General features: G+C 58.9%; 59 protein-coding genes and 8 tRNA genes (2 of these 67 running past the window's edge). 15 read left to right on the top strand and 52 right to left on the bottom strand.

The window, feature by feature from the left end; translation table 11 throughout:
- The 8 genes from J3P90_RS08660 to J3P90_RS08625 form a co-directional block, all read right to left on the bottom strand.
- Positions 1 to 570 carry the 5' portion of a major capsid protein gene (locus J3P90_RS08660; RefSeq protein WP_434676133.1) on the bottom strand. The gene continues 378 nt to the left of window position 1, outside the view, so 570 of the gene's 948 nt are visible here — the first part of the coding sequence; its start codon is at positions 568 to 570; the stop codon falls past the left edge of the window.
- A gap of 11 nt (positions 571 to 581) precedes the next feature.
- The gene (locus J3P90_RS08655; protein ID WP_434676132.1) at positions 582 to 1,310 is read right to left on the bottom strand and encodes a hypothetical protein; all 729 of its coding nucleotides are present in this window, start codon (positions 1,308 to 1,310) and stop codon (positions 582 to 584) included.
- A gap of 151 nt (positions 1,311 to 1,461) precedes the next feature.
- Entirely contained in the window at positions 1,462 to 2,547 is a 1,086-nt protein-coding gene (locus J3P90_RS08650; protein WP_434676131.1) for a minor capsid protein, read from the bottom strand.
- The gene (locus J3P90_RS08645; protein WP_434676130.1) at positions 2,522 to 3,940 is read right to left on the bottom strand and encodes a DUF4055 domain-containing protein; all 1,419 of its coding nucleotides are present in this window, start codon (positions 3,938 to 3,940) and stop codon (positions 2,522 to 2,524) included. Before J3P90_RS08645 ends, J3P90_RS08650 begins: the two co-directional genes overlap by 26 nt.
- A complete protein-coding gene (locus J3P90_RS08640; protein ID WP_434676129.1) occupies positions 3,937 to 5,238 on the bottom strand; it encodes a terminase large subunit domain-containing protein in 1,302 nt (433 codons plus the stop codon). Before J3P90_RS08640 ends, J3P90_RS08645 begins: the two co-directional genes overlap by 4 nt.
- A complete protein-coding gene (locus J3P90_RS08635) occupies positions 5,225 to 5,686 on the bottom strand; it encodes a DUF2280 domain-containing protein (RefSeq protein ID WP_420765718.1) in 462 nt (153 codons plus the stop codon). Before J3P90_RS08635 ends, J3P90_RS08640 begins: the two co-directional genes overlap by 14 nt.
- 32 nt (positions 5,687 to 5,718) lie before the next feature.
- Positions 5,719 to 6,342, bottom strand: a complete 624-nt coding sequence (locus J3P90_RS08630; RefSeq protein WP_434676128.1) for a putative metallopeptidase — start codon at positions 6,340 to 6,342, stop codon at positions 5,719 to 5,721.
- Between the two features lie 301 nt (positions 6,343 to 6,643).
- Complete coding sequence (locus J3P90_RS08625) at positions 6,644 to 6,976, bottom strand: phage holin, lambda family (protein WP_434611633.1); 333 nt, start codon at positions 6,974 to 6,976, stop codon at positions 6,644 to 6,646.
- 219 nt (positions 6,977 to 7,195) lie between these two features.
- Between J3P90_RS08625 and J3P90_RS08620 the strand changes: the two genes are divergently transcribed.
- Positions 7,196 to 7,498 carry a DUF6555 family protein gene (locus tag J3P90_RS08620; RefSeq protein ID WP_434676127.1) on the top strand — a complete coding sequence of 101 codons (303 nt, stop codon included), beginning with the start codon at positions 7,196 to 7,198 and terminating at the stop codon, positions 7,496 to 7,498.
- Positions 7,499 to 7,574: 76 nt separating this feature from the next.
- Entirely contained in the window at positions 7,575 to 8,159 is a 585-nt protein-coding gene (locus J3P90_RS08615) for a hypothetical protein (RefSeq protein ID WP_434676126.1), read from the top strand.
- A 2,028-nt stretch (positions 8,160 to 10,187) separates the two neighbouring features.
- On the opposite strand, the gene J3P90_RS08610 is transcribed toward J3P90_RS08615, so the two are convergent.
- The 10 genes from J3P90_RS08610 to J3P90_RS08565 form a co-directional block, all read right to left on the bottom strand.
- Complete coding sequence (locus J3P90_RS08610) at positions 10,188 to 10,733, bottom strand: hypothetical protein (RefSeq protein ID WP_434676125.1); 546 nt, start codon at positions 10,731 to 10,733, stop codon at positions 10,188 to 10,190.
- Positions 10,730 to 11,305, bottom strand: coding sequence for a recombination protein NinG (locus tag J3P90_RS08605; RefSeq protein WP_434676124.1), 576 nt, complete (start codon positions 11,303 to 11,305; stop codon positions 10,730 to 10,732). Before J3P90_RS08605 ends, J3P90_RS08610 begins: the two co-directional genes overlap by 4 nt.
- Positions 11,302 to 11,523 carry a hypothetical protein gene (locus J3P90_RS08600; RefSeq protein ID WP_434676123.1) on the bottom strand — a complete coding sequence of 74 codons (222 nt, stop codon included), beginning with the start codon at positions 11,521 to 11,523 and terminating at the stop codon, positions 11,302 to 11,304. The genes J3P90_RS08605 and J3P90_RS08600 overlap by 4 nt, the downstream gene beginning before the upstream one ends.
- Positions 11,520 to 11,990: a hypothetical protein gene (locus J3P90_RS08595; protein ID WP_434676122.1), complete on the bottom strand. Its 471-nt coding sequence runs from the start codon at positions 11,988 to 11,990 to the stop codon at positions 11,520 to 11,522. The genes J3P90_RS08600 and J3P90_RS08595 overlap by 4 nt, the downstream gene beginning before the upstream one ends.
- A complete protein-coding gene (locus J3P90_RS08590; RefSeq protein WP_434676121.1) occupies positions 11,987 to 12,769 on the bottom strand; it encodes a hypothetical protein in 783 nt (260 codons plus the stop codon). Before J3P90_RS08590 ends, J3P90_RS08595 begins: the two co-directional genes overlap by 4 nt.
- Positions 12,770 to 12,773: 4 nt before the next feature.
- Positions 12,774 to 13,679 carry a helix-turn-helix domain-containing protein gene (locus tag J3P90_RS08585; RefSeq protein WP_434676120.1) on the bottom strand — a complete coding sequence of 302 codons (906 nt, stop codon included), beginning with the start codon at positions 13,677 to 13,679 and terminating at the stop codon, positions 12,774 to 12,776.
- Complete coding sequence (locus J3P90_RS08580) at positions 13,676 to 13,819, bottom strand: hypothetical protein (RefSeq protein ID WP_434676610.1); 144 nt, start codon at positions 13,817 to 13,819, stop codon at positions 13,676 to 13,678. Before J3P90_RS08580 ends, J3P90_RS08585 begins: the two co-directional genes overlap by 4 nt.
- A gap of 107 nt (positions 13,820 to 13,926) precedes the next feature.
- Entirely contained in the window at positions 13,927 to 14,127 is a 201-nt protein-coding gene (locus J3P90_RS08575) for a hypothetical protein (RefSeq protein ID WP_434676119.1), read from the bottom strand.
- Between the two features lie 19 nt (positions 14,128 to 14,146).
- A complete protein-coding gene (locus J3P90_RS08570) occupies positions 14,147 to 14,353 on the bottom strand; it encodes a hypothetical protein (protein ID WP_030141993.1) in 207 nt (68 codons plus the stop codon).
- A gap of 30 nt (positions 14,354 to 14,383) precedes the next feature.
- Positions 14,384 to 14,578 (bottom strand): Cro/CI family transcriptional regulator, encoded by a 195-nt coding sequence (locus J3P90_RS08565; protein ID WP_434606829.1) that lies wholly within the window; start codon positions 14,576 to 14,578, stop codon positions 14,384 to 14,386.
- A gap of 109 nt (positions 14,579 to 14,687) precedes the next feature.
- On the opposite strand from J3P90_RS08565, the gene J3P90_RS08560 reads away from it, so the two are divergent.
- The 8 genes from J3P90_RS08560 (at position 14,688) to J3P90_RS08525 (ending at position 20,064) form a co-directional block, all read left to right on the top strand.
- Positions 14,688 to 15,503 (top strand): LexA family transcriptional regulator, encoded by an 816-nt coding sequence (locus J3P90_RS08560; protein WP_434676118.1) that lies wholly within the window; start codon positions 14,688 to 14,690, stop codon positions 15,501 to 15,503.
- A 752-nt stretch (positions 15,504 to 16,255) separates the two neighbouring features.
- Complete coding sequence (locus J3P90_RS08555; RefSeq protein ID WP_434676117.1) at positions 16,256 to 16,681, top strand: hypothetical protein; 426 nt, start codon at positions 16,256 to 16,258, stop codon at positions 16,679 to 16,681.
- On the top strand, positions 16,678 to 16,869 hold the full coding sequence (locus J3P90_RS08550; protein ID WP_434676116.1) for a hypothetical protein: 192 nt from the start codon (positions 16,678 to 16,680) through the stop codon (positions 16,867 to 16,869). The genes J3P90_RS08555 and J3P90_RS08550 overlap by 4 nt, the downstream gene beginning before the upstream one ends.
- Positions 16,866 to 17,063, top strand: a complete 198-nt coding sequence (locus J3P90_RS08545; RefSeq protein WP_030142001.1) for a hypothetical protein — start codon at positions 16,866 to 16,868, stop codon at positions 17,061 to 17,063. Before J3P90_RS08550 ends, J3P90_RS08545 begins: the two co-directional genes overlap by 4 nt.
- Before the next feature lie 161 nt (positions 17,064 to 17,224).
- On the top strand, positions 17,225 to 17,959 hold the full coding sequence (locus J3P90_RS08540; RefSeq protein WP_198795953.1) for a hypothetical protein: 735 nt from the start codon (positions 17,225 to 17,227) through the stop codon (positions 17,957 to 17,959).
- Complete coding sequence (locus J3P90_RS08535) at positions 17,956 to 18,519, top strand: siphovirus Gp157 family protein (RefSeq protein WP_198795952.1); 564 nt, start codon at positions 17,956 to 17,958, stop codon at positions 18,517 to 18,519. The genes J3P90_RS08540 and J3P90_RS08535 overlap by 4 nt, the downstream gene beginning before the upstream one ends.
- A gap of 246 nt (positions 18,520 to 18,765) precedes the next feature.
- A complete protein-coding gene (locus J3P90_RS08530; RefSeq protein WP_434676115.1) occupies positions 18,766 to 19,227 on the top strand; it encodes a hypothetical protein in 462 nt (153 codons plus the stop codon).
- A 594-nt stretch (positions 19,228 to 19,821) separates the two neighbouring features.
- Positions 19,822 to 20,064, top strand: coding sequence for a hypothetical protein (locus J3P90_RS08525; RefSeq protein ID WP_434676114.1), 243 nt, complete (start codon positions 19,822 to 19,824; stop codon positions 20,062 to 20,064).
- A 32-nt stretch (positions 20,065 to 20,096) separates the two neighbouring features.
- Here the strand turns inward: J3P90_RS08525 and J3P90_RS08520 are convergent, their stop codons facing one another.
- The 4 genes from J3P90_RS08520 to J3P90_RS08505 all read right to left on the bottom strand — a co-directional run bounded on the left by J3P90_RS08520 (position 20,097) and on the right by J3P90_RS08505 (position 22,780).
- Positions 20,097 to 20,351, bottom strand: coding sequence for a DUF7660 family protein (locus J3P90_RS08520; protein ID WP_434676113.1), 255 nt, complete (start codon positions 20,349 to 20,351; stop codon positions 20,097 to 20,099).
- 13 nt (positions 20,352 to 20,364) lie between these two features.
- Entirely contained in the window at positions 20,365 to 20,769 is a 405-nt protein-coding gene (locus tag J3P90_RS08515; protein ID WP_434559803.1) for a hypothetical protein, read from the bottom strand.
- Positions 20,770 to 20,860: 91 nt separating this feature from the next.
- Positions 20,861 to 21,049 carry a hypothetical protein gene (locus J3P90_RS08510; protein WP_434676112.1) on the bottom strand — a complete coding sequence of 63 codons (189 nt, stop codon included), beginning with the start codon at positions 21,047 to 21,049 and terminating at the stop codon, positions 20,861 to 20,863.
- Between the two features lie 483 nt (positions 21,050 to 21,532).
- On the bottom strand, positions 21,533 to 22,780 hold the full coding sequence (locus J3P90_RS08505) for an AAA family ATPase (RefSeq protein WP_434676111.1): 1,248 nt from the start codon (positions 22,778 to 22,780) through the stop codon (positions 21,533 to 21,535).
- 309 nt (positions 22,781 to 23,089) lie between these two features.
- On the opposite strand from J3P90_RS08505, the gene J3P90_RS08500 reads away from it, so the two are divergent.
- Both J3P90_RS08500 and J3P90_RS08495 read left to right on the top strand, forming a co-directional pair.
- Positions 23,090 to 23,323, top strand: coding sequence for a hypothetical protein (locus tag J3P90_RS08500; RefSeq protein ID WP_434676110.1), 234 nt, complete (start codon positions 23,090 to 23,092; stop codon positions 23,321 to 23,323).
- A complete protein-coding gene (locus J3P90_RS08495; protein WP_434676109.1) occupies positions 23,323 to 24,459 on the top strand; it encodes a tyrosine-type recombinase/integrase in 1,137 nt (378 codons plus the stop codon). Before J3P90_RS08500 ends, J3P90_RS08495 begins: the two co-directional genes overlap by 1 nt.
- 108 nt (positions 24,460 to 24,567) lie before the next feature.
- On the opposite strand, the gene J3P90_RS08490 is transcribed toward J3P90_RS08495, so the two are convergent.
- Positions 24,568 to 24,644 (bottom strand) — tRNA-Val (locus J3P90_RS08490).
- A 183-nt stretch (positions 24,645 to 24,827) separates the two neighbouring features.
- Here J3P90_RS08490 and J3P90_RS08485 point away from each other — a divergent pair.
- The gene (locus tag J3P90_RS08485) at positions 24,828 to 26,111 is read left to right on the top strand and encodes an NAD(P)/FAD-dependent oxidoreductase (RefSeq protein ID WP_434676108.1); all 1,284 of its coding nucleotides are present in this window, start codon (positions 24,828 to 24,830) and stop codon (positions 26,109 to 26,111) included.
- 189 nt (positions 26,112 to 26,300) lie between these two features.
- Here J3P90_RS08485 and J3P90_RS08480 read toward each other — a convergent pair.
- From J3P90_RS08480 to leuC, 19 genes are all read right to left on the bottom strand, one after another.
- A tRNA-Asp gene (locus J3P90_RS08480) sits at positions 26,301 to 26,377 on the bottom strand.
- An 89-nt stretch (positions 26,378 to 26,466) separates the two neighbouring features.
- A tRNA-Asp gene (locus tag J3P90_RS08475) sits at positions 26,467 to 26,543 on the bottom strand.
- A gap of 58 nt (positions 26,544 to 26,601) precedes the next feature.
- A tRNA-Val gene (locus J3P90_RS08470) sits at positions 26,602 to 26,677 on the bottom strand.
- 170 nt (positions 26,678 to 26,847) lie between these two features.
- Complete coding sequence (locus tag J3P90_RS08465) at positions 26,848 to 27,621, bottom strand: SDR family oxidoreductase (protein WP_434648356.1); 774 nt, start codon at positions 27,619 to 27,621, stop codon at positions 26,848 to 26,850.
- Positions 27,618 to 28,829 (bottom strand): O-succinylhomoserine sulfhydrylase, encoded by a 1,212-nt coding sequence (locus J3P90_RS08460; protein ID WP_420765693.1) that lies wholly within the window; start codon positions 28,827 to 28,829, stop codon positions 27,618 to 27,620. The genes J3P90_RS08465 and J3P90_RS08460 overlap by 4 nt, the downstream gene beginning before the upstream one ends.
- Before the next feature lie 57 nt (positions 28,830 to 28,886).
- Positions 28,887 to 30,392, bottom strand: coding sequence for an amidophosphoribosyltransferase (gene purF, locus J3P90_RS08455; RefSeq protein WP_305495814.1), 1,506 nt, complete (start codon positions 30,390 to 30,392; stop codon positions 28,887 to 28,889).
- A gap of 41 nt (positions 30,393 to 30,433) precedes the next feature.
- Positions 30,434 to 30,994, bottom strand: coding sequence for a CvpA family protein (locus tag J3P90_RS08450; protein WP_039593931.1), 561 nt, complete (start codon positions 30,992 to 30,994; stop codon positions 30,434 to 30,436).
- Between the two features lie 89 nt (positions 30,995 to 31,083).
- Positions 31,084 to 31,773 (bottom strand): SPOR domain-containing protein, encoded by a 690-nt coding sequence (locus J3P90_RS08445; protein WP_434559811.1) that lies wholly within the window; start codon positions 31,771 to 31,773, stop codon positions 31,084 to 31,086.
- Complete coding sequence (gene folC / locus J3P90_RS08440) at positions 31,757 to 33,064, bottom strand: bifunctional tetrahydrofolate synthase/dihydrofolate synthase (protein ID WP_434676107.1); 1,308 nt, start codon at positions 33,062 to 33,064, stop codon at positions 31,757 to 31,759. Before folC ends, J3P90_RS08445 begins: the two co-directional genes overlap by 17 nt.
- Positions 33,061 to 33,981: an acetyl-CoA carboxylase, carboxyltransferase subunit beta gene (gene accD / locus J3P90_RS08435; RefSeq protein WP_420765690.1), complete on the bottom strand. Its 921-nt coding sequence runs from the start codon at positions 33,979 to 33,981 to the stop codon at positions 33,061 to 33,063. The genes folC and accD overlap by 4 nt, the downstream gene beginning before the upstream one ends.
- A gap of 256 nt (positions 33,982 to 34,237) precedes the next feature.
- A complete protein-coding gene (locus J3P90_RS08430; RefSeq protein WP_434676106.1) occupies positions 34,238 to 34,870 on the bottom strand; it encodes a phosphoribosylanthranilate isomerase in 633 nt (210 codons plus the stop codon).
- A 63-nt stretch (positions 34,871 to 34,933) separates the two neighbouring features.
- Positions 34,934 to 35,758, bottom strand: coding sequence for a tRNA pseudouridine(38-40) synthase TruA (truA, locus tag J3P90_RS08425; protein ID WP_434564131.1), 825 nt, complete (start codon positions 35,756 to 35,758; stop codon positions 34,934 to 34,936).
- Positions 35,759 to 36,061: 303 nt separating this feature from the next.
- On the bottom strand, positions 36,062 to 38,635 hold the full coding sequence (locus tag J3P90_RS08420) for a FimV/HubP family polar landmark protein (RefSeq protein ID WP_434676105.1): 2,574 nt from the start codon (positions 38,633 to 38,635) through the stop codon (positions 36,062 to 36,064).
- Between the two features lie 208 nt (positions 38,636 to 38,843).
- Entirely contained in the window at positions 38,844 to 39,854 is a 1,011-nt protein-coding gene (locus J3P90_RS08415; RefSeq protein WP_420765687.1) for an aspartate-semialdehyde dehydrogenase, read from the bottom strand.
- A 253-nt stretch (positions 39,855 to 40,107) separates the two neighbouring features.
- Positions 40,108 to 41,220 (bottom strand): aspartate-semialdehyde dehydrogenase, encoded by a 1,113-nt coding sequence (gene asd, locus J3P90_RS08410; protein ID WP_420765686.1) that lies wholly within the window; start codon positions 41,218 to 41,220, stop codon positions 40,108 to 40,110.
- A 54-nt stretch (positions 41,221 to 41,274) separates the two neighbouring features.
- Complete coding sequence (leuB, locus tag J3P90_RS08405) at positions 41,275 to 42,357, bottom strand: 3-isopropylmalate dehydrogenase (RefSeq protein WP_063320312.1); 1,083 nt, start codon at positions 42,355 to 42,357, stop codon at positions 41,275 to 41,277.
- A 56-nt stretch (positions 42,358 to 42,413) separates the two neighbouring features.
- Positions 42,414 to 43,175 (bottom strand): class I SAM-dependent methyltransferase, encoded by a 762-nt coding sequence (locus tag J3P90_RS08400; protein ID WP_434676104.1) that lies wholly within the window; start codon positions 43,173 to 43,175, stop codon positions 42,414 to 42,416.
- A 154-nt stretch (positions 43,176 to 43,329) separates the two neighbouring features.
- Positions 43,330 to 43,974: a 3-isopropylmalate dehydratase small subunit gene (leuD, locus tag J3P90_RS08395; RefSeq protein ID WP_030142033.1), complete on the bottom strand. Its 645-nt coding sequence runs from the start codon at positions 43,972 to 43,974 to the stop codon at positions 43,330 to 43,332.
- A gap of 11 nt (positions 43,975 to 43,985) precedes the next feature.
- On the bottom strand, positions 43,986 to 45,404 hold the full coding sequence (gene leuC, locus J3P90_RS08390) for a 3-isopropylmalate dehydratase large subunit (RefSeq protein ID WP_434676103.1): 1,419 nt from the start codon (positions 45,402 to 45,404) through the stop codon (positions 43,986 to 43,988).
- Between the two features lie 157 nt (positions 45,405 to 45,561).
- Here leuC and J3P90_RS08385 point away from each other — a divergent pair, with 157 nt between their 5' ends.
- A complete protein-coding gene (locus tag J3P90_RS08385; protein ID WP_434606885.1) occupies positions 45,562 to 46,452 on the top strand; it encodes a LysR family transcriptional regulator in 891 nt (296 codons plus the stop codon).
- Between the two features lie 67 nt (positions 46,453 to 46,519).
- Positions 46,520 to 49,798 (top strand): PAS domain S-box protein, encoded by a 3,279-nt coding sequence (locus J3P90_RS08380; protein WP_434648378.1) that lies wholly within the window; start codon positions 46,520 to 46,522, stop codon positions 49,796 to 49,798.
- Between the two features lie 106 nt (positions 49,799 to 49,904).
- Here the strand turns inward: J3P90_RS08380 and J3P90_RS08375 are convergent, their stop codons facing one another.
- From J3P90_RS08375 to gltX, 10 genes are all read right to left on the bottom strand, one after another.
- Positions 49,905 to 50,357, bottom strand: coding sequence for an Hsp20 family protein (locus tag J3P90_RS08375; RefSeq protein WP_420765681.1), 453 nt, complete (start codon positions 50,355 to 50,357; stop codon positions 49,905 to 49,907).
- A gap of 119 nt (positions 50,358 to 50,476) precedes the next feature.
- Positions 50,477 to 51,436, bottom strand: a complete 960-nt coding sequence (locus tag J3P90_RS08370) for a tRNA dihydrouridine synthase (RefSeq protein WP_420765680.1) — start codon at positions 51,434 to 51,436, stop codon at positions 50,477 to 50,479.
- 245 nt (positions 51,437 to 51,681) lie between these two features.
- A complete protein-coding gene (locus J3P90_RS08365; protein WP_434606889.1) occupies positions 51,682 to 52,131 on the bottom strand; it encodes an acyl-CoA thioesterase in 450 nt (149 codons plus the stop codon).
- A 45-nt stretch (positions 52,132 to 52,176) separates the two neighbouring features.
- Entirely contained in the window at positions 52,177 to 53,010 is an 834-nt protein-coding gene (locus tag J3P90_RS08360) for an alpha/beta fold hydrolase (protein WP_434676102.1), read from the bottom strand.
- Between the two features lie 27 nt (positions 53,011 to 53,037).
- Positions 53,038 to 53,577, bottom strand: a complete 540-nt coding sequence (locus J3P90_RS08355; RefSeq protein WP_039593946.1) for a TetR/AcrR family transcriptional regulator — start codon at positions 53,575 to 53,577, stop codon at positions 53,038 to 53,040.
- A 179-nt stretch (positions 53,578 to 53,756) separates the two neighbouring features.
- Positions 53,757 to 53,832, bottom strand: a tRNA-Glu gene (locus J3P90_RS08350).
- Between the two features lie 75 nt (positions 53,833 to 53,907).
- Positions 53,908 to 53,983: transfer RNA gene (locus J3P90_RS08345), tRNA-Ala, on the bottom strand.
- A gap of 53 nt (positions 53,984 to 54,036) precedes the next feature.
- Positions 54,037 to 54,112, bottom strand: a tRNA-Glu gene (locus J3P90_RS08340).
- 79 nt (positions 54,113 to 54,191) lie between these two features.
- Positions 54,192 to 54,267, bottom strand: a tRNA-Ala gene (locus J3P90_RS08335).
- A 146-nt stretch (positions 54,268 to 54,413) separates the two neighbouring features.
- Positions 54,414 to 55,094, bottom strand: the 3' portion of a protein-coding gene (gene gltX / locus J3P90_RS08330) for a glutamate--tRNA ligase (RefSeq protein ID WP_039593947.1). Its footprint extends 801 nt past the window's final position; 681 of the gene's 1,482 nt are visible here — the last part of the coding sequence; the start codon falls outside the window, past its right edge — the gene reads right to left on this strand; it ends in the stop codon at positions 54,414 to 54,416.

The following is a 55,094-nucleotide window of genomic DNA, read 5'->3' as shown; positions in this document are numbered from 1 at the left end:
CTGATCGACCATGTCGAAGTAGGTCGCCGAGTCCATGGTCCACAACGCAATACGACCGAAGCGATCGCCAAACTTGCGCATGCCTTTGGTCAGCGCCTTCTTGCCATCGGTGGCGAAGCTGGCAGTGGCAACCATGTTCGGATTTGCACCGATAGCAGCCTTCAGGGCTGCCATCGCGTACTGGATGAATCCTTCGAGAACCGCATCGGCGTAGTCAATCCCCACCAATTCGGAAAACTCCTCCGGGGAACGCGCTCGGCGCTTAAACGCCTCTTCAGTGGTTTCGTAAGGACCGTACTTGAACGGCACCTTCACACCGACCATCTCACCAGAGCCGATCTTCTGGCCGGCCACCGTTGCAGTCGAATTGACGTCACGGTGTGCGATGGAGCCGCCGAGCTTGTAGAAAGCACGCTTGCGCAAGTCACCTTCGATCAGCTCGTTATCCAGCACCAGAGCGCCATTGGAAGACGCGTTGAACACATCGATCACATCCTGGATGCGCTCCAGGTAGGCGGTCTGAGCAAGATCGTTGTAAACGATCATGTCCGTGTTGACGGTAGTCGGCATGGGTTACTCCATTATTTAGGCAATTTCAGGTAGGCGTCCTGGCCGTGCTTCGTGATGAACTCACGCTTGGCCGAAGGCGTCATTTCGGAGCGTTTCAGCGCGGCATTACCGCTACCCCCGCCCGGGGCATTGGTTCCTGAAGCCCTAGGCCACAGATGAGGTGCGCTTTCGCGCAAGGATTCCGCCCATTCGAGCGGCGTCAGAGGGGTCTTGCCGTCTTTGCCAAGGATGACCTGGCCTTCCTTATCGATCGCAACTGCTTCGCCCTCTTCATTGAGCGTGAACTGCCCTTTGGCACGCAGAATCAGATCCTCCGCTGCCTCAGGAAGCGCTCCAGCCTTGATGGCCGCAGAACGGATGGAGTCGCCCAAGACCTTGTCCCGGAACTTGCTCGCGAAGGATTCGGCTTTGTCAGCACGTTCCTTTTCCGCCTTTAGTTGCTTTTCGAAGTCGCCACGCAAGCGCTCCGTGCGCCTGGAAAAGACTTCGTCAATCTTGCCTTCGGTGAGGAGTTTCGTTTCTTCATCCTCGCCGGCTTTGGTTAACAGCCCCTTCACCGCGTTGATGTCCAGGCCTTCGAACTGAGTTTCGAACTGGCTGAGTTTTTTGGTGGTTTCCTTCAGCTTGCCCAGTAACTCGGTGTTCTTGGTTTTCAACCCGGTCACAGAGGCTTCCACGGCAGTCGCGATTGCGGTCTTGATTGCCGGATTTTCTAGGTCGATTTCGTTTTCTTCTGCCACGTTGAGGCACCCCTTGGGTTCGTATAGCCCGCTTCGCAGGCGTAAAAAAACCCGCTAGAGCGGGTCGTGTTGAGTATTTTTGGGCAGTGAGATCCGACTGCCGTCACTTGGCGAGATGAAGGCAGGCGAACAAGGACGTCGCCTCCTTACCTCAAAGACCTGCCATTTCAAACGCCAGCGGCTCCAACTCTTTCATGCGGGCCAGCGTCATAGGCGCGAAGTTGCGATCTAGCTGCAACTCCGCAAAACGCTTGATGGTCAGACCGCCCTCACGAAAGAGCTTGCCTCGCGCCGGTCCTAACGCCACGTCCTGAAACGAAGCAGACTGCTGCTGGAGCCAATGGTAATAGTCGAGGCTTGCACTGACCTGCCCGGCTCCGTCCGCACCCACAGCGGCCCGTGTAGCGCCCTTACCGAAGGTTTCGCTGAGCTTGGTCAGCAGGATGAATGTGGTTCGGCAGTTCGGGTGGAACGGCGGACGCGGCCCAGAATCGACCGGGAAACGCCGCTTATCCATGGATCGGCATTGCTGACTTGTCTTGCTATCCAGAGTGGCAACCATTTCGACTTCCGTCACGACGTCCGTATTGGCCCGTGCCACCTCCATGCGCGCCTGCGACGAGACATGCTGGATCGCTGTGCGCACCACTGTGCTCGCGTTTCGATTGGTGATTGCGAGAATGCCGTCTTTGTAGTCCGTCGCCTTGGTACCGCGAATGTTGCGGATGATCTGGAAGTTCGTAAGCCCTTCGAAGAAGCCCTGGCGTATCGCGCCAGTGACGCGCTCTCGCTCAGCCGCAGTCCAACCCTTGATAAAGGCTTTCAACAGCTTTCCGCCACCCGTGCCGCGCACGCTGAGAGGGTTTGTCAGCACTGCTGTACGAATCGCAGCCGCTGTCGGAGCAACCACGTCTAACGCCACGCCGACCGGTGCCGATTTGGCAAGGCTTGTCACCTCGAACTCGGCTTCGTAATTGGCGATATCCACTAAGTCGAGGTTCAGCTGATTGCTGAAGCGATCGAATATGCCCAGCAACAGGCTATCGACCTCCTTGAGCAGCGCCTCCAGACGCCTGACGTTGTATTCGGAGAGGTCGCTACGCGTGAGTCGGTCGCGGATCGATCGGTCGATCTCCTTGAGGAACGGAGCGAATTTGCCGACTTCTCCGGCCTTGAGCTTTTCGAGAAAGACAGCGTGCCGAACCGTGGCATCAAGGATCGCTTGGTTTGCCGCCATCTATTTGTTCCTCGTCATCCAAGCCCAGGCCATCGGCCTGCTCCAGCAGCTCCCCGTCAATCTGCTGATCGGTGCGTTCAGGTGCGATAAGGCCCAATTTGCGGAGATAGGCTCGTAGGTCGGATTTGGCGAAGCCGCCGTTCTGCCATAGCCCAACCAGCGCGGTGATCATCTGAGGATCAGCCGTCAGCTCGACGAACTCTTGGTTGATCTGATAGCTGACCTTCGCATCACTTACCCCCATGTACTGGCAACACCACATAATCGCCTGGGTATAGGCTTCGCTGACGTTTGCCACGCAACCGGCTAGGACCGACGTCGATGCAGACTGGTCGCCCCGGGATTCAGTCGCTGTTTTGGCTGTGAGCGACGCCACAACCATGCGAGCACCGAGCTCGATCATCATTTGGTTCTTGTCGGCCATCGCCTCTTTCACCAGCGTGTTCGGCTGTGGCTGCGCATAGCCGAAGGCACCACCAACTGGCAGCATCATCGGAGCGCGGGAACCGACATAGACGCCGCTCGTCTCCATCCAATCGCGCCACTGTTCATCCAGGCCGGAAATCCAGGGCTGAGCTTGTCCACACCAGAAGACGCTGTCCTCGTAGTCAGCGCTGTTCCGATAGTGGCCGAGGTTGATCATGGCGATGTCGTACAGGGGCGACTCGTCAATGCTAGGGTCGTTGTTCTGCGCACCAACAAAGGTGAACGGGATTTCCTTCAGGCGTCCGTTACCGCCCGCAGGCTTGAACTCCTCAATCACAACCAGCGGCCCGCCTCCCTTTGGCCCGGATCTTCGCCATACACGACAGACGAAACCGTCCGCCTCAAGGACCAGTTCTCGATATTGCTCGATCACTTTGAAGCCGAAACCATCTTCGATTTCGGGCCACTCCCGCAGCACAACCAAGGTGAGCACACTGCGACCGTTCACCATGCCGGTACGCCAGTTGATGATGTCCTCGGCGCAGTACGAGAGAATGACCGCCCGACCGCCGATACCATCATCGGGGTGGTAATCGACGTACAGACCATGCCGGCCAGCCTCAAGCACCTTTTCTAGCGTGCCTTGGGAGTGCTGATAGATGCTGACGCCGGAGCCGTTGGCATTGTCCTGAAGGTACTCAAGCTTCTGCGCAACGGTCAGTGTCGGGTCTTTGTGGAACGCCAAACCGAGTAGCCCATTGCGCGTGTGCCCGGTCGCGTTCTTGAACACGGCTCTCTCGCGATAAGCCTTGTTTCGGTCCACGTTCTCCGGCGACTTGTCGTGAGCGTTGATATACGGCAAACGATCCACTACTCGGTGCTGGCCGGCACAGACGTCGCGTACGGTCGCCCAGCGGTCCAATGCCTCCAGATAATCCGCACGTTTGAAGGAGACGTCGTTGCTCATCGGGCGTATCCCATTTTCATTGAAGTGACCGGTTTAACGATCGGGTATTCGCGGTGAATGAAATAACCGCCGCCGTCGTTGGCGTGGTCGTTTCCTTGTGTTTTGTCAGGCTCACCATTGGCTGCCCAAACCTGTTGCTCCAGACCGTCGGCATAGGTCGGGCATTTGAACGGATTAACCAAATACCTCCGCTCGCCTTGGGCGTTGCAGAACATGGCGTTCATGGCGTTGATCCGGTCTTTCACTGGTGGGTTAGCCGCGGGAGCAATGACCGTGAAGCCGGCCTGCTTGAGCATGGCAATATCCGTCATGCTGGCATTGACCGACTTGCGAGAATCACCGGAGGCGTCCGGGTAGATTCGGATCTCGCAGGTCTTCCTGAAGTCGTTACCGTTGTGCTCCCAGTACCGCTCTTTGATGCGGCGGATCATGTCCGGCGTGTCGTAACCATTTATCAGCTCATCGACTGCTCTGGGCAGGCCCTGGTCGCGCTTAACGTGGGTAATCGCCGCCATCTTGCCGACGTTGAAGTCCATACCGATGAACAGAGGCTCTCCAGGCTGCACGGTGTCGAAGCACTGGTTCAGCTTGCGGTCGTAGGCGTGATACACCGATCCAGATGTCAGGTTCACGAACTGGCCGTTCAGGTAGGCCCTGATCAGTTGCTCGGGATACGACTCCATCAGCGACGGGATGTAGTCGTCTGGCAGATTCAACTCATTGTCGAATGTGCTCGCCTGGACCAAGCCGTACATGCCGCTTAGCGCTGGTTTCTCGCGAAGCTGCTTTACGAATTGCTGATAGACGAATTTGAAGCCCTCAGGCGTCGTGGTGACGTCTACTCCGTTCTTCAGCCCAGGAACGCTATACCGCATCCGCGCGATGATCTTTCGCCAAGCTTGCTGCGCCTTAACGGACGACAGCACATCCAGCTCATCCACTAGCGCATGGCCGATTTTGAAGCCCACGATGGTTTGAGGCTTCTCCATCGACCGGCAAATCACCGTTCCCCGGTACTGCCGACCGCTGTAGATGTGAATCTCATGGTTCGCCTGGTTGATCTTGGTCTTCAGTCCCCAGTCATAGGCCACCTCATCCATGGTCGGATAGAAGATGTCTCGGATCTGGGGATACGTTGGTGCGAAGTAGCCAGCGTTTACGCTCGGCCATTCCATAAAGTGCTTGCTCAGTGCTGAGCAACCCACCCAGGTCTTGCCAGAACCGAACCCAGCAACGAAAGCGCGAAACTTGTTGGGCAACGTGAGGAACTGAGCCTGGGGAACGTTAAGGCTCGGCATTCGGCTTCCTCGCATCCACTACGTCCACCTGGATACGAGTGGGAACCGCCGGCTCGTCGTCCGGCTCTTCCTTGCGCGAGCGGTTGACGTACATATCGCCCGTCTCTTTCGCCGCCTGCTCCAGGATCTGCATCGCGAGGCTGATGTTCTTCATGCTCTCGGCCTTTTCCACGAAGCGGTTCAAGGCGCGAAGGCGAAACGCTCGGTTGGCGATGGGGATCTCTGCCGTTTCTTCTCTGAAGCGCTTGCGAGTGTCCTCAAACACCGTCCGCCACTTCAGCGCTAAGTCGCGCCCTGCGTATTTCGTGGGGTCGTAGAACTCGCATTGCTGCCGGCTTACCTCGAGTCCGAAGGTGTCCTTGACTGCTTGCGCCACTTGGCTTGGCGTATCGAAACAGGCGAGGGACTGCACAATGAAGCGCTTTACCTCATCTTTCAGGGCTGCCATATGGGTTTATTCCGTCAAAGTCTGGTCAAGTGTCAGGCCGACTTGAGGAGACAGGTTCCGCAGGCCCTCGCTATGTTCAGTTTCCCCACCTCAGCAGGGTTGTTTGCAGCATCCACCAGAGCTTGAACGTCAGGCGTAGCGCCGTAGCGGCGGACCACACCTACGAACTCTTCCACGTCGTGGCCTCGAAGCTTGATCTTCGGCTTCCCGTCTTGAGTGAATGCTGGTTGACCGTATTTGTCGGTCGCGTGAGCTAGGTGATACAGCTCGTGTTCAATGAGTGCGCAGAACTCTAGATCGCTGCATTGGGCGCAGTAATCGGCGGCCAAGGTGATGATGAAGCTCGGCACATCGCCGAACCAATCACACATCTGCTGCTCCATCCGGGCCTTCTGCCAGCCACCGGCACGGAACGCCACTAGCTCGGCCTGGCCCAGGACTGTGCGGCCCTGCTTGTTGAAGCTCGACGACGCCCACATAACCCGGACGTCTGCATCCAATAGGTGGGCATGGTCTAAATTGTAAATGCTACCGGTGTCGGCAAGGATCTCTGCCTGGAGCCATTCCCACACTTCTGGCGCAGGGACCAGGCGCATTCCTAGGCCGGGAAGATCGGACAGGTCGAGTAAAGCTGCTGGCGGCATTGGTCGATTCATTTCTTCCCATCCCGCCCGTTCAACTAAGATCAGCTGTGTTCAAAAAGGAAATGAACAGGTGACCCAATGCATTGATGAAAAAGCTGTATTGAAGGCAGCATCTGCATGGGCGGAGCGAACCGGGAGAAACACCGAGAAGGTATGCTCTACCGCTCAGGACGTCATGCGAAGGCTCAGGTCTAAACTCAATGCCTCCTTATATCAGGGCGCTCTCAAGCAGCTTCATGATCAATACACCAGGTGGTAGTGGTTTTGACCCATGTCGCGACACAATTTGCTGATGCGCGAAACGTGTAGCGCGCTACTCGGCCTTGCGGCCAGGAAGCTTGAAATCAGTCACCCGGTCAGCAATGGAGCGGATCTTCTCCACCCCAAGGAAACCAACCCAGCCACCGACGAATGTCGCCATGCTCTGGGGCAGCGAGAAAAATTCAAGCCCGCTGATGATCGTCAGGGCCAGGCAGCCACAGATGGCGCCCTCTACGATCATCTGGCGCCTTGTGCCACCACCGTACGTGATTCGCAGGACGGCCATAGCGCAGGACAACGCAGCCGCATAGAGGATTGGCGAATGCTGGCTCAACCACGCAAGCGCTATCGCCCAAGTGTCTGGTTTGTCTGGCATCTTCGGTATCTCAGCTTCCTCCCTTTCGGGGGGATATATACGAAACTCGGCGAAGGCCGAGCTGATCAGGGACTAGTGATTATGCGGAAAGGCGGCCGCACTGAATTTTTTTAGATTTGCGCAATCTATTTCTGAGCGCGTCGGCCCCTAAGCGGTCGAGCGGTAAAACCCCTAATAGGTCAGAAACTTAAGCATGGCTAGCGACTGCCGAATAGGAGCCAGCTGAAGGTGCAAACTCTTAACACTTACGAAATCCACTATGTGTTCGGCGGCGTAAAAAGGGTCACGCTTCACACTGCAAGCCAGATGAGTGATGGCGATGCCTGGACACTCGCAGCGATAGCATGTGGCGTATCTTTCAGCGTGATGTTGCACGCTCAACTCTTGTCAGCTGTTAGAACAGTAGCACGGAGCCATGGAGTCTCAAATGTCCGCTGGAATCTTTCCCCTCGGTACGCAAAACCCAACACATTAGCTGCGCAGGGCATGGCGAGGACAGGTGATCTTTCTTCAGCCGTCATTGGCCAGTAATCGCTCGCGAGAATGAAATATTGCCAAGCACACCGCACGCCACCACAGTATCATTCTGATATTAAGGGTCTAGATCATGCCTTGGGAACGTTCAGATAAAAAGCGCTACTCGGGAAAGATCGAGGGCATCTTCGCCTCGATCACCGAGGCGTGGGATGTCGAAGACTTTATTGATCAATATCTTGTTCTGCGTGGATTCCAAGTCAACGACATGAACAGGGAACGCATTGCGCTACGGTTGGAAGCGGCTCCAGGGCGACCACCCTATCGCGCAGTGCAGTTGGTAGCGTGGCTAGACGAGAATTACACGGCTGGTGCCCTGACCTCTAGTGAACGTTCCGAAGCTGATGCGAGAACGTCTCATGATCAGCCGGCCAGTACAACTCCCGCGGCGGTTTCAGACCGCTGTCTATTTCAGCCGCGTAGCGTAACTGACCTCGATACAAGTTCTGCAGGCGCCAAGCTTAACCATATGGAACTACCGAGCGCCACGTTCCCAGCACCGGTCAACCAAGTGGCTGAGCCTATGGCGAGCTCGACTGAGTCCAGGGTTACTTCAGAAATATACAAGCCGTTTGGAGACGGCCAGCGGGATACAGGTACGAATGAGCCCCCGCAATTTGCGCATTGCCGAAACAAAAGTGATGGGGACTCTGTGTAGGTCAGCCCCAACGGTACTCCCATCAGGGCAATGGGTGTGGTGGAGCCGGAAACGAAAAGGCCTCTGCGGATGCAGAGATCCTCGATAGTGCTCGACCTGCTTTACAGAGGAGGTTCAGTAAACTATTCAAATAGCTTTTTGACGAAATCAATTTCTTCTTCAGTCAAATTCGCAGTATCTGGTTTCTGCGAGAGTATTGGGCATCTAATTGACATTGCTGCATGCCAAGCCCTTTGCCAGAGGACCCACTCACGCTCAGTTGCTGCATCTAAATAGCCATGCTTGGATCTAGCGAGCTCATGGGGCTTACGTACAGCTTCAAACTCTTCTCTCATTTTCTCCCGCTAACCGGCTGTGTTTCGGACGAACCATAGTATCGGCGTCGGGCTGCTTTTCTTTAATGCGTCTCCGCCGCGGCTTGGGGAACCGCCTGACAAATGTTGGGCCAACCCTCGGTTTAGGCCATCAAAGTCCTGACCAGCGTGACAAGCCAGTGAATCTAAAAATTTGGGTAATCTTGGCGCATAAGAATGGCGCTTGGCCGGTATCAAGATTCGTGCGCGACCAGCGCGATCTCAATCAGCGCAAGTTGGCGAAAGGCGAGTCGAACCCCTTGCGCTTCTAGCAGCTCCGGGTTCAAATCGGGTTGACCACTGCTGGGCGCCACCTGCCAGAAGCGAAAAAGCCCAACACTGGGGTTGGGCAATTTGGTCGAAAAACCAGATCTCGGAGATGCTAAATCTCAACAGCAGAAATTACCGAGATATCACGGCCCTCACGCTCCTTGACTTGCTCCTTCGCTAGACAAGCACTGCTTGCACCAACGACAGCGGTCGTTACCGATGAGCTATTGCCGCGAGTGAACGTTACTCGAAATATTTGTACGCTCATCCTTCAATCCCACCTCGCAATATCAAAGCGCCATATGCGCATGTCTATGTATCGGACCGAGGCGAAGCATTCAACAACATCCCGACATATGGCGGGATTTTTGTGACGTGTGGTGCTGGTATCATTTCCGTACGCTGAAATGTCCGGCTAATCGACGTCCAGGCCTCCATGAGGGCTGTCCAGGCGATGAAATCGAAGCGATTAAGTCCCGGCGCAGTGGCCGGGTTATATGAGTCGCGCTGTTTAGCGGCTCATTTGGCGCCGCCGTTTCCGCGATCCGTCTGAGCATACTGGTCGGTCCCAAGGATGCCCGGGCGGCTGATTCCAATCCTCAGGCCTATTGCCGTCGCCATGTTTGGGCTCAGACTCAGTTTGTTCAAAACGGGAACCATGCCCCTTCCGGGCGTCGGGCGTTGTCTCATCTGGCCCAAGATATGGGGCTCGGGGGCAATGGTTGTCATTTAACATGGTATGCCTTCTCTCTCAGTGCGCAGAACCTGCGCATTGCGCATATAGGTGAAAGACGGCGCTCGGAATGGATTTGCTGGTCTCGACGAGCAGCCAATAAAAAGCCCAGCTTGATGGCCTGGCTAATTAGATATCAATTGGATGGCTGGAGTCTGTGGTACCAGTAGAGGTACAGAAGCCCTAAAGGCGCGATAAAAATTGCCAGGAACCAGCAGACGAACATCGTGATTATCTTTGCGCCTAGCATCAGCAAGGCATTCACGAAGAACACATTTCCCCCCATGATGAATCCCACCACACTTTCGTACACGAATCGTGCGTAGGGGTACAACAGGGTACTAACTACCGCAAGGGATGTGTTGGCAAAATCAATCCCAGATGGAGACCGCGACTTCATGTAGATGAAGAACGCCGCGAACAGCGCTCAGAAAAAAAGCTGTCGGGCGTAATAGCTCGGGGTCAGGCCGCCAAAGGTCATAGCAAAGAATTGCCGCATAAGATCCATCTCATGGTTCGAAATTTGAGCCCGGATTTTAGCAGTCCAACCTATCAACCAGTAAATCTTAAAAACAAAAAGCCCAGCATCTATGGCTGGGCTCTTTCTATAATCCCTATCAATACGCAGGAACGGCAGGATGGGTAAATAATGGCTCATTGGCTCAAATCAAGTCAAGCGGCTTTTGTTTCAATAAGTCCCTCTGCATCCAACAGCGTTTGGGCAGCAACTAAAGCCTCATCAACTTCGCGTTCCAGCGCCTTACGTATATCCCTCCGCCACCGCTCCTGGGTCTTGATCGGATAAGGCTCTTCAGACCAATTATCCATCTCGTACCACGCTGCTGGCAGCACGGTTGTCGAACGTTTGCCACTGACTCCAGCTGGCTTGGGTAATGCCCAAGTAACGATCGCACAATGTCGAAATCGCTCAGGTGCTGGTGAGCGCACAGTCTTTGTCAGCTCAGCGATGGCGGTGTGTTTGCGCTCGGTGTGAGTCGAGAACTTCGCCACGAGCACACGCCAATGCGCGGAAGAAAGAGATCTATGCAGTCGCCCGAATACCCAGCAGTCCGTGAGAAACGCAGCATCCCTCCCCACCATCTTGCCGACATGCTTGCCGCTTTGCACCTTAGGTTCAAAGTCGCATCCCCCTGCTGAGCTGATGGTTTCGGCGGCCAGCGCCCGGACGACTGCGGAAATAACGTTGCGATAGGTCATGCTGCGGCCCTCTTCAGTTCTCTGGCCTTTGCTCGATACTCGGCCTTGATGGTCTTCAACTCTTCGATGGTGTACTTGCGGGGCTGATGAGGCCCTTCTAACCAAGCCACCTTTTCTTCGCCAATCCGTCTCACCAGCTCGATTCGATAGTTCACGATGTTGCCGGACTGGTGGTTGTTGCACGGCGCACACTGACGCCAGACGTTCAGCGGCTCAAAGCGAAGCTCGGGGCTGCCTCCAACTGTGCGGTAATGACCTGCATGCCATTGCCCGTTGTGGTGCCGGCCACAACTCACGCAGGGAAGCCCTGCATCCCGCAGTCGAACCCAAGCATTGAACGCGACCTGCGCTTCCCTCATGTGCTGCGAGCGTGACTTGATTCGCTCCTTGGCGGCTTTGATCGCTCGGCGCTCTAGCTGGGCCAGTGACTTACGTTCCTGCTCCCGTTTGACCTGGACCAAAGCGACTGCACATGCCGGGCTGCATACCACCTGGCCTAAACGTCTTGGCGGAAAGCCGACGCCGCATGCAGGGTTCTTGCACTTCTTCGACTTGGGCTGCTTTGGAATCATGCAGCCACCTCAAATTGGTCCATCGGCGCCTCCATCCGCATCAGGTATGTCTGCGCCCGGCGATGAGCCATATTCCTGAGGAACCCGGCGCGCTCCAATCGGCGATCTGCCGAGCTCGCTCCGTTGTATCGATAGCAGGCAAGATTGAAGCGAGCCCTTTCCGACCAGAATCGGTGGTTGGCAGCTGGGCACCGGCTGATTTCCTCGAAAGTCGTCATGCCGCCTCCTCGCTCAACAAGTCGGAGAACACCACGCCTTGGCGCGTGAAATACGTGGCGATGCGATCCGTGTAGGCGATGCCCTGGGCACGGTTGAACAGGCTGGTTACTGGAAAGCCGTCAGGACCGAACAACTTGTGCTCGCCCATCATTGCGAGCTTTTCCTCGTAAGGCAGGTGACGCATAACCCGGTACCACGCCGCTTGAAAGCCGGCGTCTTCGTTGAGCAGGATTTGCACGCCAAAATGCAGCTTGCAGTAGCGACGAGCGTCTGCCGCATCGCCGATCTCGGTCATTTCTGCAATCCGCTTGTACATCGCGAACCAAAGGGCGTTCTGGTCCAACGTCCGATCCTTTCCTGGGCGGAGGGACACGACCACATACTTCTTCTCACGGTACATAGTGGTCAGGCTGGTGATTGCCTCGGTGAGTTTGGATTGGCAATTGACGCTGATTCTATCGGTCATTGAGCCGCCCTCCTCGCTTCCAACTCCCGGACTTGCCGCATCAACAATGCCCGGCGATCCGCCAACTCACTTGCTGCCTCAATCCGCATTTCATCCTGCTTCTCGGCGTTAGCCGCACGCATTTTCAACATCGACTTCTTCACCATTCCTAGCTTCTCTCGCAGCTTCGGCGCCGGTCGGGCAACTGTCCCAGTGATCAACCCGGCCAAGGCGCGTCCGTCCTCGGTAATCGGTTCAACACTCAGGTCAGCGAGATACTTCTGTCCCCGTTCCTGCGGTATGCGCTGCATCTGCATCGCCTTGGTGATTGCCTGGATTCGACGGCTCGCGTCAAATCCCACAGAGACATGCCAGTTAACCGGCTTGGCCTCTTCACGGGCCTGGCTTACCAAACGCTCGTAAGCGCTGATGAACGCCATCCGGGCACCGATCTTGTCCCCGGCGTCGAGGACAGGCTTCGCAGCGGCCAGGGCGAGCTGGATCTCATCGGTAAGCACCACGGTCTCAAACTCATCACTGGTGGCTATCGCGATGGCCCAGGCTTCGTCCTTGCCAGGACGACCGTCGGCAGCCTGGACGCGTTGGAGGATGGCGGCCAAGGTCAGCTTTCCGCTCAGCTCCCGTCGGCAGGATTTCAGAGCACTGGCGACCACCGGGACGGGGTATTCCGAAAGATCGTCAGCCATCATTTCAGCCGCGTCTGCGGTCAGGGCCTGACCAAGCACTTCGGCAGTGGCGGTGATTGCCAGGGCCAGCTGCGCGATCTGGTCGGAGGTCATGCGCTCACATGAACTCATTGGCTTTCCTCCTTTCGCGATCCATGATCCGGCGAGCAGCGTCCTGGCCGGCGGCGAGGTTGGCCTGCTTGCGCTCGATCTGCTGAGCCGTGGTCAGGTTCATCCGGCGGTTGGTCATCCACTGGGTGTGATAGGCCTCTGCCTTGGTGAGCAGGTCACCGATGCCGTGGCAGCCGTTGATCAGCCGCGAGTCGTCGATGGTCAGGAAGTACGCGGCGACGTGATGAGCGACATCGGCCCCAAGGCGGTCAACCAGCTTGCCGACCTGCCCTGCGACTTTGGCGTTCCACACCGGCCATGCGTCGTACCGCTTGCGGTAGGCCATGGCGTAGTTCGCCCAAGCCTTGAAGGTTTTGCAGGACTGGTCTTTTGGCCCTGGCATGTCGGCGGGAATCTGGCACCGCGGTTGCTGGGGAGTGAACGGAACGATTTGGCCCTTCGCGACCTTGGCCGCAGCCTGGGTCGCAATTGGTTCAATGACCGGTTCATTGACTGGTTCAAAAGAGTGACTGGTTCTGGGTGCAGCTCCTGCACTACCCCCTGGTGCAGCAAATTCACTAGGGGGTGCATCTGCTGCACTACCCTGGTGAATTTCTTGCACTACCCCTGGTGCAGGAGGTTCACCACCTAGGGTGAGGTAGTAGACGTTTGAAGAGTTACCCTTTGGGCCACCCTTTCTGACTTCCTTGCGCAGCAAACCACAAGCACAGAGCGCGGCTATGTGGTTCATGACAGAGCGCTTGCTGATCTCGCACTGATCAGCAATATGCTGGTACGAAGGCCAGCACTCCCCCAGGTCACTGGCGTTGTCGGCCAGTTTGATAAGCACCAGTTTGCGCAACGGATTGCCAACACGAATCTTCATCGCGGCAACCATAAGTCCCATGCTCACGCTGCACCTCGCAATGCCCGGCGTTGGGTAACCGGACGCAAGCCACTGTTCAGGGTTCTACGCGACACCTTTTCGTCACCGCCAATATGTGTCGCGACATTGGCCGGGGTATTGATCGAGTGATTTGGATAGCGCATCATTTGCTCTGCTTCTTGTTGTACCGCTGTGAAAAACCACCCTGCCCGGTAATTTTTTTACGTCTGGAGGAAAGTGAGTCCCTCTTCAGGCCCTAAGTGAGGGCCTCAAACTATCCAGGTGAGGGCCTCTTCAGTCCCACCAGGGTCAAAATCGGTGCTTTACGCCTTCCAACGAAGGCCGTTGCGCCTGAGGCGATTGCCTCAAGCAGGATCTCGTTCACCGCCTCCTCGAACGTCCACCCTCTTGCTTCCATGAGTCGATGAACCTTGGCTCGGATCTCGGGCGGCACGTTCTCTTCAGTAAATTGCATCGTGCCCTCCTGAGGGCCTCTAGCCCGCGATATCCTTCAGATCCTCCGGCATTAGTGCTTCGATGGCGCCGTTTACGGCGGCCCACTCAAGCATCTCGAATAGGTAGGTTGCGTACTCGCGGCGGCTCTTGTCGGCGGCACGTTGCAGTTGCCGATCCAAGAGCGGATAGAGACGAATCTTGCGAGCGATGTCTCTGCGTTGGTTGAGGGGGTCTTTAAATCCCATCGGTGCAAAACTCCTTAGTTGTGGGGAGGATTAGGCTGCTGATTTCTGTGAAGGAAATGGGCGCCGCTCAATAGCGGAATAAGTGCCGTCGTCATGACACGCTACGGTGACGTGCCTACCAGCACGGATGGCCTTACTAAGCCCACCCTGCGTGAGGCCAAGAAGCTCGGCAGCCTTGGTGTGCCCGTGTTTTTCAGCGAATTCAGCAAGGGTCAAATGACGCATGGATGCGCCCTCAAGTTGGGTACACGGAGATAGTATGACCGCCGGTATTGTTTATGGTCAATACCGGCGATATTGGTCGCTTGAATACCGCAGGTAATATGATTTGGGAATGACTAAAGACTCTCGAAGACTCCCACTTGCCGAGTGGCAATTGGAAGATAGTGACCGCCTGAAGGAGATCTTTCAGCGCAAGCGCTCGTCCCTGAAACTGACTCAGGAAAAGATCGCAGCCGAACTAGGCGATGGCGTAACACAAGGAGCAGTCAGTCATTTCATGAACCGCCGTACCGCCCTGAGCCTTAAGGCGGCGGTGGTTTTCGCCAGGATGCTCCAGGTACCTGTTTCTGAATTCAGCCCCGAGCTAGCAAAACAGCTCGAGTCAATGACGTCGGATCCGACGACAGTAAACAATAGCCGCCTCAGTACAGACACGCCGCCAAATGTGAAGTCTCCAGCTAGTAGCAATTCCCCTCTTCCCGCTGAGGGTGATATTGGAAACGATCACTATGCCTTCATCCCGCAATACGATGCGAAAGCTGCGGCCGGTTTGGGAAGCGAGAACCCGCACGTAGAAATCAGATCCACTCTTGCCTTCAAGCGAAAATGGCTAAAAGCTAAGCGCCTGAAGCCCGAGCAATTGATCGTGATTTACGCTGACGGTCAAAGCATGTGGCCGACGATTAATCACCGAGATGTGTTGTTGGTAGACCTGTCCATAGTCGAACCAATCCACGGCCAGGTTTTTGTCTTGGCGCACGGCGAAAAGGCAATCGTGAAACGTCTTGTGAAATCGCCTGAAGGCGACTGGATCATCCGAAGTGACAATCAGAACAAGGTTGACCACCCTGATCGGGTGTTCACCGGCAGTGATGCGTACGAACATCGAATCATCGGTAAGGTCATCTGGCGAGGCGGAGATCTTTAGTCCAACCGGCAACCAGTGGTAGTGACGCCGATAGCTCAATAATGAATATCGAAATTGATGCATCGGAAACAAGCCCGCCTCGGCGGGCTTTTTCGTGTCTGGCAGCTCCCCTACCCAAACAGTTTCTCGCTCGCAATCCTCCTGGTGGCCCGAATCATTCGAGTCGAATTTCCGGATGCCCATAAAACACACGGTAATCACGCTGGACGAGCCAACCCTTCCTACAGACATCCCACCCTTCGGCTGCGCTTCGGTAGGGAGTCAAGTGGAAATCAAAAAAAACATTACCGGAGGTATTGACGGCGCACATTACCGGCGGTAATTTTACTTCGGCGAGACGTGAACGACTCGCCAGGGCCTGAAGAGACCCACAGCTCTTTAACAACACGCGCCATAAACGATTACCCGGCTCACGCTGGGAGGTCAGCCCCGGCCACACCTGTGGGGCGAGAGGAAGTCAGGTGAACAAAATCGCGCCGCGACTACTGGCGACCGGCGATCCGATAGCCCTGAAAGGCTACCAACGCGCAGAACTGCGACGGCGGACGAGGTGTTGACCGAACTGGCGAATGACCCGGTAGGAGGCGTGAGCGATACAGCTTTTTTCACTGATGCACCTGGACCTCCGGGTGCATTGGGAAAACGACTGAAAGTTCATCCGGTGCGCCCTCTTCTGCGCGCTCCTAGTTACTCCTCGCGCTGCCGAGCCGCAGCCAGGTTTCAGATCCACACCTCGCCAGACGGAGGCCTCTATGACCGCTGCATTAAAAATCAGCCAACCAATAAAAATCGTCCAGTCCCCTCCGATGGCTAGCGAGGATACTTGGGAAAATGCACGAGCTGAGTGGTTGTACAACGCTGTCGAGAGCCTGCTGGCCGGGGTAGACGTTAAAGTTCAGCGCCGCATGCGCCGGCCCCAGATAGTAACCACGGCTCAGCTCGCTCTGGCGATCGACGAGCACGTGAACAACCGGCTCGCAGACTGCGAGGTGCATTCTCCGGCACTGGGTTGGTTGATGCTCTCTTTGGACAATGGCAGACCAGACAAGAACGCGATCGCTGAGCTCCTTGGCCCGAGCGATCACCCATTGGGCAAGCGCGGCGAGATCGCTCAAACGCTACTTGAGCCCCTGGCTGATGACGCATTGATTGCTCAAGCAGAGGACAACGAACTGTGAGTCCTCACATCGCAATCGACCAAGCCCTAGCAGCGCTCGAAGAGTCTGAAAGCAAAGATTTAGACGACACGCTCGCCGAGGGCCTGATTGTCCGCCACTTCACGTCAGGCGGGATCACACCCGAAGAATTCCATCACTACAGCGCACGCCTGCTGAAGATCAGCCGGAAGCGCAAGGAGGCGCGATGAGCACTGCACCAGTAAAAACACTGATCGATGAACAGTTGGATGACATCCAGCGCAGGATAGCCATCATCGGCTATGGCATGCCGTTCAATGAGGTGATCGGACGGAGTCGTGACGAGCGCGTCGCAGATCTCCCACGACGCCTCACAGCAACCATGCAGGGCCGGCGAATCGCTGTAAGGGTTCGGCCTAGATGACCAGCCATCAGCGAGCCAGGCGCCTTCTCATCTGGCGTGGATCCTTCTCAACCATCGCCTTCTGCTTCTTCTTGATGCTGTTCAGCGCCCTGGCTGATCGCGTCACTCAATGACTTCAGCTCTGTACGCAGCGCCCCTCGTCGGTGGCGCGGAGAATAGTTATGTCCAATACCCGCATCTGGGATCAGGTCAACGTAACCGATCCCAGCGCAACAAAGAATTTCACTGGCATGGGCGGTTTTAAAGGCACCGCCATTAAACCCACCTACCTGATGCGCAAGGCCACGGAAGTGTTCGGCCCGTGCGGCGAGGGTTGGGGTTGGACAGTCCTTGAGGATCGCTTCGACGAAGGCGGCCCTCTTCAGGCTCCCACCAAGGAATGGCCGGACGCTCCACGCATTAACGCCAAGCTGCACACGTTGAAAATTCAGCTCTGGTACGTGGGCAAAGATGGTCAGAAATGCACCGTCGAGCATTACGGCCACACCCCTTTCGTCCATCTCCAACAGGGGAAGATCGTCACTGATTGGGAGGCCGCGAAAAAGTCGCTGACCGATGCTATCGGCAAGTGCCTCCAACCCCTCGGGTTTGCAGCCGACATCCACATGGGCCTCTTTGAGGACGCCGCCTATGTCGATGCGGTGCGCGATGAGGTAGCGATGATCAAAGCTGAAGACAAGGTCGCGGAAGAGGAACGCCAGAAGCAAGAACGGCTGGATTACATCAGGTCGGTTGTCGAGACGATGCAAGGTGCCCAGTCGCTGCAAGAACTCAAAAAGATCCATGACCACGCAGTTCGACGCCTGACCGCGCGTAAAGACGATACGGCGGTCCGGCGCATCGCCAAAGAACTGAAAGACCTTTCTGCGAAATTCGAAGAGGAGTCAGCTGCATGACCCAGCTATACGCACTCTCCGGCAAGCTCGCCGAGATCCAAGCGATGGCCGACGTCGATGATGAGGGACTTAAAGAGGCCCTACAGCACGCCCTGGAAGAGATCCAAGGCGAGTTCGAAGTGAAGGCCGACAATGTCGTCATGCTGCGCCGGAACATTGAAAGCGATGTGGCCGCGATTGAAAACGAGATTGAGCGTCTCACCGAGCTCAAGCGCATCAAGAACAACAGCGTGGCCGAGATCACCGACTACCTTCGCCGGAACATGGAAGCGGCAAATCTCAAAACCATTAAGCGTCCCCTTTTCACCATTACCCTGGCCCTCGGCAAAGAGAAGGTAATCGTGGACAACGAAGACGCCGTGCCGGATGAGCTCATTGCCGTGAAAACCAGCATTGCGCCCGATAAGAACGCTATCGCCGCCAAGCTCAAAGAAATCCGCGATCACAACGACGCCGTCCGGAAGCGGATCGAAGCTGGTGAAGACGTCGAGCATGAACTTCTGCCCGAACCGTCCTGGGCGCACCTGGAACGTGGAGATAGCTCCATCCGAATTAAGTGAGGCAAAGATGATTAGCAATCACCTCAGCCTGATCGAGCTGCAGCGGCGGAATGCAGAATCGATCGATGATCAGATCACCAAATATCTCCAGAAGGGCGGACGAGTCGTTCAATTGGAGGCACCGCCTTTCAATCCGATACGACCGCCCCGCTCCACCCGGATAGACCCGGAAACAATCCTGAAGCGGAAACGAGAATCGCAGCCTCACGCCAAGCGGAGGACGAGACGCAAAGCGGTGTACACGCCATGAGCAAACGTAAAGCGAATAACAACGTCGCCCGCGCCGAACGAAAATGCCGGGCATTGCTCAGGACCAACCATGTCGCAGTGGTAAACATTGACCCGAGCGGCACGCAGGTCATGATGAACTGGAAAAGTTGCCGCCAGATCCGAACGCTTGAAATCGCTAACGCAATCTTCGATTTCGCCTACCACTGGACAATCTATATCGCCGGCATGTGCCGAGACGACCGCGGAGCCGAGTACATCAAGTCAGTGGAGATATCGCCGGAAGGCGTCTACAAGGTGCAAAGTCTTACGGATGCTATCGAGCATTACTACCTGGAGCTTTGCAATAGCTGCAATCCGAACCATCTGGTGGCGTCTGGCTGGATTGCGATACCCGACGATGTGTGTCTGGGAGAGGGGCAAGCCGCGAAGCTATTCTCTGCCGTCGGCGCCTGGAATCAGGTCAGATTAGCCGCTTGATACCTTTTTTGGGCTCGCCATGACAGATCATCTATTCGCCCCGCTGTACTGCCAGCTTGTTTAAGGTCATAGGCCCAGCCGATCAATTTCCCAGAAGGCTTCAGTGGCGGCATTTTGTGGGCAAATACGGCGCTGTACCTGTGCACCAGCGGAATGCAACCCTGAGCGCTAACGAAAGCGAAAGTGTCTCGCATGCGCTCTACGTCAAATTTATTGCCTAGGTAATCCTTCAACAAACGGCGACTAATTATGTAATGTCCACACTCAAGGCAAATGACATCACCCCAATCACCGTATAGGCCCTCGCGATACGTGTCGCCCCAACAAATCCAGCAACTGCACTTCATTCCACTTCCACCTCCCGTTTCCAAATTGGATTCTAGGCAAACGGGTTGGGTTCCTCCTAGGATGAGGTCGCTGGCGAGCCGTTTGTCGTGCCCCCCGGCAGATGGGCAGCCTATCGGAAACGCGACCCCGTCAGGCACCAAATGCTGAGGATTTCTAAAACCCTGCTGCGTCGAATTGGTCGATGGCATCAGAGGGCGACGACGCCCCAGCCCGGCGAAGGTCAAACTTGCGTGTGCGGAGTACCAAATGTCTAACGAACCTTTCAACCTACCAGCCGGGGCGATGCGCGCTGCTGACAAGCTACTAAAAGACATCGAGACCGCTGGATCGATGATCCTGGCCGTCAAAAGCGGTGCAAAAGCTCACGGATTTGTGATCGGCCTAACCTGCGCGGGAGCCATCACCGAGGATCAAGCCGACCTAATTCTGGACCGGTTCGACCACGCGACGGAGAGAAGGCTTAGAGACTTGGCGCTTAACGCTAAATAGGAGTTTTTTCCAACAGCACTCAAACGCACGGGTCATTCATAGATCTTTCCGCAGTACAGAAAAACCGCAAACTGACGCCAAGGATTAGATGGATCAAGCCCTTGCCTGATACCGAAGTCGCTGGATTCAGCCCAAGCAACGGCAACTTCCAAAAAACCATCTATTGTATCGTTTTCCCAATCAGTGCTATCCGCTGAGGCTGCCGCTCTATCTGCCATCAGAGCATGGACAAATCTAAGAAAAGATTGGTCGTCGTTGACTTCTTCTAGGAGGTCATAGGGGTCCATCGTCGCTTCATCCTTAAGGGGTGATCGGCTTATCTATCCGCTCACCAGATTCCATATCCTCGATCTTAAAGTCCCACCAGTCTTCGCTTGGCATCGACTTGAGACCGTACTCACGCCCGGCTTTTAGGTAAACGTCCCGAAAAATTGGCCTCGTCGCTCTTGTTCCCGTCCACTTCTTCACTTCCAGACGGTGTTTTCCCGGCGACAAGCGATATTCTGTACGCTGCGTGTACAACGCATACAGAGTGTCTGCTCCATCTACGCTGGCAATCGTGAGCGTCTTCTCTATCGCCCGAATACCTGCGGTTTCGGAGTTAGGTAGCCCCTCCGCTGCTTTCTCAGTGTAGGACTTACACCCAGCCGCCATAACGATAATCATAGCGAAACCAAGGATGCTGAAGCCGCGCTTGAACTGCATAAACCGTCCTGTACTCCATTCGTGGATCGGCTATTCAACCCCATCCATTATAAAAATGCCATCATAGCGCCATCGCCACGGAGCGCCTGGATCAGTCGAGATCAAATCCATTGGGTATGAGAGTCGTAGATTTGGTATAGGTCGCCAGATCTATGATCTCGCGGAGGAAGACGACTACCGCCAGTTTCTGAGCATCGTCAGGCAATCCGATCCATTTCAGCATCGCCCTTGCATCCTCCTCGATTGCCGCGAGCGCATCTACGTCGTTTTGCAGTCTCATGTCCGCCTCCGGCCAGTGTGCTCGGATAAGTGATAGCCGTATATTACGAACTATGCCAACCAACGCAGGGGACTGGAGATCCCAGGCCGCAGCATGGCACCCCCGATCGCAGCTGCAAGAAAATATCCTTCTACAAATTTCAGCTTGGCCGGGAAAACCGATAAATAGTCCTCGACTCGAGAAGCGGCTAACAACCGGGCACGACAAAACTAAAGAGCAGCACCGCTCAAGTTGTCAGACTACGAATGGGAGAAAGCCAGCGATTGCCGAAAGGAGGAGCCGGCCGAGGCGGTGGCTATGCGATGCTATCAGCGCGAGAAAGCCTAGCGTGAGAGCATCGCCGAAGGGTTTCGGCCGCATTAGAAAAAGAGGTATGCCAAGAAACTGGCCATAGGCAAGTTCAGCTATATATGTCAGGAGAGGCGGCCATCGCCGCCCGCTACCTAGAAAAGCAGTTACCGAAATCAACTCACCCAATACCCCCTAAGCATGCTTCCTTGAACCAAAAAGTTTGATCCAGAGCGCGAACCCCCGCTGCTGTAATCGATACTCCCCCATCTTCGATTCATTCTTCAAAATGATTTTTCGGGTAGTTAGAGCACGCAAAGCATCGGTAAGTGTTTGATCGTCGCCAGAAAAACTACTGCGAATTTCGCTTTTTTTGATCCACTCATTCATATTCTCAGCCATGATACTAAGTACTTGGCGATACTCATCAGATTTAATTTTCGAGTGATAATCGCTTGCGTAGTAACGCGTGCCAATAGAATCAATAGCTCCTCCTTCGCTAAAGGCACCATCAAGTACGTCTTCCATAGTTATCTCGCCATCCACGTTGCGATCAAACGCTGAATAGGCAAACTGCTGGATGAAATGCGGATACCCTTCCGAAAGCGTGGCAATATGGTCTTTCGCAAGCTCCCCAATGGTAGTTTTAACTTCGTTTACGTCATTTCCCGCAGCAATACCCCGATCGACAACATACTTAGTATCTGTAAAATTTAGCTCCTTAATCTTCAGATGAGTAAAAATTCGGATGGAGGACTCATGCGACTTAGCTAGCTTTTCAACTACTTCTGGCAGACCCGCAACGACGAACATCACATTGCTGCACCCGTGACTTTGAAGCATTTCGGTGACGGCCTTGAAAAAATACCCAATATGAAGAGATGGAGACGCATTGTCTGCCTCATCAATTAAAAAAACCACACCGTCACGGCCATGTTCCCCTTTTTCGGGGCTAGCTATTCGCTTGCAGGTTTCTGACAATGAATAGGCAAACTCGTCAATCAGCAAATCCGAATCGTCAGTAGGAGTCGCTTTATCTACACCCGAATCCAAAACCTTTATTCTTTGAACGAAGGACCAGGTCTCAGCTAAAAATTTACGAACTGTTTCTATCTTACCAAGCTCACGACTTATATTTTTCTCAATGAGTTTGATAAAGCTTACCAGACTCGTCCGATCAGAAATAACAACATTAACAGTAACGAAATTAAATGTCTTATAATCACCCGTAACCGGCCTTACTAGACCAGCCGCAAGACATTTAAGCAAATTCATTAACGAAGACTTTCCGATACCGCGCTCGCCCGTTAAGAGTAAGTTCGTGCCATGTCCGTTTTTGGTTTGGTGAAGGCCTTTTTCAAATGCCTGCATTTCTTTAACGCGGCCTGCGAACATCCCCGCAGATACGGGGCTATTGGGTTTGAATGGATTGATCTTGCTCAAAAACGCACCCACCTTATTAAATTAGGGGAAGCCGCAAAATCCGGCTCAGGGGAAGCTCTCCATCCTATCAGATTTTACTGTACCTCAATGCGCCGCGCCCTATGCGTGGGATCTGCTAATCCTCGTTCCTCTGACCTTCTGAGGGAGGACCGAAAATGACCTAAGACGCTCCTGAGCCAGCGGACATCTAGCAGACCTGCAGTGATGTCCGGCAGGCCATTATTTTGAAGCATCACCATCTACATCATTCAACATACACACCCATAAAAGGGACAGATAATGCCGCCACGCGCGGCATGGAGCATCATCATGGCAAAAATCATTGCCCAAATGACTGTAAAGCTCCCTCGCCTCATGGAGGTGAGCGAGTACAGAAAACTACGGTACGCAGGCGGCAAACCCAGCGTGCAGCAACTCAAAAAGTGGATTGAGGAAGGGGAAGTGATCGGAGAGATAAGGGGCGGGATGTATTTTGTTGATCTACAAGCAGCAGTCATGGGAGCGAACGACCCGCTACTGGCACAGATGACGGAGATTGGTTGATGGCTGCTCGGCCACGCATATTGAGAAACAGAAAGTTGCCGCCGAACCTCTACCCCAACGGAAAATATTGGCGGTACCGCAATCCCATCACCGGATTGGTGACAAGCATCAACCGTCCTTTGGAAGAAGCAATAAAGCTAGCGCGGGCGGCGAATCTGAAACTGTCGGCGCTGGTTGTCGACGACGGCGCGCTACTCACCGTGTTGACTGGGGGGCGTCTGCCGACGATCAACATTCTATTGCAGCGTTTCCAGGACGAGTGGCTTAAGGAAAAAGGGTATGCAGCTCGCACGCTGGAGGAGATCAAGTTCAAGCTTCAGCGGTACCAGCGAGACCTTGGCGAGCGCCTGATTGGGCAAATGGACGTGCTTGCCATGGCTGAATACCTGGACCAGTTCAGCAACAACGCCTACACGAAGCACCGCGGTCTCTGGGTTCAAATATTCGCTTTCGCTGTGGCTAAAGGCCTGGCAGAGCGAAATGTGGCAGAGCTGACCTTGGTGAAAAAGGAGGCGGAGAAGAAGCGTCAGCGTCACACCCTCGAAGGACTGAACTCAATCATCAACGCCGCGACGACTCCCCCCTGGCTAAAACGCGCAATCCGCCTAGCGCTAACAAGCCTCCAGCGGCGCGAGGACATCGTGACGTGGCAGAAATCAGCCGCCAACATGGATGAAAACACGCTGACCGTTTCGCCCGGAAAAACCCAGGGTTACAGCAATCCGGTTCACCTCAAAATCAAGATGGGGGCAGCCCTACGCGAGGTTGTAGGAGAGTGCCTACGCTCACCCGTAGCTTCCCCCTACCTGATCCATTACAAGCCCAAGGCGAGGCGCAGAGAGCAGATCAATGCGAAGGATCACTGGACCTCGGTGACGCCGGACTACCTGACCAAGGAATTTAGCAAGGCTAGAGACGAGGCGCACGCCTACGACTACATGCCAGCCGGAGAGCGCCCCACTTTCCACGAAATACGCGCATTAGGCGCGTGGCTCTACGAGCAGCAGAACTTCCCCCAGGAATACATCCAGGCGCTGCTTGGTCATGCGGACGAAAAGATGACGAAGCACTACCAGAAGGGACACGGCGAGCAGACGATTGAATACGTAGAGGTGGGCGCCGAATTGGCGTTGTGAGGTGGGGTTTTGCAAAAGTTTTGAAAAAGTTTTGAAAATCGCAGCCAACAAAAAAGGGCCCACCTTTCGGTGAGCCCTTCTAGACCGCCCAGCAGAGCGGATTTTGTTTGGTAGGCGCGATTGGACTCGAACCAACGACCCCCACCATGTCAAGGTGGTGCTCTAACCAACTGAGCTACGTGCCTGCTGTGAGGCGGCATTCTACGGAATTCCAAAGGGGTGTCAACACCTTTTTTTCACCTAAGCCTATGAATATGCAAAATATTTAATTGCGCCGAAGCGACAAGGATTTTGTGGTGGCTGGCGGCGGATTTTTATCTCGGGTAGGATCGCTGCATTCGTAAAAAATATAAAACAGAGGTTCCAGAATGGCGAACACATCCTACCCAGCGTCCTATTACGCCGCATCGGCCAATGCGACGCCGTCGCGCCCTGCCCTGCAGGATGATGTCGAAACCGATGTCTGCGTGATCGGTGCGGGATACACGGGGTTGTCTTCCGCGCTGTTTCTGCTGGAGCACGGTTTTAAAGTGACGATCGTCGAGGCGGCGAAGGTCGGCTTCGGCGCTTCGGGTCGCAACGGTGGGCAGATCGTCAACAGCTACAGCCGCGACATTGATGTGATCGAACGCAGCGTCGGTCCACAGCAAGCGCAGTTGCTCGGCAACATGGCGTTCGAGGGTGGGCGGATCATTCGTGAACGGGTGGCGAAATATCAGATCCAGTGCGATCTGAAGGATGGCGGTGTATTCGCGGCCCTCACCACTAAACAGATGGGGCACCTGGAGTCGCAGAAGCGTTTATGGGAGCGTTTCGGTCATACACAGCTGGAGTTGCTGGATCAGCGGCGTATTCACGAGGTGGTGGCTTGCGAGGAGTATGTCGGCGGCATGTTGGATATGAGCGGAGGGCATATCCACCCACTCAATCTGGCGCTGGGCGAAGCGGCGGCGGTGGAGTCACTGGGTGGTGTGATCTACGAGCAGTCGCCGGCGGTGCGCATCGAGCGCGGTGCCAGTCCGGTCGTGCATACGCCGCAGGGCAAGGTCAGGGCCAAATTCATTATCGTGGCGGGCAATGCTTACCTGGGCAATCTGGTGCCGGAGTTGGCGGCCAAGTCGATGCCTTGCGGTACGCAGGTGATCGCCACTGAGCCGCTGGGGGACGAGTTGGCCCATCGCCTGCTGCCTCAGGATCACTGCGTCGAAGATTGCAACTACCTGCTCGACTACTACCGGCTGACGGGTGACAAGCGCCTGATTTTCGGTGGTGGCGTGGTGTATGGCGCAAGGGATCCGGCCAACATTGAAGCGATCATTCGGCCGAAGATGCTCAAAGCGTTCCCGCAGCTCAAGGATGTGAAGATCGATTACGCCTGGACCGGAAATTTCCTACTGACTCTGTCGCGTCTTCCGCAAGTCGGGCGGCTGGGGGATAACATTTATTATTCCCAAGGCTGCAGTGGTCATGGCGTGACGTATACGCATTTGGCGGGCAAGGTACTGGCAGAGGCATTGCGAGGGCAAGCAGAGCGTTTTGACGCGTTTGCGGACCTGCCGCACTACCCCTTCCCCGGCGGTCAATTGCTGCGCACCCCGTTTGCAGCGATGGGGGCTTGGTATTACGGGTTGCGGGATCGGTTGGGGTTCTGAAGCGGCCGACACAAGGGCTGCTTTGCAGCCCAGGGGGAGCAAGCTCCCTCGCCACGGTTGTAGGCCCAATACTGTTCAGCCAGACACAAAAAACCCCGGTCTTTCGACCAGGGTCTTTGCTATCGATTGGAAGAAGCTCTTCAGCTTTCTTCTTAGCTTCAAGGCGTTCAGTGGGCCTCGAAGCAGATATGGCGCAGCGGACGGGACTCGAACCCGCGACCCCCGGCGTGACAGGCCGGTATTCTAACCGACTGAACTACCGCTGCGTATCGCTGTGGACTTGCGTCCATTTAACTCGTCTGATCCAAACCCGCGGGCTTGGATCTCGAACCAGGCGAACCTGCTTCGGAAAATATGGCGCAGCGGACGGGACTCGAACCCGCGACCCCCGGCGTGACAGGCCGGTATTCTAACCGACTGAACTACCGCTGCGCGTCGGTGGATGCTTTTGACAGCTTCCATCTTGCTTTCGCAAGACTCTCAAGAAACATGGTGGGTGATGACGGGATCGAACCGCCGACATTCTGCTTGTAAGGCAGACGCTCTCCCGGCTGAGCTAATCACCCTTTGCTGCGTTGAGGCCGCGAAATTTACGCAGGTACCGAAGCTAAGTCAATAGCAGGGTTGGATTTTTTTCAGAAACAGTTTCAAGCGACTAGCGCCAAGCTACAAGTAAAAAGCACCGGACCCGCACCACGCTGCTTGCAGCTTGAAACTTGCCGCTTGCAGCTGCTCCTTACTCATAAATCATTTTCTTGGTCATGCCGCCATCCACCACGAACTCCTGCCCCGTGACAAAACCGGCGTTGCGCGAAAGCAGCCATGCCACCATCGCCGCCACGTCCTCCACCGTACCCACCCTGCCCGCCGGATGCTGGGCGTGATCGGCATCGGTGAGCGGCTGCGCTCGACGTTGCGATGGGTCTCGCGCGTCGATCCAACCAGGGCTGACGGCGTTGACCCGAATCTCCGGCCCTAGACTGATCGCCAGGGCATGAGTCAGGGCCAGCAAGCCTCCTTTGCTGGCCGCATAGGCCTCGGTGTCCGGTTCCGACTGCGCGGCGCGGGTCGAGGCCAGGTTGACGATGGCCCCGTTGTGGGCACGCAGGTAAGGTGCGCAGTGCTTGGCCAGCAGCATCGGCCCACCCAGGTTCACCGCCAAGACCCGGTTCCAATGCGCCAGGTCCAGGCTTTCCAGGGTGATGTTGTGCGGGTCGGCGATGGCGGCGTTGCACACCAGCGCGTCGAGCCGCCCGAACTGGCCGAGCACTTCAGCGATAGCGGTGGCAACCTGGGCCTCGTCCGACACATCCATGGCGATGAACCAGGCATTGTCACCCAAAGTTTTCGCCACCTTGGAACCGCGCTCGCGGTCCAGGTCGGTGAGAACCACCTGCCAACCTTCACAGATCAGCCAAGCGGCAATCCCAAGGCCGATACCCCGCGCGGCGCCCGTCACCAGGGCTACCCGGCCATGAGTACCGCTCGGCGGCGTAGCCAGCTCGATCACAAGGCCGCCAACCCGCGGGCCAGGTCGGCTTGCAGGTCCGCCACGTCTTCCAGGCCGACCGCCACGCGGATCAGGCTGTCACGGATACCCGCCGATTCACGCTCCTGGGGCGACAGGCGACCGTGGGAGGTGGTGCTCGGGTGGGTAATGGTGGTTTTGCTGTCACCGAGGTTGGCAGTGATGGAGATCAACCGGGTCGCGTCGATGAAACGCCAGGCGCCCTCCTTGCCGCCCTTGACCTCGAAGCTCACCACCGCGCCGAAACCGCGCTGCTGACGCAAGGCCAGTTCGTGTTGCGGATGGCTCTTGAGGCCGGCGTAATGCACTTTCTCGATACCGTCCTGCTGCTCCAGCCACTCGGCCAGGGCCTGGGCATTGGCACAATGAGCCTTCATCCGTAGGCCGAGGGTTTCCAGGCCTTTGAGGAAGATCCAGGCATTGAACGGGCTGAGGGTCGGCCCAGCGGTGCGCAAGAAGCCCACGACCTCTTTCATTTGCTCGCCACGACCAGCAACGACACCGCCCATGCAACGACCTTGGCCGTCAATGAACTTGGTGGCCGAATGCACCACCACGTCCGCGCCCAGCTTGAGCGGCTGTTGCAGCGCCGGTGTGCAGAAGCAGTTGTCGACCACCAACATGGCGCCCTTGGCATGGGCGATTTCCGCCAGCGCGGCGATGTCCACCAGCTCAGCAAGCGGATTGGACGGCGACTCGACGAAAAGCAGCTTGGTATTGGCCTTGATCGCGGCATCCCAACCGGACAGGTCCGCCAGGGGCACGTAATCGACTTCCACGCCGAAACGCTTGAAGTACTTTTCGAACAGGCTGATGGTCGAGCCGAAAACGCTGCGCGACACCAGTACATGGTCGCCAGCGCTGCAGAAGCTCATCACCACCGCCATGATCGCGGCCATGCCGGTGGCGGTCGCCACGGCCTGCTCGGCGCCTTCCAGGGCGGCGATACGCTCCTCGAAAGCCCGCACGGTCGGGTTGGTGTAACGCGAGTAGACGTTGCCCGGCACTTCCCCGGCAAAGCGCGCCGCGGCATCGGCGGCCGTGCGGAACACGTAGCTGGAGGTGAAGAACATCGGATCGCCATGTTCGGCTTCCGGTGTACGGTGCTGGCCCGCGCGAACCGCCAGGGTATCGAACGCTACGCCTTCAAGGTCGCTGTCCAGCCGACCGGCATCCCAATCCTGACTCATGCTGCCACTCCTGTAATCGGTTAAACGCAAACCGGCCCCTCGGGGCCGGTTCGTGACTCAGTTGTTGTACAGATCGATGATCGCGCTGACCGCCTGCGTCTTGGCCTTGGACGCGTCGTTACGCGCGTTCTCGATCCGATTCAGGTAGGCCTCGTCGATGTCGCCGGTGACGTACTTGCCGTCGAATACCGCACAATCGAACTGCTCGATCTTGATCTTGCCGCCACCCACCGCTTCGATGAGGTCCGGCAAGTCCTGGTAGATCAGCCAGTCGGCGCCAATCAGGTCGGCCACTTCCTGGGTCGTGCGGTTATGAGCGATCAGCTCATGGGCACTCGGCATATCGATGCCGTAGACGTTCGGGTAGCGCACGGCCGGGGCCGCCGAGCAGAAGTAGACATTCTTGGCGCCGGCTTCGCGGGCCATCTGGATGATCTGCTTGCAGGTGGTACCGCGCACGATGGAATCGTCCACCAGCATCACGTTCTTGCCGCGGAATTCCAGTTCAATGGCGTTGAGCTTCTGGCGTACGGATTTTTTCCGTGCAGCCTGGCCCGGCATGATGAAGGTGCGGCCAATGTAGCGGTTCTTCACGAAGCCTTCGCGGAACTTCACGCCCAAATGGTTCGCCAGCTCCAGGGCCGCGGTGCGGCTGGTGTCCGGGATCGGGATGACCACGTCGATGTCATGGTCCGGACGCTCGCGCAGGATCTTGTCGGCGAGCTTCTCGCCCATGCGCAGGCGCGCCTTGTAGACCGAGATACCGTCAATGATCGAGTCCGGACGGGCCAGGTAGACGTGCTCGAAGATACACGGCGTCAGGCTCGGGTTGGTCGCGCACTGGCGGGTGAACAACTTGCCGTCTTCAGTGATGTAGACCGCTTCGCCCGGGGCCAGGTCGCGAATCAGGGTGAAACCAAGCACGTCCAGGGACACGCTCTCGGAGGCGATCATGTACTCGACGCCTTCGTCGGTGTGACGCTGGCCGAACACGATCGGACGAATACCGTGCGGGTCGCGGAAACCGACGATGCCGTAGCCGGTGATCATCGCCACCACCGAGTAGCCACCCACGCAACGGTTGTGCACGTCGGTCACGGCGGCGAACACGTCTTCTTCGGTCGGCTGCAGCTTGCCGCGCTGGGCCAGCTCGTGAGCGAAGACGTTGAGCATCACTTCCGAGTCGGAACTGGTGTTGACGTGGCGCAAGTCAGATTCGTAGATCTCCTTGGCCAGTTGCTCGACATTGGTCAGGTTGCCGTTGTGCGCCAACGTGATGCCGTACGGCGAGTTGACATAGAACGGCTGGGCTTCGGCCGAAGTCGAGCTACCCGCTGTCGGGTAACGCACATGTCCGATGCCCATATGCCCGACGAGGCGCTGCATGTGACGCTGATGGAACACGTCGCGCACCAGGCCATTGTCCTTGCGCAGGAATAACCGGCCGTCATGGCTGGTCACGATACCGGCAGCGTCCTGGCCGCGGTGCTGGAGCACGGTTAGCGCGTCATACAGCGCCTGATTGACGTTCGACTTACCGACGATACCGACGATGCCACACATGCGGCGCAACCCCTACTTAATGGATCTGAACTGAACAACACTCACTGCGGCGTTTTGGCCATCGGCAAGAGCTGTTCCTTGAACGGTATTTCAGCGGGTACGCTGATACCGCTGGCAAGCCACTGACTGCTCCAACCCAGGATCAGGTTCTTGGACCAGTCTGCGACCAATAGAAATTGTGGCACGAGCCGGGACTCCTGCCACCACGTATCCTGCTGTACCGGCCCCAGGCTCAACAGCCCGACGGCCACGACCACCAGCAAGGCGCCACGCGCCGCGCCGAAAGCCATGCCCAGGAACCGGTCCGTCCCGGAAAGCCCGGTGACGCGAATCAGTTCGCCGATCAGATAATTGATCATTGCGCCCACCAGCAAGGTGGCGATAAACAAGATGGCACAGCCCGCGATCACGCGGGCCGAGGGTGTTTCGATGTATCCGGCGAGGTACTGGGACAGCGAGCCACCAAACATCCAGGCCACGACTCCCGCGATGATCCAGGTCAGCAGCGAGAGCGCTTCCTTGACGAAGCCGCGACTCAGACTGATCAATGCGGAGATGGCGACGATCGCAACGATCGCCCAGTCAACCCAGGTAAATGGCACGGTGCAGCCTACAGACGGATAAGGCGGCGCATTTTAGCAGAGCGCAGGGCTGTCGGTAAGCTGCGTGATTCAAATCGGCTAAATGGCTGTCAACCGCGCTCTGGCTGGAAGCGAACCACAAAACCCTTGAGGTTCTGCTGGCGATTGAGCAAGTCGCGCAGACGGTCGGCCTCGGCACGCTCGATCAACGGACCGACAAAGACCCGATTCTTGCCATCGGCGGAACGGATATAGGCGTTGTAGCCCTGGCTGCGCAGGCTTTTCTGCAGTTTTTCCGCGCTTTCGCGACTGGTCAGGCTGGCCAGTTGCACCGACCAACTCACCGACAGGCCGTTGGCATCGACGCGGCTCTGGGTGGTGTCTGGCTTGGGGGCCGCGGTGATCGGCTGGCTTGGCGCCGGTTTGATCGCCGGCGTCGCCGGGATGGGCGTTGGCGCTACAGCAGGCTTGGCGGGTGCCGCCGGGGCAGGCGCGGCAGCGGCAGATGCGGGCGCTGTCGGCGTGGACCCGACCGGCGCGGTAGGCGCGGCGGATTGTTCAGCCAATTCCGCGTCGCTCGGCACCGGCTCCTGGGGCAGTGCCTGCGGCTCGGGCACTGGCACGGGCTCGACTTGCACGGGTGGCACCGCAGGCGCTTGGGGCGCGGCCGGCGCATCAACCGTGACCTGGCGCTGCTCGTCCTGCCGGGAAAACAGCATCGGCAGGAAGATCACCGCCAGGGCCACCAACACCAGGGCCCCGACCATGCGCTGCTTGTAAGCCTTATCCAGCAATGCCATCTGCAGCTTCCTCCGTGGAGCGCCGGGCCAACCATTGAAGGGCCTCGGCAACGCAATAAAATGATCCGAACAACAGAATCTCGTCGTCTGCCGTCGCCAGGGCGCACTGCCCTTCCAGCGCGTCGGCCACGCTGCCATAAGCTTCCACCGAAGCGCCACGATGCTGCAACACCGTCTGCAACTCGCTGGCCGGACGCGAACGCGGCGAATCCAGTGGCGTCACGGCCCAGTGCTGGACACTAGCATCCAACGCATCGACAACGCCATCCAGGTCCTTGTCCGACAGCAGGCCAAACACCGCCAGCCGCTTGCCCGCCACGGGTCGACGCGCCAGGCGTTCAGCCAGGTACTGCGCCGCGTGGGGGTTGTGACCGACATCCAAGAGCACGTTGAGGCGCTTGCCTTGCCAATCGATCGAGCGGCGATCAAGACGACCGACAACGCGAGTCGCCTGCAGTGCCTGGATAATCCGTCCGGTGTCCCACGGCAGCCCGAGCAGCAGGTAGGCCTGCAGTGCCAGCGCGGCGTTCTCCATTGGCAAGTCCAGCTGCGGCAGGTCACGCAGCTCCACCGGGTTGCCCCGAGCATCGCTGCCACGCCATTGCCAGTGCCGCTCCGTCATGGCCAGGTCGAAGTCCCGCCCACGCAGGAAGAACGGGCAGCCCAGCTCGCGCACTTTATCCAGCAACGGCTGCGGCGGATCGAGATCGCCGCAGAGTGCCGGCGCGCCCTGGCGAAAAATGCCGGCCTTCTCGAAAGCCACGGACTCGCGGGTATCGCCCAGGTAATCGGCGTGATCCACGCCAATACTGGTGACCAGCGCGATGTCCGCGTCCACGAGATTGACGGTATCCAGGCGACCACCCAGGCCGACTTCCAGCACGACCGCATCCAGGCCGGCACGGGCGAACAGCCAGAACGCCGCGAGCGTGCCCATCTCGAAATAGGTCAGGGAAGTCTCGCCCCGCCCGGCTTCCACCGCCGCGAAGGCTTCACACAGATCGGCGTCGGAAGCTTCGACACCGTTGACCTGCACCCGCTCGTTGTAGCGCAGCAGGTGCGGCGAACTGTAGACGCCGACACTTAATCCCTGGGCCCGCAGCAGCGAGGCCAGAAAGGCGCAGGTCGACCCCTTGCCGTTGGTGCCGGTAACCGTGATGACCCGAGGCGCCGGCTTGGCCAGTCCCATGCGGGACGCTACCGCTTGCGAGCGCTCCAGCCCCATGTCGATGGCCGATGGATGCAACTGCTCGAGGTAGGCAAGCCAGTCGCCCAGGGTACGTTCGGTCATAGGCCAGCAGGCGCCGGCGGAACCACGATCGGCTCGATTGGCGTGGCGACGAAGGTCGGCGTCGGCAGGCCCATCAGTTGCGCCAGCAGATTACCCAGGCGCGGACGCAGCTCCTGGCGGTGAATGATCATGTCGATCGCGCCATGTTCCAGCAGGAATTCGCTGCGCTGGAAACCTTCCGGCAGCTTTTCACGCACGGTCTGCTCGATCACACGCGGACCGGCGAAGCCGATCAGGGCTTTCGGCTCGCCGACGATGACGTCGCCCAGCATCGCCAGACTGGCGGAAACACCGCCGTAGACCGGATCGGTCAGCACCGAGATGAACGGAATGCCTTCTTCACGCAAGCGCGCCAGTACCGCGGAGGTCTTGGCCATTTGCATCAGCGAGATCAGGGCCTCCTGCATCCGCGCGCCACCGGAGGCGGCGAAGCAGATCATCGGGCACCGGTTTTCCAGGGCGTAGTTGGCGGCGCGAACGAAGCGCTCGCCGACGATGGCGCCCATGGAACCGCCCATGAACGAGAATTCAAAGGCCGACACCACCACCGGCATGCCCAACAGGGTGCCGCTCATGGAAACCAGGGCGTCTTTTTCACCGGTCTGCTTCTGGGCAGCGGTCAGGCGATCCTTGTATTTCTTGCCGTCGCGGAATTTAAGGCGGTCCACGGGCTCCAGGTCGGCACCCAGCTCAACACGGCCTTCGGCGTCCAGGAAGATATCGATACGGGCACGCGCGCCGATGCGCATGTGGTGGTTGCACTTGGGGCAAACGTCCAGGGTCTTTTCCAGCTCGGGACGGTACAGCACCGCTTCGCAGGATGGACATTTGTGCCACAGACCTTCAGGCACCGAGCTTTTCTTCACCTCGGAACGCATGATCGAAGGGATCAGTTTGTCTACCAACCAGTTGCTCATGCTTCTTTCTCCAGTACCGGCGGCCCGAACGCTCTGGTTCGCGGCCCCGCGTATGCCCTTGAGCTCAAATTCATTGTGCGGCGAGGAACGAGGATCGTCGCGGTCAGTGCGAAACATGACCTGCGCCCAGCCCAACCATCCCCCGCCATCCCGGCAAGCGCTGCACTGCGATTGCCACTACGCTATCGGCCCACCCGTAGGCGGCGCCTGCCTGCTTTGAACAGTGCAGGTATGGACGGCGGCAGTCTGCCAGCCGTCACATTGACGACTGGCCGCTGCGCACAGCCGCCATGAATGCCCGGATCTTCGCCGGGTCCTTGATGCCCCTGGCCTGCTCCACCCCGCCACTGACGTCCACCGCGTAGGGTCGAACCTGGGCGATGGCGTCAGCCACGTTGTCCGCCGTCAGGCCACCGGCGAGGATGATCGGCTTGTCCAGGCCCTGCGGCACCAACGTCCAGTCGAACGCTTCACCGGTCCCTCCCGGAACGCCCTCCACGTAGGTGTCCAGCAAGATACCGCTGGCCCCGGAAAAGGCTTTGCAACTGGCGGCGATGTCGTCGCCGGCCTTGACCCGCAACGCCTTGATGTACGGTCGATGCCAACCCTCGCAATCGGTGGGTGTCTCGTCGCCATGGAACTGCAGGAAGGCCAGCGGCACCGCATCGAGGATTTCGCCCAGCTCGCAACGACTCGCATTGACGAACAGGCCGACCGGCGTGACGAAGGGTGGCAACGCCTGAATGATCGCTCGTGCCTGCTGCACCGTCACCGCCCGTGGGCTCTTGGCGTAGAACACGAGGCCGATGGCGTCCGCACCGGTGTCGACCGCCGCCAAGGCGTCTTCGACTCGGGTGATTCCGCATATCTTGCTGCGAACGACCGACATGGTGGATAAAACCTCAGGCAAATCCGTGGAAGTCCCGGATGGTAACAAATGCAGCGGAGGGCGTCAGCCGTCGAGTTCCGAGAACCCCGTGAGGAAATGTGGCCCGATGTAACGCTCAGGCAACTCGAATTCGTCGTGATATTCAACCTGGACCAGGTACAGGCCAAACGGGTGCGCGGTCACGCCTCCCGAGCGGCGAATGCGGCTTTCGAGCACTTCCTTGACCCATTCCACCGGCCGCTCACCCGCGCCGATGGTCATCAGCACACCGGCGATGTTGCGCACCATGTGGTGCAGAAAGGCGCTGGCGCGGATATCAAGCACGATCATCTTGCCGTGACGGGTCACGCGCAGGTGATGCAGTTCCTTGATCGGCGACTTGGCCTGGCACTGCCCCGCGCGAAAAGCGCTGAAATCATGGACGCCGACCAGGTATTGCGCGGCCTCGGCCATACGCTCGACATCCAGCGGACGGTGGTTCCAGGTGATTTCTTCATTCAGGTGCGCTGGGCGGATCTGATCGTTGTAGATCACGTAGCGATAGCGCCGGGCGATGGCCTTGAAGCGCGCATGGAAATGCGCGGGCATCGCCTTTGCCCAACTGACGCTGACATCGTGCGGCAGGTTGATATTGGCCCCCATCACCCAAGCCTTCATCGAGCGCTCGACTTGGGTGTCAAAATGCACCACCTGGCCGCAGGCATGCACGCCGGCGTCGGTTCGTCCGGCGCAATGCAGCGACACGGGCGAATCGGCGACTTTGGACAGCGCGTCTTCAAGGGTTTCCTGCACCGTTAATACGCCGGAGGCCTGACGCTGCCAGCCGCGATAGCGCGAGCCTTTGTATTCAACGCCCAAGGCGATTCGGAAAAAGCCGTCGGCCGCCATTTCGGCGGCCGGGTTGTCTATGTTTGCCAAGGAATTACAGCCTGCTGAGGTACGCAAAGGCGGGCATTATAAAGCCGGCTGGGCGGGATGCTAGTGCAACAGGTGGGCACTGTGGGGAATGGACTGGCGCCATCGCGAGCAAGCTCGCTCCCACAGGGTTCTCGGGTGCTCATGGATTCTGCGCTCACCGCGAATCCTTGTGGGAGCGAGCTTGCTCGCGATGGCGCCAGCCCAGACGTTACAAAAGGCCTGCAAACAAAAACGGCAGCCCTCCCCGGCTGCCGTTTTTGTTTTATCGCTGACTCACGCCAGGCGCGACAACATCTCCTTCGCTTCGCTTTTCTGCGTGGCATCGCCTTCACTGAGCACTTCGCCGAGGATATCCCGGGCGCCGTCATTGTCGCCCATGTCGATGTAGGCCTGGGCCAGATCGAGCTTGGTTGCCACTTCGTCGGTGCCGCTGAGGAAATCGAAGTCCGGCTCGTCGTCGGCAGTCGCCAGGGCGTCTTCAGCAGTGAAGGTTGGCTGGCCTATGCTGTCGGACAGGCGATCCAGCTCGGCGTTGACATCGTCCAGCTCGGACTCGAAGGCATCCTTAGGCTGATCGTGGGCGTCCATCTCGTCGGCCAGGGACAGATCGAAATCCGCCGGCAGTTCAAGATCGTCGGCCGGCGTGTCATCCAACGCGGGCGTTTCGGCCGCTGGAATGTCCAACCCCTTGAGATCGTCGTCCAGGTCCAGCAGGCAGTCTTCATCCGCCAAGGCGGGTGCCGGAGCATCCGCGCCCAGGTCCAGATCGAACTCCGACAGATCGTCGAGGCTTTCGTTGGCCTCGGTCTGTTGCTTGAGCACCGATTCAAAACTCAGGTCATCGTCTTGCGGAAACGCATCCAGTTCGGCGAGCGGCTCGGGGGCTGGCGCGACCGGAGCGGTGTCCATGTCCTCCAGGCTCAGATCAAAAGCGCTGTCGAGCTCGTCGTCGGTCGGCGATTTGTCTTCCAACAGCTCCTTGACGTACTGGGCATCCAACTCAGCGGCGACGGCTGCCGCAGCCAGGCCTGCACCGGCGGCGACCGCCATGGCCGGGAAACGGCTCTTGAGCTGTTCGACCTGGGCGTAATTGTCGCCATTGGCGACCAACTGCCGCTCCTGGGCGACAAAGGCGTCGCGGTCGCCCTGCTGGCCGTAGACTTCCATCAGCTTCAAGCGCAGGTCGCTGCGCTGGGGCTCGGCCTTGATGCCTTGCTCAAGCAGGTCGGCGGCCTGATTCAAGCGACCACGATCGATGTGCGACTGAGCCTGGGGCAGCACGTCATCCGAACGCTCCGCGGCCGGCGCTACCAGCGGTGCGGCTATGGGGGGCGTGACGACCACGGGCGCAACCACCGGGGCAGGCCTAGGGGCTGGCGCGGGGGCTGGCTTGGGTTCGAGCTTTACGCTGGGTGGCGGTACTTCAATGCCCTCGAAGCTGCTCGGGGGCAGATCGAGCTCCGGGGAGAAGTCGGCCTCCTCCTCGAGGGCTCGGGCCATGCGCAGATGTTTCTCGGCTTCCTGCTGGGCCTTGCGGCGACGAGCGAGCAGCAGGAGCAGCAGCAAGAGGAGCAACGCACCGCCGCCAATCAGGCCCAGCAGGATCGGATTGGTCAGCAGGTCGTTGTATTTTTTCTCGTCGGCTGCGGCCGGCGCCGGTTCAACCGGCGGGGTCGCTTCTGGGGTGGCCTGGGGTGCCGGGGCGGCGGACGGTGCTTGTGCCGCTGGCGCGGGGGTCAGTTCCGCCGACATCGCCGGGGTGGCTTCGCCAGTGGGCGGGACCGCGACGCCTTCGGCCTGCATTTTCGCCAATTGGTTGTTCTTCAGCTCGATCAGGCGCTGCAGTTTGTCCAGCTGGCTCTGAAGATCGGCCATGCGGCTCTTCAGTTCTTCATTGTCGCGACGAGCCGATTCGAGGCTTTCCTGAGTCACGGCAAGTTGGTTACTCAGGGCCTGGGCATCACCGGCTGCGCCTTTGCCTTTGGCACCCGCTTTCGCCGACTCGGCGGAAACCAGGCTCAGGTTATCGCGAGCCGCGCCCTGGGCCGGTGCGTTATCGCCACCGCCACGCCGGGTGGCGTCCACCTGCTGGCGTCCGTTACCCGCCCCGCTCCGACGCCCCTGGCGCCAGGCGGCGTTTTGAGCGGCCACTTCGGCAATGGCCTGGGGCTGCGGCAATGCCGTGCTTTGCACCGGATCGGGCAGGCGCAACACCTGGCCGGTCTTGAGCAGGTTGATGTTGCCGTCGATGAATGCGTTCGGGTTCAACGCCTGGATCGCCAGCATCGTTTGCTGCACCGAACCACCGTTGCGCACCTTGGCGGCGATTTCCCATAGGGTATCGCGCGGCGTCGTGGTGTATTGGGACGGCTTGGTAGCCCCGGTGACCGGCGAAGACACCACCTGGGACGGCTTCGCCCGAGCGGCGTCGGCGGCCTGCGGCGAGAACTTAGACGGATCGAGCAGTACGCTGTAGTCGCGCAGCAAGCGGCCGTTGGGCCACATCACCTGCACGAGGAACTTGACCATCGGTTCGGTCAGCGGCCGGCTGGAAGTCACCCGCAGGACACTCTTGCCGTTGGCGTTGATCACCGGTGTGAAGCTCAATTCATTGAGAAAGGCTTGGCGGTCAATGCCCGCCTTGGCGAATTCTTCAGGTGGGGCCAGGCTCGGCACCACCTCGGCGGCGGTCAGTTGCTGGACATCGAGCAGTTCGATCTCGGCCACCAGAGGCTGGTTCGGCGGCGACTTGAGGGTCAATTCCCCCAGCCCGAGCGCTTGCGCCATACCGGAGGACAGCGCCGAGGCGGCCGCTATTGCTAACACCAGTTTGCGAACTTGAACCATAGCCTCTTCCTTTGTTTGAACATTCCTCGGCCAGCGAGAAGGTGTTGATGCCGCTGCCGTAAGGCATTGCGCGCAGCCCCAAGCGACGGTGCGCGCGATCGTTTCACTCATGCCCGAGGCAGTCCCCGGGAGGGAGGTTCGCCTTCAGCACTCTGGCCAAGCATAGCGCCCAGCTAGAACCATTCGACAAATTGTTGCCAAGTATCTTTTACAGCAGGTCTTTTATCAACAACTCAGCCACCTGCACCGCGTTGAGCGCCGCGCCCTTGCGCACGTTATCCGACGTCAGCCACATATTCAGCTCCGACGGATCATCGATGCCGCCGCGCACACGACCGATATAGACCACATCCTGCCCCACCGCATCACCCACCGGCGTCGGATAATCACCCGCCTCCACCAGCTCGATGCCGGGGGCCGCTTCCAGGGCGGCGTTGACCTTCGCCAGGTCGACGGGACCGGCAGACTCCACGGTCACGCTAAAGCTATCGCCAAAAAACACCGGGGCTTGAATGCAAGTCGCGGAAATCTTTAACAAAGGTTGCTCCAGCACTTGGCGCAGCTCACTCACCAGTCGCTTTTCCAGTGGGGTATGGCCCTGCGCATCGGGACTACCCACCTGGGCCAACAGGTTGAACGCCATCTGCCGGTCGAAGAACGTCGGTTCGAGCGGACGGGCGTTGAGCAATTCCGCCGTCTGGCGCGCCAATTCAGTGACCGCAACGCGGCCTTGGGCCGATACGGCGAGGCTGGCAGTCAGGCTCACGCGCTGGATATCCAGGCATTGGCGCAACGGTGCCAAGGCAACGGCCAGGACCGTCGCCGAGGGGCTGGGGCTGCTGACCTGCACGGGCCTGGACAGGTTCGCCAGCACGTGCGGGTTGGCCTCCGGTACGATCTGCGGCGCCTGTTCGGCCGGCAGCGCACCGGACAGGTCGATCAGCGCGCAGCCGGCCGCCGTGGCGCGCGGAGCGAAGCTCAGGGTGACCGCCGGCCCGGCCGCGAAAAACGCCAGTTGGACTTTGCTGAAATCGAACTCATCGACCTCGCGCACCCGCACGTTTTTACTCCGGAACATCACCGAGCTGCCCGCCGACTCGCTGCTGGCCAACAGGTGCAGGTTGCCGATCGGGAAGTCGCGCTCTTCAAGAATCTGGACGAGGGTTTCGCCGACAGTACCGGTGGCGCCGATCACGGCAATATCAAAGGACTGGCTCATGGGTCTACCTCAGGTAAAACGTGGGGAGCGGCACTTTACCGGGTGGTGGGTGGGCAGGCAATTGGCGGGAAGTTTGTGGTGACTGTGCTGGCCCCTTCGCGAGCAGGCTCGCTCCCACATTGGATCTTCAGTGAACACAAAATCTGTGGAAGCGAGCCTGCTCGTGAAGGGGCCGGTCCAGACACCCAAAAACTGCCCCAATAAAAAACCCGCACCTCTTACAAGGCGCGGGTTCTTTCACAGCGACAATCGATCAACGCTCGAGCAAAATCCGCAGCATGCGGCGCAGCGGTTCGGCCGCGCCCCACAACAGTTGGTCGCCAACGGTGAAGGCACCGACGAACTGCGAGCCCATGTTCAGTTTGCGCAAGCGGCCCACTGGCACGTTCAGGGTGCCGTTGACCTTGGTCGGGCTCAGCTCCTGCATGCTGGTTTCACGGTTGTTTGGCACCAGCTTGACCCACGGGTTGTGCTGGCTGATCAAGCCTTCGATGTCGGCGATCGGCACGTCTTTGTTCAGCTTGATGGTCAGCGCCTGGCTGTGGCAACGCATGGCGCCGATGCGCACGCAGATGCCGTCCACCGGGATCGGGCTCTTGAAGCGGCCCAGGATCTTGTTGGTCTCGGCCTGGGCCTTCCATTCTTCACGGCTCTGGCCGTTCGGCAGTTCCTTGTCGATCCAAGGGATCAGGCTGCCGGCCAGCGGCACGCCGAAATTCTCGGTCGGGTAGGCATCGCTGCGCATCGCTTCGGCGACCTTGCGGTCGATGTCCAGGATGGCACTGGCCGGGTTCGCCAGCTCGTCAGCCACGGCGCCGTGGGTCACGCCCATTTGCTTGATCAGCTCGCGCATGTGCTGCGCGCCGCCACCGGAGGCTGCCTGATAGGTCATGGCGCTCATCCACTCCACCAGGCCCGCTTCGAACAGGCCGCCCAGACCCATCAGCATCAGGCTGACGGTGCAGTTGCCGCCGATGTAGTTCTTGGTGCCCGCATCCAGCTGCTGGTCGATGACCTTGCGGTTGACCGGGTCGAGGATGATCACCGCGTCGTCCTGCATGCGCAGGCTGGAAGCGGCATCGATCCAGTAACCCTGCCAGCCGGCTTCACGCAGTTTCGGGAAGACTTCGCTGGTGTAGTCGCCGCCCTGGCAGGTCAAAATCACGTCGAGGGTCTTGAGCTCGTCGATGCTGTAGGCATCCTTGAGCGCACCGGTGTCCTTGCCCACGGACGGGCCCTGGCCACCCACGTTGGAAGTGGTGAAGAACACCGGCTCAATGAGATCGAAATCCTGCTCTTCCAGCATTCGCTGCATGAGCACGGAACCGACCATGCCGCGCCAACCGATCAGACCTACACGTTTCATCGCAACTACACCTATACAAAAGTGGGCCACCGTCGAGGCGGTGGGCCCGAAAGATTACAGATTCCGCAGCGCGGCGACTACTGCATCGCCCATTTGCTGCGTACCGACTTTGGTACAGCCTTGCGACCAGATATCACCGGTGCGCAAGCCTTGGTCCAGGACCACGCTGACGGCTTTTTCGATCGCGTCGGCGGCATCGTTCAAGTTGAAGCTGTAGCGCAGCATCATCGACACCGACAGGATGGTCGCCAACGGGTTGGCAATGCCCTGCCCGGCGATGTCCGGCGCCGAACCGTGGCACGGCTCGTACATGCCCTTGTTGTTGGCGTCCAGGGAGGCCGACGGCAGCATGCCGATGGAACCGGTGAGCATTGACGCTTCGTCGGACAGGATGTCGCCGAACATGTTGTCGGTGACGATCACGTCGAACTGCTTCGGCGCACGCACCAGTTGCATCGCCGCGTTGTCGACGTACATGTGGCTTAGTTCGATGTCCGGGTAATCCTTGGCCACCTGCTCGACCACTTCGCGCCACAGTTGGCTGGAAGCCAGGACGTTGGCCTTGTCCACCGAGCACAGTTTCTTGCCCCGCACGCGGGCCATGTCGAAGCCGACCCGGGCGATACGGCGGATTTCGCTTTCGCTGTATGGCAGGGTGTCGTAGGCCTGGCGCTCGCCATTCTCCAGCTCACGGGTGCCGCGCGGGGCGCCGAAGTAGATACCGCCGGTCAGTTCGCGGACGATGAGGATGTCCAGGCCCGAGACGATTTCCGGCTTCAGGCTCGACGCGTCGGCCAGTTGCGGATAAAGGATCGCCGGACGCAGGTTGCCAAACAGACCCAGTTGCGCACGAATCTTCAGAAGGCCGCGCTCCGGGCGGATGTCGCGTTCGATCTTGTCCCATTTCGGGCCGCCCACGGCGCCCAGCAGCACGGCATCGGCGGCACGGGCACGGTCCAGGGTTTCATCGGCCAGGGGTACGCCGTGCTTGTCGATGGCCGCGCCACCGATGACGTCGTGGCTGAGTTCGAAGCCCAGGCCGTACTTGTCGTTCGCCAACTCCAGGACCTTGACCGCCTCGGCCATGATTTCCGGGCCGATGCCGTCACCTGGGAGAATCAGAATCTGTTTGCTCATGCTTTCCTCGTTTGTTCGGTTTTCGGCACAACCCCTGGGGCCGACCGGTAAAAATCCTATCGCTCGGCCCACAGCACCAGCACATCTGTACTGAACGAACCATCGGCCTCAATCTGAAAATATTCACGCACTTCGTCGCCCATCGAACGCTGCAGCTCAAGAATCGCCGCACGCATCACCTCGGGGGTGCGCATGCGCTCGACCCAGGACTGGTACTCCAGGCGCAGGCGCTGGCGCGACGTGCTGCGAGTGTGCAGCCCCGCTTCGCTGATCTGGCGCAACCATTCGGCGGCCGAATAGTCGCGCACATGGCTGGTGTCGCGCAGCACTTCGATGCTTTGCAGGTAGGTGTCCAGTAACGGCGTGCCAGGCGACAGGATATCGATGAACGCTACCACCCCGCCCGGCTTGAGCACCCGGCGCACTTCCCGCAATGCCAGGCCGAGGTCGCTCCAATGATGCGCCGAATAGCGGCTGAACACGAAGTCGAACTCAGCGTCGGCGAACGGCAACCGCTCGGCGGCGCCACGGACCGTGCTGATATTGCCCAGGCCACGCTCGGCAGCCGCCGTCACCACGTCGAGCATCTGCTGGGACAGATCGTAGGCCACCACCTCACCGGCCAGCGGCGCCACGTGGAAACTCACATGGCCGGCGCCGCAACCCAGGTCCAGCACACGGGCATCGCCACGACCGGCCAGCTCGGCCTGTAGCAGGGCGAACTCGGCGCCCTGGGCGTGCACGGCACTGCTCAGGTAGGCCGAGGCCTGTTCACCGAATTGCTTTTGGACGACTTGGCTGTGGGCGGTGCTGGTCATGGGGACTTCCTTTTTGGGTATAGCCTTGTGGTGTCAGTGCCGCCGTCTTCGCGAGCAGGCTCGCTCCCACACTGGACTTGCAGCGTCCACAATCCCAGTGGGAGCGAGCCTGCTCGCGAAGGGGCCTGCACTGACTACATCTATCTCAGGTCAATCAAGCATCGCGAAACAACCAAGGCTGGCTCGCCCGATGCTTGGCCTCGAACGCGGCAATTGCCTCGCCGTCCTGCAAGGTCAGGCCGATGTCATCCAGGCCATTGAGCAGGCAATGCTTGCGAAACGCATCGATCTCGAAACCCAGCACCTTGCCGTCGGGGCGGGTCACCGTCTGCGCGGCCAGGTCGATCTGCAATTGATAACCAGGATTGGCCTCGACCTGCTGGAACAGCTCGTCCACTTCGGCATCGCTGAGGATGATCGGCAGCAGGCCGTTCTTGAAGCTGTTGTTGAAGAAAATGTCGGCGTAACTCGGCGCGATGATGCTGCGGAAACCGTACTCTTCCAGGGCCCACGGCGCGTGCTCGCGGCTCGAGCCGCAGCCGAAGTTCTCACGGGCCAGCAACACGCTGGCGCCTTGGTAGCGCTCGGCGTTGAGCACGAAGTCCTTGTTCAGCGGACGCTTGGAGTTGTCCTGGTACGGCTGGCCGACATCCAGGTAGCGCCATTCGTCGAACAGGTTCGGGCCGAAGCCGGTGCGCTTGATGGATTTCAAGAATTGCTTGGGGATGATCTGGTCGGTGTCGACATTGGCACGATCCAAAGGCGCGACAAGACCGGTGTGCTGGGTAAAAGCTTTCATGCTGCGCTCCTTCAGATCAATTCGCGGACGTCGACGAAACGGCCGTTGACAGCTGCCGCCGCGGCCATCGCCGGGCTAACCAGGTGCGTACGACCACCGGCACCCTGACGGCCTTCGAAATTTCGGTTGGACGTCGAGGCGCAATGCTCGCCCGACTCCAGGCGGTCCGGGTTCATTGCCAGGCACATCGAGCAACCCGGCTCACGCCATTCGAAACCGGCTTCGAGGAAAATCTTGTCCAGCCCTTCCGCTTCGGCCTGGGCCTTCACCAGGCCCGAGCCCGGCACCACGATGGCCTGTTTGATGGTCGAGGCGACCTTGCGGCCCTTGGCGATGACCGCCGCGGCACGCAGGTCCTCAATCCGCGAGTTGGTGCAGGAGCCGATGAAAACACGGTCGAGCTGAATGTCGGTGATCGCCTGGTTGGCGCTCAAGCCCATGTACTTCAAGGCACGGACAATGGAGTCGCGCTTGACCAGGTCCGTTTCCTTGGCCGGATCCGGCACGTTCTGGTCCACGGCCAGGACCATTTCCGGCGAAGTGCCCCAGCTGACTTGCGGCTTGATCTGCGTCGCATCGAGCTCGACCCCGGTGTCGAATTTGGCGTCCGGGTCAGAGACCAGGTCTTTCCAGGCTTCGACCGCCATGTCCCACTCCGCGCCTTTGGGCGAGAACGGACGGCCCTTGACGTATTCGACGGTTTTTTCATCGGCGGCCACCAACCCGACGCGCGCGCCGGCTTCGATGGACATGTTGCAGATGGTCATGCGGCCCTCGACGGACAAGTCGCGGATCGCGCTGCCGGCGAACTCGATGGCATGGCCGTTACCGCCGGCGGTACCGATCTTGCCGATCACGGCCAGGACGATGTCCTTGGCGGTCACGCCGAACGGCAACTTGCCCTCGACGCGCACCAGCATGTTTTTCATTTTCTTGGCGACCAGGCACTGGGTGGCGAGCACGTGCTCGACCTCGGAAGTGCCGATGCCGTGGGCCAAGGCGCCGAATGCGCCGTGGGTCGAGGTATGGGAGTCACCGCAGACCACGGTCATGCCGGGCAAGGTCGCGCCTTGCTCCGGGCCGATGACATGGACGATGCCCTGGCGCACGTCGTTCATCTTGAATTCAACGATGCCGTATTCATCACAGTTGTCGTCGAGGGTCTGGACTTGAAGGCGCGAGACCTGGTCGGCAATGGCTTCGATGCCGCCCTTGCGCTCCGGGGTGGTCGGTACGTTGTGGTCCGGGGTGGCGATGTTGGCATCGATGCGCCAAGGCTTGCGCCCAGCCAGGCGCAGGCCTTCGAAGGCTTGCGGCGAAGTCACTTCATGGATGATGTGACGGTCGATGTAGATCAGCGCCGAGCCATCGTCGCGCTGCTTGACCAAATGCGAATCCCAGAGCTTGTCGTAGAGCGTTTTGCCGGCCATCACACGGTTTCCTCATCAGCTTGTTTCTATGCCCTGGGTCTTGAGTGAGTAAATGACCCCTTGGCTTGTGAGGCTGATGTTATGAGGCTACATTAAATAACTCAAATTCATATTTTTCATGCTTTGCATAACCAACAGGAATTCGACCGGTACGGCCATGGACTTAGCCAACCTCAACGCCTTTATTGCCATCGCCGAGACCGGCAGTTTCTCCGGAGCCGGCGAGCGCCTGCACCTCACCCAGCCCGCTATCAGCAAGCGTATTGCCGGGCTGGAACAACAGCTCAATGTGCGCCTCTTCGACCGGCTGGGCCGTGAAATTGGCCTGACCGAAGCCGGCCGGGCGCTGCTGCCCCGGGCCTATCAGATTCTCAACGTGCTCGACGACACCCGCCGCGCCCTGACCAATCTGACCGGCGAAGTGACCGGGCGGCTGACCCTCGCCACCAGTCACCACATCGGCTTGCATCGCCTGCCCTCCTTATTAAGGGAATTCACCCGACGCTACCCACAGGTGGCATTGGATATTCAGTTCCTTGATTCGGAAGTGGCCTACGAGGAAATCCTTCACGGTCGCGCGGAACTCGCCGTCATCACCCTCGCCCCCGAGCCCCACGCACTGGTAAGGGCCAAGCCGGTGTGGGATGACCCGCTGGATTTCGTCGTAGCGCCGGAACATGTGCTGCTGGAAAACGGCGCAGTGAGCCTGGCGGACATCGCCTTGCATCCGGCGGTGTTCCCTGGCGGCAATACCTTCACCCATCACATCGTCCAGCGACTGTTCGAAGCCCAAGGCCTGACACCGAACATCGCCATGAGCACGAATTATCTGGAAACCATAAAGATGATGGTCTCCATCGGCCTGGCCTGGAGCGTCCTGCCGCGCACCATGCTCGACGAACAGGTGGCGCGCATTCCTTTGCCGGGCATACAGCTCAGTCGCCAGCTAGGCTATATCGTGCACACCGAACGGACGCTGTCGAATGCAGCACGGGCTTTCATGGCTCTACTGGACGCACAAATCGATCTGCCAGGGACAAGGGCATAAGTTGTGCTACTCCTATAGGGCCACTACGCCTGTGCATCACACCCACCCGCCCAAGGCCCGCTAGAGAATGCCCAAACCCGCCGACCATCTTCCGCCCCTGCCGCGTATCCAGGCGCTCGACCCGAAGCGGTCCGAGCAGAGCTGGGACAGCGCGCCACAGCTGCTGGCCGCCCTGAACGGAGCGCGGCTGGGGGCCTGGTCGTGGGACATCGATACCGGGCAGATCAGTTGGTCCCGAGGCACCCAGGCACTGTTCGGCTTCGATCCGCGCCAACCGTTACCCGCCGACGTGGACTACCTCGATCTGTTGCTGCCCGAGGACCGGGCCCGGGCCATGCGCGCGTTTCACGCGGCGGTGGCCGGCGCACCGCTCGAGCAGGCCATGCACCACCGAATCGTCTGGCCCGACGGCAGCCTGCATTGGCTGGAAATCAGCGGCAGCGTATTGCCCGACAAACATGGCCGTCCACGCATGATCGGGGTCATTCGCGAGATCACCCACCAGCGCGAACGGGAACAGGCGCTGCGCAGCTCGGAAAAACGCTTCGCCACGCTTTTTCATCTTTGCCCGAACATGGTCTTGCTGACCCGCCAGGAGGACGGCCTGATCAGCGAAGCCAACCAGTATTTCGAAAGCCTGTTCGGCTGGCCGGTTCACGATGTGATTGGCCGCACCACTCTGGAACTGGGCCTGTGGGTCGACCCCAGGCAACGGGCGAAGCTGGTGGAGGCGACCAAGGCCAAAGGCGAACTGGTGAGCATGGAAGTGGAGTTCCGGGCCAGTAACGGCCAGGTCCACAACGGCATCCTCAGCGCGCAGAAAGTCGAACTCGAAGGCCAACCGTACCTGCTGAGCACGTTCCTGGACACCACCGAGCGCAAACTCGCCGAACAGGCCCTCAAGGACAGCCAGGAACGCCTGGACCTGGCCCTCGACTCGGCGCAACTGGGCACCTGGGACTGGCACATTCCCAGCGGCATGCTCTACGGTTCGGCCCGGGCCGCGCAGCTCCATGGCCTGGAGCCCAAAGCCTTTCATGAATCGTTCGACGCGTTTTTCGAGGGCGTACCCACCGAAGAACGCAACAACATGCGCAACGCCTACCGCAGCCTGCGCGAAGGCCCGGCGGGCAACTATCAATTGACCTATCGCGTGCAGCTGCCGGACGGCAGCTCACGCTATCTTGAGAGCCGCGCCCGCCTCTACCGCGACGACGACGGCAGCCCCTTGCGCATGGCCGGCACTTTGCTCGACATCACCGATCAGGTGGAGCGCGAACAGAGCCTGGCGGCATCGGAAGAAAAATTCGCCACACTGTTCCAGGTCAGCCCCGACCCGATCTGCGTGACCCACCAGGACGATGGCAGATTCCTGGAAATCAACTCCAGCTTCACCCAGACCTTCGGCTGGGCGGCCAGCGACGTCATCGGCCGCAGCGCCGACGAGATTGGTCTGTGGGACGCGTCCGGCAGCAGCCTGCAACGCATCGAACGGGTGATCCGTGAGCAATCGCTGAGCAATGTCGCCATCGTCGTCCACCACAAGAACGGCCAGCCGCTGACCTGCGTGATTTCCAGCCGGCAGATCCACGTCGGCAACCAGCCCTGCATCGTCACCACCCTGCGGGACATCACCCAGCAGCAGCGTTCCGAGGCGGCGCTCAAGGCCAGCGAGGAAAAATTCGCCAAGGCTTTCCACTCCAGCCCTGACGCCATCACCATCACTGAATGCGAAAGCGGCCGCTACCTTGAGGTCAACGACGGTTTCTGCCGCCTCACCGGCTATCGCGCCGACGAAGTAGTCGGCCACACAGTGTACGAAGTCGGCATCTGGGCCGAGGAAAAACAACGCACGGCGCTGCTGGCAGAGCTACAGCTCAAGGGCCGGGTCGTTCATCAAGAAATGCTCGGGCGCAACAAGCGTGGGGAAATCCTCACGGTGGAAGTGTCGGTGGAACCCATCACGCTCAACGAGACCGCCTGTCTGCTGCTGACAGCCCGGGACGTCAGCCTGCTGCGCAACGCCGAAGCGCAGATCCGCCACCTGGCTTATCACGACCCACTCACCAACCTGCCCAACCGGGCGTTGTTGATGGACCGCTTGAGCCAGCAGATCGCCTTGCTCAAGCGCCACAGCCTTCGCGGTGCCCTGCTGTTCCTCGACCTGGACCACTTCAAGCACATCAATGACTCCCTCGGCCATCCGGTGGGCGATACGGTGCTGAAGATCATCACCGCACGCCTCGAAGCCAGCGTGCGCCTCGAAGACACCGTGGCGCGGCTGGGTGGCGACGAGTTCGTGGTACTGCTCAGCGGCCTCGAAGGCACACGGGCCGCGGTCAGCGAACAGGTACAGAACCTGGCCGACACCCTGCGTGACCTGCTCTCGGAACCGATGTTCCTGGACGGCCAACGGCTTCAAGTTACGCCCAGCATTGGCATGGCGCTGATTCCGGACCACGGCTCCACCCCGACCGACCTGCTCAAGCGCGCCGACATTGCCCTCTACCGCGCCAAGGACTCGGGGCGCAACACGTCGCAGATGTTCCACGCCACCATGCAAAAAGCCGCGAGCGAGCGACTGCGCATGGAAACCGACTTGCGCCAGGCCCTGGCTCGCAACGAGTTCAGTTTGCATTTCCAGCCCCAGATCGATGCCCGGGACAACCGCATCATCGGCGCCGAAGCCCTGGTCCGTTGGAATCATCCGGACCTGGGTGCGCAGTCGCCCAACGAGTTCATCAAGGTACTGGAAGACAGCGGCTTGATCCTGGAGGTCGGGACCTGGATCCTCGATGAAGCCTGCAACGGCTTCAAGCACTTGATCGCCAAGGGCAAGGTCGATCCGCAGCGCTTCAAATTGTGCGTCAACATCAGCCCACGGCAGTTTCGCCAGAGTGATTTCGTCGAACGCATCGAAAGCAGCCTCTCCCGTCACGGCCTGCCCTATTGCGTGCTCAAACTGGAAATCACCGAAGGCATCGTAATCCAGAACCTGGACGACACCATCGGCAAGATGCGTCGCCTCAAGAAACTGGGCGTGAGCTTCGCCATGGATGATTTCGGCACGGGATACTCGTCGCTGACGTACCTCAAACGCCTACCGGTCGACACGTTGAAAATCGATCAATCCTTCGTGCGGGACGCCACCAGCGACCCCAATGACGCCGAAATCATCCGCGCCATCGTGGCCATGGCCCGTAGCCTGAACTTGGAAATGATCGCCGAAGGGGTGGAGACGCTGGAACAATTGCAGTTCCTGCAGGGGCTCGATTGTCATTTGTACCAGGGTTACCTGCACAGCCGGCCGTTGCCGCTGGAGGCGTTTGAGCGGTTGTTGCCGTAGCGGTTTGCCAGCTCTTGTGGCGAGGGAGCTTGCTCTCGCGCCACGTTAGTTTTCTGTCTCAAACGAAGAAGGGCGCCATTCGGCGCCCTTCTTCAATTGCGATGGATCAATTCTCCAGCGCGGGTTTTTGCTGCGCACCGTTGATCGGGATGCGCTTGGCTTTCGCCTCTTCCGGTACCACGCGCAACAGGTCGATGCTCAACAGACCGTTGCTCAGGCCGGCGGCCTTGATCTCGATATGATCCGCCAACCGGAAGGACAGCTTGAACGCCCGCTGGGCGATGCCTTGGTGCAGGTAGGTCACGCTGTCGTTGCTGGCCTCGCGCTTGCCGCCGCTGATGGTCAGCACACCTTTTTCCACTTGCAGGTCCAGGTCTTCTTCCCGGAACCCGGCAGCGGCGACTACGATGCGGTATTCGTCATCGCCGTGTTTTTCCACGTTGTAAGGTGGATAACTGCTGCCCGGTTCGTTGCGCAGTGCGGTTTCGAACAGGTCGTTGAAACGGTCGAAGCCCACCGAGGAACGGAACAGAGGGGCCAGCGAAAATGCAGTACTCATGATTCAAATCTCCTGAAAGTTCAGCAAGGTTTTTTGTCTCCGCGACCCGAATTCGGCATCGCGTACCCCCTATCTAGGGTCCGCCAAAAACTTTTCAAGAGCTTTTCCTGAGATTTTTTTCAGGCCGCTTCGGTGCGCTGCACACCCAATAAATGGCCCACCGCATCCAGTTCCGTTTCCCGCCGTAGCGCGCCGAACAACTCCACGGCTTCGGGGTAATTGCGGGTCAGCATGGCCAGCCATTGCTTCAAGCGACCCGGCGCCTGGCGAGGGGTCAATTGCTCCACTACCTGTACCCAGAAATCCTGGAGCATCGGTTGCAGGTCGGCCCAAGACATCTCGATAACCTCTTCACCCGCCCGGGCGGCGGCGATCTGCCGCGCCAGGTCGGGACGGGAGACCAGTCCACGGCCGAGCATTATGTCTTCGACACCGCTGATTTCCCGGCACCGACGCCAGTCATCGACGCACCAGATATCGCCGTTGGCGAACACCGGCACCTTGACCACTTCCTGGACGCGGGGAATCCACTCCCAGTGGGCCGGTGGCTTATAGCCGTCGACCTTGGTCCGCGCATGCACGACGATGTGCGCCGCGCCGCCCTCGGCCAGCGCCGTGGCGCAGACCAGCGCGCCGTCCGGGCTGTCGAAACCCAGGCGCATCTTCGCCGTAACCGGAATGTGCTTGGGCACCGCACGACGGACATGTTCCACGATTTCGTTGAGCAGCTCTGGCTCCTTGAGCAACACCGCCCCGCCCCGTGACTTGTTCACTGTCTTGGCCGGGCACCCGAAATTCAAATCGATCACCTCGGAGCCCAGCTCGCAGGCCAGCGCCGCGTTTTCCGCCAGGCATACCGGGTCGGAACCGAGCAACTGCACACGCAGGGGCACACCCGCCGCTGTTTGGGCACCGGTCAACAGTTCAGGGGCAAGCTTATGGAAATAGGCCGGCGTGAGCAGACGGTCGTTGACGCGAATGAACTCGGTGACGCACCAATCGATGCCGCCAACACGGGTCAGGACGTCCCGCAGGATGTTGTCGACCAACCCCTCCATGGGCGCCAAGGCAATTTGCATGGGAAACACACCTCAACGAAAAAACGTGCAGCAGTTTAGCGGATTTCCTTCACAAAATCGGAATCCACCACGAATCACTGTGGGAGCGAGCCTGCTCGCGATGGCGGTGTATCAGCTTGGGAAGATGCTGGATGTGCCGCCGCCATCGCGAGCAAGCTCGCTCCCACACCGACTCCAAGGCGCCCACAAAACCGGAATCCACCACCAAACCCTGTGGGAGCGAGCCTGCTCGCGATGGCGGTGGGTCAGTCTATAAAGAGGTCAGATGAATTCAGCGCCACGCCATAACCTTCGATGAACTCCGGCGGCATGCGCTTGGGCCGGCCGGTAGACAGTTCGATGCAAACGAAAGTGGTCTGGGCCCGCAGCAATGTGGTGTTATCACTGGGACGGACCAGCTGGAAATGCCGGGTCATTTTCAGGCGCTGGTCCCAGTCGACGATCCAGGTCGCCAACTGCAATTCGTCGCCCTCGTAGGCGGCCGCCAGATAATCGATTTCATGCCGCACCACCGCCATGGCCCGATCCAGTCGCCGGTATTCCACCAGATCCAGGCCCAGGCGCTGGGAATGCCGCCACGCGCAACGCTCCAGCCAGGTGACGTACACCGCGTTGTTGGCGTGGCCTAGCCCATCGATATCTTCTGGATTGACCTGAAGATCAATAATGAACGGCGTTGCCCGATCCCAGCCCATGCCCCTCTCCCGGTCGAATTTGGATCGGGGCAGTGTAACGGAAGCTCAAGCCGATTGCCGCGCTTGCAAGCTGCGCCCCGCCAGCAGTGATAACACGCCATCAATGACACGGGGATCGGCCAGGACTCGCTGGTGTCCACCCTCGGACAACCGCAGCAAGCGACTGTCGAACCAGGCTTCATGGATCAGTTGCGATTCCCTGACCGAAACCGACGTATCGTCCTCGGCATGGATAATCAACCCTGGAATATCCAGCTGGTATTGCGCAACATCCATCTTCGAAGCCTGCATGCCCACATCCTGCTCCACCTGGCGAATGAAAGCCGAGCGGGCCCTGGCGGGCATTCCCATCATCCGTGCGAACCCACGCAGCACGCCGAGGATCCGCGCAGGCGCGGCGATGCTGACCAGCGTCTCGGTCCGCAAGCCCAACTGGACCGCCAGCATGGCACTGGCGCCACCCATGGAGTGACCGATCACCGCTTGCAGCGGTGGCAACTCAGCTGCGGCTTCGAGCATCGCCCGGGCAAACAACAGGACGTTGGCTTCGTGGCCCGGCGAGCGACCATGGGCCGGTCCGTCCAGCGCCACCACGGTATAACCAGCATCCACCAGCGCGGTTATCAAGGCCGCGAACTGCGTCGGCCGTCCTTCCCAGCCATGCATCAGCAGGACCGCCGGGCCTTTGCCCCAGCGCAAGGCAGACAGGCCGAAGCGCAAGGTAATGCGCTCGGACGAGGCAAGCAATGGCAACTCCCAGGCCCTCGGTGGCAGGTTGCGTGGACTCATGAAGACCCTGCGCATTTTCTTCGCCACCAGGCGCGGTGCTATCCAACCAAGGGTGCCATTGACGCCACGAATCCAGCTCAACCTGTCCATGCTCATCTCCAGGGCTTGCGCCTTAGCTCAGCGCACCGCCGACTTGGCGGCGCGCAGCAAACGATCCGATAACTCACCCGGGCCCAATGCCCGTGCCAGCGCCAGGCCGCCGACCATCAAGGCAATGTCAGCCAGGGCTTTGTCCGCGTCTTCGGGGCTGGCGGCCAATTGCGCGACCATCAGCTCGATATGCTCATTGAGCACCTCACGAAATGCATCCGGCAGCCGCCCGAGCTCCCCGACCGATGCCGGAATCGGACACGCCTGCTCGGTTGAGTCGCGGTGCTTGCGCGACAAGTAGAAGGCCGCGACCAAGGCGCGCCGTTCTTCACCCGTCAGCTCGGCATCCATGTCGGCGATCAAGCCACGGCGGCGGTTCAGCAACTGCTTGAACGCCTCCAGCATCAAGGCGTCCTTGCTTTCGAAATGAGCGTAGAAACCACCCACCGTCAGCCCGGCCGCCCCCATCACCTCGCCCACGCTCGGCTCGGCCGGCCCGCGCTGGATCAGCGCATCGCTGGCGGCCTTGAGAATGCGTTCGCGGGTCTGTGCTTTTTTATCGCTCATCGTTGCCTCCGAATATTACGATTGAAATATTATTCTCATAATAAATTTTCGCAAGCGAAATGTTGACCGCCGGTCAGAAGTATTTTCAGGAGAATAGGAAATTGGCTGAACGCCAGGCAAACAAAAGGGCCATTCAAGAATTGAATGACCCTTATAAAATCCCGCAGAGCGGGTAATCGTGGCGTCCCCTAGGGGACTCGAACCCCTGTTACCGCCGTGAAAGGGCGGTGTCCTAGGCCACTAGACGAAGGGGACACAAACCTTCTTACTTGATCAGCGCTGAGAACTGATCGATTCAAGGCCGGAGTGGCCAGACCTTGAACCTGAAATTGGTGGAGCTAGACGGGATCGAACCGTCGACCTCTTGCATGCCATGCAAGCGCTCTCCCAGCTGAGCTATAGCCCCGGATTTTTCGCCTCGCGGCGGAGCGACATCTTGCAACATCGCTTCTGTAAAACTGGCGTCCCCTAGGGGACTCGAACCCCTGTTACCGCCGTGAAAGGGCGGTGTCCTAGGCCACTAGACGAAGGGGACGCAAACCCTTCTATACAACTGATCAACGCTGAGAGTTGATCGCTTCAAGGCCGGTGTGGCCAGGCCTTGAAGTGTAAATTGGTGGAGCTAGACGGGATCGAACCGTCGACCTCTTGCATGCCATGCAAGCGCTCTCCCAGCTGAGCTATAGCCCCTCATCGCTGAGGACGGGGCGAATCTTAAGGGCGTATCGGAGGGCTGTCAAATTTATTTTCAAAGAATTTGAAAATTTTTTGCCGGGATAACAATCACTTACCGACAAACCCCGGAAAACCGGGGCATGCCCTCCTCCATCAGCCGCTTAAGCGATCGCGCCCAGCAGCTTTTCCCACTCCTTGTTCTCCTTCTTGGACACGCCACCGAGCAGATCGATGGCCTGGCGCAGGCGGAAACGGGTCAGGTCCGGCCCGAGGATTTCCATGGCATCGAGCACCGACACCGAGCTCGCCTGGCCAGTAATGGCGGCAAACATCAGCGGCATTGCGTCGCGCAGTTTCAACTCCAGGGATTCGACCACTGCCTGAATCGTCGCGGTGATGCTGTCCTTTTCCCACTGGCGCAGGCTTTCGAGCTTCCAGAGGATCAATTGCATCAACTGCCGCACCTGGTCGCCCGAAAGCTTCTTGGATTCGAACAGCTTCGCATCGGGGGTCACGCCACCGGCAAAGAAGAACCCGGCCAATGGCGCGATCTGGCTGAACGTCTCGACCCTGCCCTGCACGTGCGGGGCAATCTTCATCATGTATTCAGGGTTGAACGCCCACTTCTGCACGCGCGCGGCGAACTCTTCCACAGGCAGGTCACGCAGCCATTGGCCGTTGAGCCAGGACAATTTCTCGACGTCGAAGATCGGCCCGCCCAGGGAAACACGCGAAAGGTCGAAGTGTTCGACCATTTCCTGCAGCGAGAACTTCTCGCGCTCGTCGGGCATCGACCAGCCCATGCGCCCCAGGTAGTTGAGCATCGCCTCGGGCATGAAGCC

This window comes from Pseudomonas sp. D3-10 (assembly GCF_051132175.1).
In the GTDB taxonomy this organism is placed as follows: Bacteria; Pseudomonadota; Gammaproteobacteria; order Pseudomonadales; family Pseudomonadaceae; genus Aquipseudomonas.
Note: the sequence above shows the minus strand (reverse complement) of the source record. Positions and strands in the feature narration are given on the sequence as shown.

Bases quoted from the DNA above. Each gene is read 5' to 3' on its own strand.
- J3P90_RS08650 (WP_434676131.1), bottom strand. From the start codon at position 2,547: ATGGCGGCAAACCAAGCGATCCTTGATGCCACGGTTCGGCACGCTGTC.
- J3P90_RS08645 (WP_434676130.1), bottom strand. From the start codon at position 3,940: ATGAGCAACGACGTCTCCTTCAAACGTGCGGATTATCTGGAGGCATTG.
- J3P90_RS08640 (WP_434676129.1), bottom strand. From the start codon at position 5,238: ATGCCGAGCCTTAACGTTCCCCAGGCTCAGTTCCTCACGTTGCCCAAC.
- J3P90_RS08635 (WP_420765718.1), bottom strand. From the start codon at position 5,686: ATGGCAGCCCTGAAAGATGAGGTAAAGCGCTTCATTGTGCAGTCCCTC.
- J3P90_RS08630 (WP_434676128.1), bottom strand. From the start codon at position 6,342: ATGAATCGACCAATGCCGCCAGCAGCTTTACTCGACCTGTCCGATCTT.
- J3P90_RS08615 (WP_434676126.1), top strand. From the start codon at position 7,575: ATGCCTTGGGAACGTTCAGATAAAAAGCGCTACTCGGGAAAGATCGAG.
- J3P90_RS08610 (WP_434676125.1), bottom strand. From the start codon at position 10,733: ATGACCTATCGCAACGTTATTTCCGCAGTCGTCCGGGCGCTGGCCGCC.
- J3P90_RS08605 (WP_434676124.1), bottom strand. From the start codon at position 11,305: ATGATTCCAAAGCAGCCCAAGTCGAAGAAGTGCAAGAACCCTGCATGC.
- J3P90_RS08600 (WP_434676123.1), bottom strand. From the start codon at position 11,523: ATGACGACTTTCGAGGAAATCAGCCGGTGCCCAGCTGCCAACCACCGA.
- J3P90_RS08595 (WP_434676122.1), bottom strand. From the start codon at position 11,990: ATGACCGATAGAATCAGCGTCAATTGCCAATCCAAACTCACCGAGGCA.
- J3P90_RS08590 (WP_434676121.1), bottom strand. From the start codon at position 12,769: ATGACCTCCGACCAGATCGCGCAGCTGGCCCTGGCAATCACCGCCACT.
- J3P90_RS08580 (WP_434676610.1), bottom strand. From the start codon at position 13,819: ATGATGCGCTATCCAAATCACTCGATCAATACCCCGGCCAATGTCGCG.
- J3P90_RS08575 (WP_434676119.1), bottom strand. From the start codon at position 14,127: ATGCAATTTACTGAAGAGAACGTGCCGCCCGAGATCCGAGCCAAGGTT.
- J3P90_RS08570 (WP_030141993.1), bottom strand. From the start codon at position 14,353: ATGGGATTTAAAGACCCCCTCAACCAACGCAGAGACATCGCTCGCAAG.
- J3P90_RS08565 (WP_434606829.1), bottom strand. From the start codon at position 14,578: ATGCGTCATTTGACCCTTGCTGAATTCGCTGAAAAACACGGGCACACC.
- J3P90_RS08560 (WP_434676118.1), top strand. From the start codon at position 14,688: ATGACTAAAGACTCTCGAAGACTCCCACTTGCCGAGTGGCAATTGGAA.
- J3P90_RS08555 (WP_434676117.1), top strand. From the start codon at position 16,256: ATGACCGCTGCATTAAAAATCAGCCAACCAATAAAAATCGTCCAGTCC.
- J3P90_RS08545 (WP_030142001.1), top strand. From the start codon at position 16,866: ATGAGCACTGCACCAGTAAAAACACTGATCGATGAACAGTTGGATGAC.
- J3P90_RS08540 (WP_198795953.1), top strand. From the start codon at position 17,225: ATGTCCAATACCCGCATCTGGGATCAGGTCAACGTAACCGATCCCAGC.
- J3P90_RS08535 (WP_198795952.1), top strand. From the start codon at position 17,956: ATGACCCAGCTATACGCACTCTCCGGCAAGCTCGCCGAGATCCAAGCG.
- J3P90_RS08530 (WP_434676115.1), top strand. From the start codon at position 18,766: ATGAGCAAACGTAAAGCGAATAACAACGTCGCCCGCGCCGAACGAAAA.
- J3P90_RS08525 (WP_434676114.1), top strand. From the start codon at position 19,822: ATGTCTAACGAACCTTTCAACCTACCAGCCGGGGCGATGCGCGCTGCT.
- J3P90_RS08520 (WP_434676113.1), bottom strand. From the start codon at position 20,351: ATGGACCCCTATGACCTCCTAGAAGAAGTCAACGACGACCAATCTTTT.
- J3P90_RS08515 (WP_434559803.1), bottom strand. From the start codon at position 20,769: ATGCAGTTCAAGCGCGGCTTCAGCATCCTTGGTTTCGCTATGATTATC.
- J3P90_RS08510 (WP_434676112.1), bottom strand. From the start codon at position 21,049: ATGAGACTGCAAAACGACGTAGATGCGCTCGCGGCAATCGAGGAGGAT.
- J3P90_RS08500 (WP_434676110.1), top strand. From the start codon at position 23,090: ATGGCAAAAATCATTGCCCAAATGACTGTAAAGCTCCCTCGCCTCATG.
- J3P90_RS08495 (WP_434676109.1), top strand. From the start codon at position 23,323: ATGGCTGCTCGGCCACGCATATTGAGAAACAGAAAGTTGCCGCCGAAC.
- J3P90_RS08485 (WP_434676108.1), top strand. From the start codon at position 24,828: ATGGCGAACACATCCTACCCAGCGTCCTATTACGCCGCATCGGCCAAT.
- J3P90_RS08460 (WP_420765693.1), bottom strand. From the start codon at position 28,829: ATGAGTCAGGATTGGGATGCCGGTCGGCTGGACAGCGACCTTGAAGGC.
- purF (WP_305495814.1), bottom strand. From the start codon at position 30,392: ATGTGTGGCATCGTCGGTATCGTCGGTAAGTCGAACGTCAATCAGGCG.
- J3P90_RS08445 (WP_434559811.1), bottom strand. From the start codon at position 31,773: ATGGCATTGCTGGATAAGGCTTACAAGCAGCGCATGGTCGGGGCCCTG.
- folC (WP_434676107.1), bottom strand. From the start codon at position 33,064: ATGACCGAACGTACCCTGGGCGACTGGCTTGCCTACCTCGAGCAGTTG.
- accD (WP_420765690.1), bottom strand. From the start codon at position 33,981: ATGAGCAACTGGTTGGTAGACAAACTGATCCCTTCGATCATGCGTTCC.
- J3P90_RS08430 (WP_434676106.1), bottom strand. From the start codon at position 34,870: ATGTCGGTCGTTCGCAGCAAGATATGCGGAATCACCCGAGTCGAAGAC.
- truA (WP_434564131.1), bottom strand. From the start codon at position 35,758: ATGGCGGCCGACGGCTTTTTCCGAATCGCCTTGGGCGTTGAATACAAA.
- J3P90_RS08420 (WP_434676105.1), bottom strand. From the start codon at position 38,635: ATGGTTCAAGTTCGCAAACTGGTGTTAGCAATAGCGGCCGCCTCGGCG.
- J3P90_RS08415 (WP_420765687.1), bottom strand. From the start codon at position 39,854: ATGAGCCAGTCCTTTGATATTGCCGTGATCGGCGCCACCGGTACTGTC.
- asd (WP_420765686.1), bottom strand. From the start codon at position 41,220: ATGAAACGTGTAGGTCTGATCGGTTGGCGCGGCATGGTCGGTTCCGTG.
- leuB (WP_063320312.1), bottom strand. From the start codon at position 42,357: ATGAGCAAACAGATTCTGATTCTCCCAGGTGACGGCATCGGCCCGGAA.
- J3P90_RS08400 (WP_434676104.1), bottom strand. From the start codon at position 43,175: ATGACCAGCACCGCCCACAGCCAAGTCGTCCAAAAGCAATTCGGTGAA.
- leuD (WP_030142033.1), bottom strand. From the start codon at position 43,974: ATGAAAGCTTTTACCCAGCACACCGGTCTTGTCGCGCCTTTGGATCGT.
- leuC (WP_434676103.1), bottom strand. From the start codon at position 45,404: ATGGCCGGCAAAACGCTCTACGACAAGCTCTGGGATTCGCATTTGGTC.
- J3P90_RS08385 (WP_434606885.1), top strand. From the start codon at position 45,562: ATGGACTTAGCCAACCTCAACGCCTTTATTGCCATCGCCGAGACCGGC.
- J3P90_RS08380 (WP_434648378.1), top strand. From the start codon at position 46,520: ATGCCCAAACCCGCCGACCATCTTCCGCCCCTGCCGCGTATCCAGGCG.
- J3P90_RS08375 (WP_420765681.1), bottom strand. From the start codon at position 50,357: ATGAGTACTGCATTTTCGCTGGCCCCTCTGTTCCGTTCCTCGGTGGGC.
- J3P90_RS08370 (WP_420765680.1), bottom strand. From the start codon at position 51,436: ATGCAAATTGCCTTGGCGCCCATGGAGGGGTTGGTCGACAACATCCTG.
- J3P90_RS08365 (WP_434606889.1), bottom strand. From the start codon at position 52,131: ATGGGCTGGGATCGGGCAACGCCGTTCATTATTGATCTTCAGGTCAAT.
- J3P90_RS08360 (WP_434676102.1), bottom strand. From the start codon at position 53,010: ATGGACAGGTTGAGCTGGATTCGTGGCGTCAATGGCACCCTTGGTTGG.
- J3P90_RS08355 (WP_039593946.1), bottom strand. From the start codon at position 53,577: ATGAGCGATAAAAAAGCACAGACCCGCGAACGCATTCTCAAGGCCGCC.